Origin of the sequence: Glaciibacter kafniensis (genome assembly GCF_039538945.1) — a bacterium.
GTDB lineage: Bacteria > Actinomycetota > Actinomycetes > Actinomycetales > Microbacteriaceae > Cryobacterium > Cryobacterium kafniensis.
On sequence record NZ_BAABCN010000002.1, the window covers coordinates 1,074,362 to 1,132,032 of the forward strand.

Below are 57,671 nucleotides of genomic sequence, written 5' to 3' on the forward strand. Positions count from 1 at the left end.
TCATAGCCGATGGTCTTGGTTTCGGCGATCTTGATGATCATGGCGATCACCGGATCCGACTGGTCTGTTCCCATTCTCGTGACGGTCGCGAGATAGAGACCCGCGTAGAGCGCGCATCCGATCAGGTGCCCGATGATGACGAACACGAAGTTGCGCAGCATCAACTGCACAGTTGTCTTCCCCTCGAGCACGGCCAACGGGATCAGCGCGAAACTCCCGGTGACGAGCTCCAGACCGAGCAGCACGATCATCACGAAGCCGACGGGGAAAATGACCGCGCCCACGATGCCGAGGTGTGTTTGCGCCGTCGCGGTCAGGGCGAGAGTGGTTGCGCAGGCCAGGATTGCCCCGGCCAGCGTTCCCCTGGCGAGCAGCTGGCCGATACTGAGCGTTGACTTGTCAACGCCGGCCTGCACGATGCTGTCGATGAGCTGATCGGGTTTTACGTAGGACATGGCGTGGGGCCTCCCAGTGAGATGCAGCGGACGGATGCGGCCCAATTCGAACCGATGATCCGAGAGTAGAAGCGCCCCCGTCTCCCCCGATTTCGCTCCGGTCACCGCGCCGTAAATTTTGTCTCAGCCTGGCTGGTGCCGAGTGTGAGGTTGCACTCGCCCTGCGCATCCGCCTCACGCCTGTCGATAATGTTCAGCCCTGGGCTCCCACAGCGCTCCGGGAGCCCTGCGCACCCCCACAGCTGTACGTGAGCGAGGACGGATGCCGCCGCCCGCGCGCCTCGCAAACCCCACCCGCGCTACCGCCCGACGCCGCTGCATCCGCCTGCCGACTGCACCCTGTCGATAATGTTCAGCCCTGGGCACCTGCAGCGCCCCGAGAGACCCACACACTCCCACAGCTGGACGCAATCGACAACGGATGCCGCTACCCGCATCCTCGAACATGCGCGCGAACCCCGACCGTCCACGCCGCCGCATCCGTCTGCCGACTGCACCCTGTCGATAATGTTCAGCCCTGGGCTCCCACAGCGCTCCGGGAGCCCTGCGTACCCCCACAGCTGTACGCGAGCGAGGACGGATGCCGCCGCCCGCGCGCCTCGAACATGCGCGCGAACCCCGACCGTCCACGCCGCCGCATCCGTCTGCCGACTGCGCCCTGTCGATAATGTTCAGCCCTGGGCACCTGCAGCGCCCCGAGAGACCCACACACCCCCACAGCTGAATCTGCCCGACACAACGGATGCCGCGGCCCGCTCTGTCGACTGTTCTCTGTCGATGATGTTCAGCCCTGGGCTCCCGCAGCGCTCCCGGAGCCCTGCGCACCCCCACAGCTGTACGTGCCTGACAGCCTTGCGCGACAGTGCCGCGGGAAGCGGCCGCGATCGGGACCGGTTTTCCACAGATTCGGGCGCGCTCCCCCGCACGCATCGTCGCGCGGCCACAGTTGTCACCATGTCACTCGTCGCCAACACGGTCCGCGCGCGTGGATCTGCAGTGCACATCCGCACATTGCGCGCAGAAGGTACTTCCGAGAATGACCTCAGACGCGCCGTCCGCGTCGGCGAGGTCGAACGCATCCGACAGGGTTGGTACGGGCTGCCCGGCGACACAAGCGATGAGGTGAGAGCACTCAGGGTTGGCGGGCGTCTGACCTGTGTCTCACTGCTGCGGATGCACGGGGTCTGGCTCATGCCGGACACCCGGCTGCACGTCGCCGTCTCGGTGGCTCGGAGCCGACTCTGTTCCCCCGCCGATCGCGCCAGCGGGCTCGGTTCTTCGACAGACCGCCCGTCCGTCGTCACACACTGGCAGCCGCGCCTGCTCAACCCGCTCGAACCCACCGAAATGTTCGACGATGCGGCCGCTTGCCTAGCCATCTGCCTTCCGCGGGATCATGCGATCGTCGCGTTCGACTCCCTCCTGAACAGCAAACTGCTGTCGCCGGAACGACTGCGCGCGGCACTTGCCGGTCTGCCCGACTCACACGAATGGATGTTGAACCTCGTCGACGCCGGCTGCGGCTCCGGACTGGAAACCCTGGCCCGGCTCAACCTGCGGCGGCGCCACATCAGAGTGCGCAGCCAAGTGCACATCCCTCCCGTCGGATGGATCGACCTCCTGATCGGCGACCGGCTCGTGCTCGAGCTCGATAGTCGGGCTCATCACACCGATTCCGCGGCTTACGAGCGCGACCGCTCTCGCGATCTCGCCCTGATCGAACGCGGCTATCTCGTCATCCGCGTGACGTACCGCAGCGTCATGCAGGATTGGCCGGCGATCGAGCGCGCGATCCTCACGGTCGTGCGCCGAAAAGAACATCGCTGGCAGCCGGTTCATCGGGCGGCGGGCTTTGCCACAGCCCCCTAGGACCGGCGGCGAGCCTAACCACAGCTCCATAAGACTGTCGGCCGGAGACAACTGTGGCCACGTGCCTTCCCGAAGGAATGCACGTGGCCACACAGTTGAGCTGACTGCTGAAACTACTCGGTAGGAACGTCCGGCGCCGCGTCGGCGTCAGCGCCAGAAGGCGCTTCGGCTTCGGGAGCAACAGGGGGCTCGGCCTCTGCAGACTCTGCAGATTCCTCAGCCTCCTCCGGCAGTTCCTCGAACAGACCGATCGGCGGCGTCACCGTGACGGTGCCGGCGGCGATGTCAACAGCGGGAACGATGGCCTTCACGAAGGGCACCATCACATCGCCGTTGGGCGTCTTCACGATCAACAGGTCTTGCGCCGGCATGTGGTCGAGACGCGCGATGGTGCCAACCTTCACACCGTCACGCATGACCGCGAGGCCGACGAGCTGGTGGTCGTACCAGGCGTCTTCCTCATCGGATGCTTCAGCCGGGTCCTGCTCGATCCAGAGGATCGCCTTGGCCAGCGTCTCGGCCGCAGAGCGGTCGAGAACATCCTTGAAGAAACCGACGGGGTGCTGGTTGTACCAGCGCAACTCGACGAGTTCCAGAGTCTTGCCGTGCCAGGGTGACCCGGTCGGCACTTGGAGGGTGAACACAGAGCCCGGGACGAAACGACGTCCCGGGTCATCCGTGAACATTTCCAGCTTGATGGCACCCTTGAGGCCGTGGGCCTTCGTCAGGCGTCCCACCCGGAGCTGGGTGCGTGGAGGCGTGTTCTCATTCACCGAGTACGGCTTAGAAGTCGGTGTCGACAACGTCGACACGCACACGCTTGCCGTCGGCCAGAGCGGCCACCAAGGTGCGCAATGCTTTCGCAGTGCGACCTGAGCGACCGATGACCCGGCCGAGGTCCTCGGGGTTCACACGAACCTCGAGAACATCGCCGCGGGGGGAGTTTTTTGCAGCAACGTGCACATCGTCAGGGTGATCAACGATCCCCTTGACGAGGTGCTCAAGTGCGGGAGCAAGCAAGATTACGCCTTGTCCTCGGTGGTTTCTTCAGCTGCAGCCTCGGCCGGAGCCTCGACCTTGGCAACCGGCTTCTCAGCCTTGGGCTTCAGAACCGGCTTCTTCTTCTCGTCAGCAACGAAAGGAACCTTGGGCTCCTTGATCTTGACGGTGTTCTTGGCATCCTTGTCACCCTTGAAGATGCCCCAGTCGCCCGTGAGCTTCAGCAGAGCGGCAACCTGCTCAGTCGGCTGGGCGCCAACGCCGAGCCAGTACTGTGCACGGTCGGACTTGACCTCGATGACCGAGGGCTCCTGCGTGGGGTGGTAGATGCCGATCTCTTCGATGACACGACCATCGCGCTTGGTGCGCGAGTCGGCAACGACGATGCGGTAGTACGGTGCACGGATCTTACCCATGCGCTTCAAACGAATTTTGACAGCCACAATTCTCCTGTGATGTTGATATTTTGGCGAACTGAGGGCCGTGAGCGTGGGGGCACACTCGGCACAAGCTCAAAGGGGTTCAGTGCATCTGATTAGAGGGTCGGACACAACAGAACTCGACTAACCATTCTGTCAGACTTCACCGCATTTGTGATAATCGGCAACTCGGCGAGCCCAATGGCAACTCACCACAGAATCAGAACGCGTTCTTGCTGTCCCGCCAGGCCAACCAATCGGAGACGGCGCTGAGGTCGTAGTGCGGCCCGGAGACCCCGAGGGTGAACAGGCGGGCACCCAGGTCGTAGAGCTCGTCGGCCTCAGCGAAGGTGCGATGACGAACCTCGGTGGAAATCTCGATCTCGGCCAAGTCACGACCGACGCTGTCGCACCATCCGGCCAGCACGCCCAGCTTGTGCTCCATCACCGCAGGGTCGGAGAAGGAATGCCAGATGTCGGCATGCTGGGCGACGATGCGCAGCGTCTTCTTCTCTCCCCCGCCCCCGATCAGCACCGGGATGTCACGCGTGGGCGGCGGGTTGAGCTTCGCCCAGCGGGCTTCGATGCGCGGAAGGTCGGCGGCCAGGGCGTTCAACCGGCTGCCGGCAGTGCCGAACTCGTAGCCGTATTCGACGTAGTCGCGCTCAAACCAGCCGGCGCCGGTGCCGAAGATGAACCGGCCGCCACTGATGTGATCGATGGTGCGTGCCATGTCGGCCTGCAGATCGGCGTTGCGGTAGCTGTTGCAGTTGACCAGCGCACCGAGTTCGATCGTCGACGTCTGCTCGGCCCAGGCCGAGAGCAACGACCAGGACTCGAAGTGCAACCCGTCCGGGTCACCGGACAATGGAAAGAAGTGGTCCCAGTTGAAGAGGATGTCGACGCCGGAGGCTTCGACCTCGGCCACGGCAGTTCTGATCCGCGAATAGTCGGCATGCTGTGGCGCCAACTGCACGCCGAGGCGTACCGGTCGCTGTGAAGAAGTCATTGCGACAGCTTATGGGAGCGCCAACCTGGTCGGCGCCCCCGAGGGCCAGTGCTAGCGGCCGAGCATCTTCTGCAGGGCAGCCATTTCGTCTTCGCTCGGCCCGTTGGCCTTCTTGGCTCCGCCCAGGCCGAAACCCGTGCCGGCAGCCTCGGCGCCGGCCGGCTTCACGCCTGCCTCAATCGCCGCATTCTCGGCGGCGCGCTTCGCCGGGTTGCCCGACTTCGAGCCCTTCTTCTTCGCCTGCACCTTGCCGCGTCCGCCACCGAAACCGGCGCCGGGGATCGGCCCCATCCCTGGAATGTTGGGCATGCCGCCCTTGGCGACCGTCTTCATCATCTTGGCGGCCTGCTCGAACCGCTGCACCAGCTGGTTGACCTCGGTCACGCTGCTGCCGGAGCCGCGCGCGATCCGCAGGCGGCGCGATCCGTTCAGCAGTTTCGGGGAGACTCGCTCGGCCTTGGTCATCGACTGAATGATGGCCTCGGTACGCACGATCTCGCGCTCGTCGAAGTTGTCGAGCTGAGCCTTCATCGCGCCGGCGCCCGGCAGCATGCCCATCATTTTCTTGATGGAACCCATGTTGCGCAGCTGCTGCATCTGGCCGAGGAAGTCGTCCAGGGTGAACGTGTCAGTCGCGAACTTCTCGGCGACCTTGCGTGCTTCGTCTTCGTCGAATGCGCCCTGTGCCTGTTCGATCAGGGTGAGGATGTCACCGAGGTCGAGGATGCGGCTGGCCATGCGGTCGGGGTGGAACGGCTCGAAGTCGTCGAGGGTTTCACCCGTTGACGCGAACATGATCGGACGACCCGTGATCGAGGCAACCGACAATGCGGCGCCACCGCGCGCGTCGCCGTCGAGCTTGGTCAGAACGACGCCCGTGAAGTCGACGCCGTCCTGGAAGGCCTTCGCCGTGGCGACGGCATCCTGACCGATCATGGCATCGATGACGAAGAGCACCTCGTCTGGATCGATGGCCTTGCGGATGTCGGCGGCCTGCTTCATCAGCTCGGCGTCAACACCCAGGCGACCGGCGGTGTCGACGATCACCGTGTCGTAGAGCTTCTGCTGGGCGAATTTGATCGCGTCTTTGGCGACCTTGACCGGGTTGCCGACGCCGTTGCCCGGCTCGGGAGCGTAGACCGGCACGCCGGCCTGCTCGCCGACGACCTGAAGCTGGGTGACGGCGTTCGGGCGCTGCAAGTCAGCTGCGACGAGAAGCGGAGTGTGACCGTCTTTGGCCAGCCACTTCGCGAGCTTGCCGGCGAGGGTGGTCTTACCCGCACCCTGCAGACCGGCCAGCATGATGATGGTCGGCGGCTTCTTCGCGAACTCCAGACGGCGCTGCTGACCGCCGAGAATCGCAATGAGCTCCTCATTGACGATCTGCACAACCTGCTGAGCCGGGTTGAGCGCCTTGTTGACCTCGTCACCCAGGGCGCGTTCGCGCACCTTGCCGGTGAAATCTTTGACCACTGACAACGCCACGTCGGCGTCGAGAAGAGCGCGACGAATCTCGCGAACTGTGCCGTCGACATCCGCTGCCGAAAGCTTGCCCTTGGTGCGGAGATTCTTGAAGGTCTCGGCGAGGCGGTCTGAAAGGTTTCCGAAAGTAGCCATGGTGGTCTTAGTTTAACTGGTCTTTAGTCGTCGATCTCGACCGAGACGGTGTCACCGTTCACATCGAGGGCCACGATGAGCAGGGTGTCGGTCTCGTGGGGGCTGATCGAGTAGTCCAGCACAGCGAAGTGCTCGTCACTGCCGCTGTTGTGCGGGTGAAACCCAACCCGCTGCAGACGCAGGGAACGCAGGAAGTCGATCTGCTGGTCGCCGGAATCCCAGATGAGCGCGTCGGAGAGCGCTTCGGGTCCGAGCTCGTCGATCGACTGCTCGATGTACAGCGCAGTCTTCGACAAATCCTTGCTCAGGTCGGCGACGAGCGACTCGCGGGCCTGGGTGTCGAGGTCTTCGAGGGAGCTGATCATGGCGGCGGCGATGTCGAGGTTCTCGACCTTCACCGACTCTTCGTCGGGGGCGTTGAGGTCGATGTCGACGTTCTGGTCGCCGAGTTCGGCGGTTTCAGACCAGTGGATGTCGCCGACTCGGTCGCTGCCGAGTACACCGAAGAAGTCGTGTTCGATGGTCATGAGGGGTCCTATCCGACGAGTTTCTGTGCAAATACGTGGGGGGTGAAGCCGGTGAGGTCGTTGATTCCCTCGCCTTGGCCGACAAGCTTGATCGGAATCCCGGTCTTCTCTTGCACGGCCAGCACGAAGCCGCCCTTGGCCGAGCCGTCAAGTTTGGTCAGAACGAGGCCGGTCACTCCGGCGTGCTCAATGAATGCCTCGGCCTGGGCGAGCCCGTTCTGACCGGTGGTCGCGTCGAGCACGAGCAGCACCTCGGCGATCGGCGCCTGCTTCTCGAGCACCCGCCGAATCTTGGTGAGCTCATCCATCAGACCGCCCTTGGTCTGCAAGCGACCTGCGGTGTCGATGATGACGATCTCGAAACCTTCGGCTTTGGCACGCTCCACCGTCTGAAAGGCAACGGATGCGGGGTCTTGGCCCTGCGCCTGCGGCTTCACGATCTCAGCGCCGGCCCGCTCGGCCCAGGTGGCCAGCTGCTCGACGGCCGCAGCTCGGAACGTGTCGGCCGCGCCGATCAGCACCGTGCGGCCGTGGGTGCGCAGAAACTTTGCGAACTTGCCGATGGTCGTGGTCTTGCCGACGCCGTTGACGCCGACGACCAGCACCACCGCCGGCCGCTCGCTGAGAGTGAGCGTTGGGTTCAACCGGGCGAGACGTTCTTCGATGCCTTCGCGGAGCATCCGCTGCAGGTCAGCCGGATCGGTGGTGTTGTACTTGGCGACCTTGGCCCGCAGGTCAGACACGACGGCGTCGGTGACGTCGGGGCCGAAGTCGGCTCGGAGCAGCGCGTCTTCGAGGTCGTCCCAGGTCTCTGCGTCGATTGTCTTCTTCGCGAACATGCCGCGCAGGGCGCCGGAAAGTGACCAAGGGGTGCGATCTGCCATGGCTCTAGCCTACGGCTCCCCCGGCCGGGGGCTGGCGTCACAGCGGGAGCCTGGCTACCCTCGGGGGTGCCGAGGCAGAATCCCTGCCGGCTTTCCCACCCTCATCTCTCGCGAAAGGCTTTGTCATGACGTTCACCTCCCACCACGAATCGGCGTTCGAAGAGCTCGCCAAACTCCTCGACGGGGCGGTGATTCGTCCGGGCGACGCAACCTGGGATGAGGCGCGGGCAGCATGGAACCTCGCGATCGATCAGCAGCCGGCCGCTGTCGTGACGCCGAGTCATGTTGAAGATATCGGTCTCATTCTGAAGGCGGCACACGCCACCGGGCTGGATGTCTCGGTGCAGCCAGGCGGACACGGGGCCAACGGTGATCTTGCCGGATGCATTCTGCTGCGCCCCAGTGCCTTCGATGAGGTGACGGTGCATGTGGAGGAGCGTTTCGCACGCGTCGGTGCGGGCGTTCGCTTTGGGGCCTTGCTTCCCGCGCTCGAGGGAACCGGACTGATCGCACTCGCCGGCACCACCCCAGACGTCAACGTGACCGGCTATATGCTCTCAGGCGGACACTCCTGGTTCAGCCGGTGGAAAGGGCTCGCCGCGCACTCGATCCGTGCCGTCGAGCTCGTCGACGCCGCGGGCGAGCTGCGCAGGGTGACGGCCGAGAGCGATCCAGAGCTGCTCTGGGCGCTCCGCGGTGGCGGCGGACTCTTCGGCGTCGTGACGGCACTTGAAATCGATCTGTTCGAGGCACCTGAGCTGTTCGGCGGCAAGATCCTGTTCCCAGGGGCCGCCGCAGAAGCGGTGTTCACACTGGTGGATGCGGTCATGGCCGAGGCTCCGGATGAACTCACGATCTTCCCCGGACTGCTCAACATGCCCGACGCCCCCTTCGTGCCAGAGCCGATGCGCGGGCAGACCTTCGCCACCGCGGATGTCGTCTTCGTCGGCCCGGCCGACGCCGGCTCCGCCCTTCTGGCGCCACTGCTCGCCGGCGTCACCCCGCTCGCCGATATGACCCGTCCGTTCACCATCAGCCAGCTGGGCGAGGTCGCCGATGAACCGCAGGATCCGAGTGCGGCACTCGATTGGTCCGCGACACTGACTGACATGTCAGGATCGGCCTGGGCCGACCTCATCGCCGGCTTCCGCACGGCGAGTCCTGCCGGGCTGACAATGGTTGTCGCTCGCCCGCTGGGCGGCGCTATTGCCAGCACCGGTTCCCGTTCCGGTTCTGACACGACCGGCGTCGTCGGCCACCTCGACGCCGACTATCTGATCTTCGCCGCGGCGTTCGTCATGGATCCAACCCGCGTTCTCGATCTCGACGACATCTTCGGGCCGCTCGAAGACGCCGTCGCCGGGCGCACTGTGCAGTTGACCGTGCCGACCTTTCTCGTGCATGGTCAGGGGCTGGCCGACGCCTATGGCGAGGCCGACCTGGCCCGTCTCGCCGAGATCAAGCGCCGGGTCGACCCCTACGACGTCATCCGCAGCAACCGGGGGTTGCCGGCCTGACCGTACCGGCCGCCGCAGCGCGGCAGAAACCGCAAGCAAAGGTGGAAACCTCACGATCCGTGCGGTGTCCAGCGACAGTTGCACAATGCAAACGGTTTCTGCTGCCGCCTACGACGCCTGCTCGTCTTCGCGGGCGATCCGTTGCCCGACGACCGCTGAAACGCCATCCTGACGCATCGACACCCCGTAGAGCGCGTCGGCGATCTCCATGGTGCGCTTCTGGTGGGTGATCACGATCAGCTGGCTCGTCTCCCGGAGGTCCTCGAAGATCGTGAGCAGGCGGCCGAGGTTCGCATCGTCGAGTGCCGCTTCGACCTCGTCCATGATGTAGAACGGACTGGGCCGTGCCTTGAAGATTGCGATCAGCAGCGCGACCGCCGCGAGCGAGCGCTCGCCGCCCGACAGCAAGGAGAGCCGTTCGATCTTCTTGCCGGCCGGCTTGACCGAGACGTCGATTCCGGTGGTCAGCATATTGTCGGGGTCGGTCAGCCAGATGCTGCCGGTTCCGCCAGGAAAGAGCACGGGGAACACGTCGGCGAAAGCAGCCTTCGTGTCCTCGAACGCGCTGGCGAAAATGACCTCCATTTTGCCGTCGATGTCGTCGATGATGGTCAGCAGATCGGCCCGGGTCTTCGTCAGATCGGCGAGCTGCTCGGTCAGGAAGAGGTGCCGTTGTTCGAGCGCCGCAAACTCTTCGAGGGCCAGCGGGTTCACCCGTCCGAGCCGGGCGAATGTGCGCTCGGCCTCGGCCAGCCGCTTGAGCTGCTCGTCGCGGTCGAATCGAGTCGGGGCCGCGTCGGGGTCGGCGGGATCCGCGGCAGGTATCAGCTCTTCGGGGCCGTACTCGGCCACCAGCACCGCCTCGACGAGGCCCAATTCACTCTCGGCACGTTCGAGCAGGCTCGAGAGATGCAGCTTCTTCTCATAGATCTGCAACTCGAGGCCGTGCACATTCTCGGTGACGGACTGCAACCGGTCGCGCAGGGCCGACTCTTCCCGGCGAAGGGTGACGAGCTCCTGGTTCTGACTGTTGCGTTCAGCCTCAGCCGCTGTCAACCTCAGGCGGGCCTCAGCCACCGACGCATCGACCGATGCGAGAACGGCCGGCAGCGCCTCGGCGACAGCGGTGGCGGCATCCAGCTGACGACGGCGGATGACCGCACGCCTGGCTGCCTCCTCGGCGGCGGTGCGCTCAGCCTCGCGCTGTTTCGTCAACGACTCGAGGTGCACTTCGGCGGCCCTCACCCGTTCACGGGATGTCTCGACCTGCAGGCGCGCTTCGACTTCACGTTCGCGTGCTACCTCGAGTGCGGCGGAGAGCGCGTCGCGGGAACTGACGTCGAGAATCGGTCGCGGACGCGCTTGGGCGATCTGAAGCTCAGACTGCGCCACCGCGACGGCCTTCTCGGCCTCGGCGACGGCGTCGCTGGCGAGTGCCAGACTCTCCGACAGCCGGTCCAACTCGGCGGTCGACGCCTCAAGCTGCGTGGCAGCGCGACTGAGCGTTGCGGTGTGAGCAGAGAGGCGGGCCTCGGTTTCGCGGAGCGCGCTCAGCGCCTGAGCGGCTTGCTGCTTGTGCGCCTGCAGCAGGGTGCGCTGTTCGGCCAGCTCGAATCGTTCACGTTCGATGTCGTGCAGCACGGCCTCGAGCTTGTCGGCCGCGGTGTCGCGCTCGGCGATCAATTCGAGTTTGCTTTGTGTAGCTCCAGAGCCGCCGCGCAGCACGTAGTCGGTGAGTACCTCACCCGACTGAGTGATCAGGGTGATCGGGGCCGTCGTGCCGGAGGCGGCCAGGGCTGCCACCAGGGCGGGGTACACCGTTCGGGCGGCGGCGAGGTCGACGGCGATCAACGTCGTGGCCAAAATCCCGTGCACTCCCCCTGGCGCGTCAACAACCGAACTCGCCGCGACGAGGCCCGGCAGATCCGGCAGCGGCACCGCACGGGACGACGAGCTGATCGCATCGGCAACGATCAGGTCGACCCGACCGAGATCAGCATCACGGGCATGCTCGACGGCATCGAATGCCGCGGCGCGCGTCTCGGCGAGCACGGCATCCGCCAGTGTGCCGAGGGCGGCGGCGATGGCCGCCTCGAAGCCCGGCTTCACGTGCACATGCTCGGCGACGAGGCCACGGATGCCGTCAAGCCCGGCGTCGACGAGGGCGGAGGAGCCGTCTTTCTGGTCGAGGGCGAGCGAGAGTGCGCTGCGGCGCGCGGCCAAGGCATCCCGCTCACGCTCCGCGGCGTGCACCGTTTCCCGCAGCCGTTCGATCTCAGCCTCGACGGTGACGATCGCGGCTTGGGCACGCTCGGCAATCTCGGCGACGTCGGCGTCGCCGGCGTCGGCAGAGGCTTGCCCTGCTTCAGCCTCAAGCTCGACGATGCGTTCCTGGGCGGCTCGGCGCCTGGACTGCGCCGCATCGAGCGCATTCCGCTGGCGCAGCACCTCACCGCGCACGGCAGCCAGGCGCGAGGCTGCCGAGTCGGCCTGCCCGCTTCGTTTGGACACGTCAAGATCGTGTGAGGAGACGAGCAACGCCTGGGCGGCAATCTCCTCATCCACCGAGTCACGGTGCCGGCGCACCGCCACGCTCTCGGCCTGGGCGTCGATCCACGCTGCCTCCGCCGTCGCGATGCCGACACGAAGCCGATCGATCTCGTCGGCGGCATCCTGCAGCATCGCCGCCGTGACGCCGGGGCCCCTGTCGTGTGCAGGCGCTTCAGAGCCCAGCAGAGCCAGGCGCTGGTTGGCCAGCGTGTAGAGGCCACGCAGACGTTCTTGCACCGATTCCAACCCAAAACTGGTGCGACGCGCGTCGTCGACGGCATCACCGATCTGTGCCTGCTCCAGGCGTTGCACGCGCGCCTGCTTCTGCTCAAGCTGCTCCTGCAACACAATCCGTTCGGAGTGCCGTTCACTCTCGGTACGCCCGTGGGTGTCGAGGGCGGTGCGCAGCGTGACGACTTCGTCGGCGAGCAGGCGGGCTCGGGCGTCACGAACGACCGAGGCAATTCCTTGCGCTTCGCGGGCAACCTCAGCCTGTGCGCCGAGCGGCTTGAGCTGGCGGCGGAGTTCGCCGGCCAGATCGTTCAACCGGGTGAGGTTGGTCTGCATGGCGTCGAGCTTGCGTAGCGTCTTCTCTTTGCGGCGGCGGTGTTTGAGAATTCCTGCGGCCTCTTCGATGAACCCGCGTCGGTCTTCTGGGCTCGCATGCAGCACGGCGTCGAGTTGTCCCTGCCCGACGATGACGTGCATTTCGCGGCCCAGGCCTGAGTCGCTCAGCAGCTCCTGCACATCGAGCAGACGACAGGTCTGACCGTTGATCGCATACTCGCTGCCGCCGTTGCGAAACAGGGTGCGGGAGATCGTGACTTCGGAATAGTCGATCGGGAGAGCGCCGTCGGCGTTGTCGATGGTGAGCGTCACCGCGGCACGTCCGAGCGGTCCGCGCGTGGAGGTGCCGGCGAAGATGACGTCTTCCATCTTTCCGCCACGGAGCGTCTTCACTCCCTGCTCCCCCATCACCCAGGCGAGCGCGTCGACGACGTTCGACTTGCCGGAGCCGTTCGGACCGACCACGCAGGTCACCCCTTGTTCGAAGGCGAAAGTGGTCGAGTGGGCAAACGATTTGAAACCCTTGAGGGTAAGACTCTTCAGGTACAACGCGCTCGCCCTTTCCTCTGGTGTGCTGGCTGTGCTCCGCTGTCAGGCGTCTGCTGCGATGACGCGGGTGGGGTGCAGATCAACGGTACCCGACAGAGTGCCGGTGAGCCCTGAAGGCGACGTGGTGTTCCGCGGCACGCCGTGTCTGCACTACTGTCTCGCTATGGTCAGGTTCACGATCGAGGAGCTGCCGATACCAACGGAACCCGGGGCATCCGGTTGGGCAGACTTCGCCGCCTCCCTCGACCTGCAGAACGCCGTGGAAGCCGAGGGGTACGGCACCGACGAGTTGGCGTTCACCCCGAAAGAGCTTCTTCCCGGCTATCACCACCAGCAGTACGACCCGCGTCGTCTCTTCGTCGCCAGAGTCGGCGATGCGATCGTAGCCGGTGCTCGAACTGACGCCCAGGCCGAAGGGGGCGACGACTGTGTCTGGTTGTCGTTTTCGGTGCATCGGGATTGGCGGCGCCGGGGAATCGGAACCGCGCTCGCCGCGCATGTGGAGGGCATCGCTGCCGCGGAGGGGCGTAGCACCCAGTATCTCTACACGGTGTCGCCCGATGCTCCTGGCCCTCGCCTGGCGGCACCGACCGGCTTCGGATCGGTGCCCCGCGAGAACCCCGAGGTGAGGTTTCTTCTCGGCCGCGGCTATCACCTGGAACAGATTGAGCGAGGAAGCCGTCTCGCACTCCCCCTCGATCCCACTGCGCTTGCCGAGCAACTCGGTACGGTATCGAGCGACGCGGGGCCCGGCTACGTGGTGCAGGTCTGGGAAGGCGCAACCCCCGAGCGGTGGCGTACCGACATCGCTGTGCTGTACACCCGCATGAGCACCGATGCCCCGTCGGCCGGTTTGAACGAACCGGAAGATGTCTGGAGCGTCGACCGTCTCGTGAGCTACGAACAGAAGCACGAGGCGAGCCCGCGCACGCTTCTGACGGCGGCCGTCGAACACCGGTCTTCGGAGCGGCTCGTCGGCTTCACCGAGCTGTCGGTGCCGCCGGAACTGCACCGCAGCGTGAGTCAGGAGTCGACCCTCGTGCTCAGTGAGCATCGAGGACACGGACTGGGGATGCTGGTGAAGCTGGCCAATCTGCGGCAGCTGGCCGACCGGCATCCCGGCCACCCGGCGGTGACAACCTTCAACGCCGAGGAGAACCGCCACATGCTGCGCGTCAACGAGCAGCTGGGCTTCGTGCCGATGGGGTACGAGGGAGCCTGGAAGCGCGTCGCCCGAGTTTGACCGTTCCGGTCGAGACTCCCTGTTCCGCCAGGGAAACTCGACCGGAATGGTCAAACTCGACGCGCGGGCAACTAGTTCTTCGGAGTCGCCCGGCGCAGCGCCAGGAAACCGCCCAGGGCCGCAAGCACCGTCGGAATCAACAGCCAGGCGAAGATGCCGGCCGTGCCCTGTGCCACGAGCCAGGATCCGACCATCGGCCAGCTGCTGGTGTAGGTGATCAGAGCCACGCTGCCCAGCAGCAGGAACGCGAACGAAACCCAGAACACGAGCATGCCCGGCATCCGCCACCGCATGTAGATGGTGGCCACGGATGCGCCGACGAAGAAGATGAGCATCTGCATCACGAAGAAGGCCAGCAGGTCGACATACCAGCCGCTCAGGCCAAACCAGAGGGCGTTGAACATGTAGGTGCCCATGAACCAGCCCTGTGTGAGCTGCTCGATCTGCGTCAGCAGCGTGAAGGCCACCGAATTGAACGCTGAGATCAGCACGAACAGCAGCGACGTGCCGAGGTAGAACTCACGGCGGGTGACACTGAATCCGAGGGCGAACGGAAAACCGAATGCGATCGACTGCACGGCGACGACGATGAGGTACCACTGCGGCGCGAGAACGGCCCAGCTGTAGCGCTGATTCTCTGTCGCTTCGACACCGCCGAGGCCCTGACCGGTTGCGAAGCCGATGATGTTCGAGATGATGATCGAGATCACGAAAGCGAAACCGACGATCATCCACGGAATCCCGAGGTAGGTGCGGCGGTCGACGAGGTGCATCTGCACCACGCTCCAGGCTCGCGCCAGAACCGAGTGGTGTGGCCCTGTCGTGAGGTGTTCGACCGTCATCGTTGCTTCCTTCGGGGTCGACGGAATGGACGAGGATGTGGTGGTCATACTGAGGCACTCCAATCTTGCGTACGGCGTGAGGTCTGGTCGCTTGAGTCGTTCTGACCGTTCAGCCCGGTTGTCTTGCGCACAATCAGTTGCTGCAGCGAGACCGGGCCAAGCTCGACACCTGCCGCGGAGGCACTGCGTCGATCGGCGTCGGTCAGCCCGCCGACGGTCACAGAGGCAAGCCCGCCGATCCGGTCGCGATGCATCACCTCGCGGCCGGCAACAAACGCATCGACATCGCTGGCCCGACCGACGACGGTACTGGCGCTTCCTCGCAACTCCTCGGCATCCTGATCGAGCACGATGCGTCCCTCATCGATCAGGAGCACGTGCTCGAGCAGATTGCTCACCTCGTCGATCAAGTGCGTCGAGAGAATGACCGTACGCGGATGCTCGGCGTAGTCATCGAGCAGCCGGTCATAGAAGGTCTCCCGAGCAACGGCATCCAGCCCGAGGTAGGGCTCGTCGAAGAAGGTGAGCGGCGCGCGGGACGCGAGTCCGACGATCACTCCGACGGCTGAGAGCTGTCCGCGCGACAGCTTCTTGACGTAGCGGTTCACCGGCAGCCGAAAATCGTCGACGAGCCGGGCCGCAAAATCGGCATCCCAGTTCGAGAAGAACCACGGAGCACTCTTCAGCACATGCTTGACCTTGTACTGTTCCGGGTATTTCTGGCTCTCCTTGATGAAACAGATCTGCTGCAGCACCCGCGAGTTCTCGACGGGGTCCTCTCCGAACACCGAGATTCGGCCGGTGCTCGCGAACTGTTGCCCGGTGAGCATCTGCATGATTGTGGTCTTGCCGGCGCCGTTGCGCCCGAGCAGGCCGTAGATCTTGTTCGCCTCGACATCGAAACTCACGTTGTCGATCGCAGTGAACTTGCCGAACTGTTTGGTCAGACCGTCGACGCGCACGGCGGGAGGGTTTGTCATGCTCATGAGGACAGGGCTTCTCTCTGTGTCGCGCTGTTCGGGGACAGCGTCTGGCTGGTCTGGTTGGTCTGGATCATCTCGGCCACCTGGGCAGGGGCAATGCCGAGTTTTGCCGCTTCGTCGAGCAACGGCCGCAGATAGCGGTCACGAAACTCCTCGGTGCGAGTGTTGACGAGTCGTTGCCGCGCCCCGGTTGCCACAAACATTCCAATGCCTCGCTTCTTGTAGAGAATGCCGTCTTCGACCAAGCGGTTGACACCTTTGCCCGCCGTGGCGGGGTTGATCCGGTAGAAGGCAGCGAACTCATTGGTCGACGGCACCTGACTCTCTTCGAGAATCACGCCCTCGATGATGTCGTTCTCGATCTGTTCGGCGATCTGAACGAAGATCGGCTTGCCTTCTTCGATCAACGCTTGCCCGCTCTCTGAGGTGAAGGTGGTTCATTGGTTAGTTACTTGCGTAACTAACCAACCACCTTCGGAAACGGATGTCAAGAGTCGACGAAAGATCGACACCGGTCGGCGAGGACTCCCGCGAAAAGGCCGACGCGCGGGTCGGGTGCCGAGCCGCGCGTGGGCGCCGGCGCGCGCGGCGGCGCCGAACCCGCGCATCCGCCCGCGCATCCGCCCGCGCACCCGCCCGCGCACCACGACGCCGCCGAGACATCAGCGGGAGCAAACAACCTTCCGACGTCCGCGCGTGCGCCCAAAACGTCGCCGGACTGACAGGCGAGGCGACGATGTGAGCGCACGCGCGACCGAAAGCGCGATCACGAGAGCCGAGGCGCGCTCGGGCGAGGTCAGCGCAGCCGCTGGCAGCGCGGGCAGAAGTGCGACCCACGGTTCATGAACGCCTCACGCACGAGAATCGTGCCGCAGCGCGGACACGGCGTTCCCTGCTGCCCGTACGCGTTGAGGCTGTGCGAGAAGTAACCGGACTCGCCGTTCACGTTCACATATTGGGCGTCGAAGCTGGTGCCGCCCTCGACGAGCGCCTTGCCAAGAATCTCCCGCACCGCGGCGAGCAGCTTGGTCACCTTCGGCCTGGACAGTGAATTCGCCGGCTGCGCATAGTGAAGCCGAGCGGCGAAGAGCGCTTCGTCGGCATAGATGTTTCCGATCCCACTGATCAACGTCTGATCGAGAAGGGCTCGCTTGATACCCGAGTTCTTGCGCGAGAGCGCCTGGGCGAAGGCTTGAGGCGAGAAGGCCGGATCGAGAGGGTCGCGTGCGATATGCGCCACCTGCGACGGGATCAGCCGCGCCCACTCCCCCGGCGCGACACCATCCGCACCGCCGAGCGCACCACCGAACCCGCTACCGAGCGCACCACCGAACCCGCCACTGATACCGCCGCTGAAACCGCCCGCGAAGCCATCACTCGTTGGCTGCATCGTGTCGACGGCCATGCTGCCGAAAATGCGCTGGTCGACGAAGTTGAGCCAGAGCTCACCGTGGTCGGGATGATCGAGGTGCAGACGGATGCGCAGCATCCGGTCTGCATCGGCGCCGGGGCTTCGAAGCAGCACCTGGCCGCTCATGCCCAGGTGAATGACGAGGGCGTTGCCCGACGAAAGGGGTAGCCAGAGAAACTTGCCTCGTCGAACTGCGGCGTGCACACGCTGACCTTCGAGAGCGCTGACGAAGGATTCGGAGCTGCCGGCATGCCGGCGAAGCGAGCGGGGCTCGAAGATTTCGACGCCGGCAATGACGGCTCCGGTGACGGCGGGTTCGACTCCGGCGCGCACAACCTCGACTTCAGGCAGCTCGGGCACGCGTGCCTCAGCTGCGGCCGAGAAGCGTGCAGGCTTCGAGGGCGGCGGCCATCTCAGCGTGCTTCTTGCTGGTTCCCTGACCCGTCGCGCTGACCAGGGAGCCAACGGTGACCGTGGCAACGAAGACCTTCGAGTGGTCAGGGCCGCTTTCGGTGACAATGTAGACGGGAGCGCCCCCACCGCGATGCGCGGCGAGTTCCTGCAACGTCGTCTTGGGATCCATCGATGCACCGAACCGCGTCGGATCGGCTTTCAAGGGCGCGATCAGACGCATGACCAAGGCCGTCGAGACATCGACGCCGGCATCCAAGTAGACGGCACCGATGATTGCCTCGACGGTATCGGCAAGGATTGACGCCTTGTCGTTGCCGCCAGTGAGCATCTCACCGCGGCCCAGACGGATGTACTGGCCGAGACCGATACTCCGCGCGACCTCGGCCAGCGCAGCACTCGAGACCAGACTTGCCCGGCGCTTAGCGAGATCGCCCTCATCGAGGTGAGGGTAGTCCCGATAGAGCATGACCGTGACAGCCTGCCCAAGAATTGAATCGCCCAGAAATTCGAGCCGCTCGTTCGTCGGAATTCCGCCATGTTCGTAGGCGTATGACCGATGTGTGAGCGCGAGCTCGAAAAGCTCCGGGTTAATCGACACACCGAGGGCCGTCTGAAGCGACGAGCCCTCGGCCTGCATACCGGTCATGACTGGTATACCGAAAAGTATCGACTAAACGTCGGCGACCTTGCGGCCCTTGTACTCCATGAACAGCGGGGTGCCCGCGGAGTCTTCGACAACCTTGGCGCGGTGCGGAAGGCTGTAGGTGACCTTGCCGTTTTCGAGCGTCTTGACCAGCGTGGGGGCCTCGGCCTTCCACTGTGAACGACGCGCGTGGGTGTTGCTTCGTGACTGCTTCCGCTTCGGAACTGCCATGACTACTTCTCTTCTCTATCTGTTTCAGCATGAATGTCTTCATCCGTGCCGATGTCTTCGAATGCTTGGAATCCCGCAAGTGCGGACCACCGGGGATCGCGCGCTTCTTTCGGTTCAAGTACCGGGGATTCGGCAAGCCGCTGCCCGGTCTCCATATCGAGACCTGGGCAGTCCCGCCGGCAAACCGGCTGGAAAGGCAGTGACAAAACCACTGCATCCCTGATCAGAGGTTCAAGATCCACGTGGTCATCTTGAACTTCAAACTCAAAAGCTTCGTCTAAAGAGTACGCGAAAAGCTCCTGAAAATGAACTTGGCGCGGGAACTCGATGTCAATGAGGCATCGGCCGCAGATTCCGGATGCCTGTGCAGACAGATCTGCGGTCACCAAAATGCCCTCGTGGATCGCTTCCATCCGCAGGTCGGTGGGCATGATCGAGCCGGCTTTAACGGCGACGAGGCCCTCTCCGAGGTCTTCTGGAACGACTAAATCGAGATGGCGCTCGTGCATCGAGCCTGGCCGGTTGATGATGTCACGCACGTCAACCGTGTATGGCGTTTTCTTGAACTTGGTCACGAGGTACAAGTTTACGCTTGTGAAGATGGGAGCTTGCGCGTGTCGCGCGCCGCAGCGCCCCGGCCGCGCGGAAGAAGCGAAGCCGGCAGCACTGTGGCAAGAAAACGGGTGAACCGTGTTGCGCCGGAGTGCACGGCGCCGACGACGACGAGAAGATCGCGTTCCCTTTCCACGCCATCCACCCGAGCGCCTGGCTCCGGTCGGCGGTCATACCGTTCGCGCTCCTCGGCAACCAGCAGCCGCTCCAGAGCAGCCCGCTCCTCTGTGCCGCCCATCGCCGGCAGCTCAGCCAGCCGTGCCGCGAGAGCGCGCGGCGTTTGAGTGCCGTAGACACCGATCCGATGGTCCCGTGCCGTGTCGGTGAGCTCGAGCCACGCCACACCGGCATCCGTCTGGCCTGATCTGATGAGCGCGCGTCGACGGATGCGTCGCCCCTGGCGGATCATCAACGGCAGAAGCAGCAGGATGAGACAGCCGAGAACGGCGCCACCCACCTGGGCCACCGCGTTGACGGTCTGCGCCTGCGCCGCCTCGGCCGGAGTCGCCGTGCTCTGCCCCTGCGGCTGGTTGTCGGTCGGGCGCGGAATCGCGGTGGGCACAGCAGGACTCTGTGAACTTCCGGGCTGAGTGGATTGATTGGGCTTGGCGTAGGCGGGAACGGTTCCACGGCTCGGAGTCGGCTCAAACGGAACCCAGCCAATTCCCACGAAATACAACTCAGGCCAGGCATGCAAGTCGTGCGAGTCGATGGTGAAAGTGGTCGTGTTCGCCCCAGAACTGACGTCGCGGGTGCCGGGAAGATAGCCAACCGCGACCCGGGCCGGAATGCCGAGCGTGCGCGCCATGATCGCCATCGCCGACGCGAAGTGCACGCAGTACCCGGTCTTCGACTCCAGGAACGCACCGATGACTTGCACGCCCCCTCCCTCTGCACCATTTACAACGGGTGCCTTGGTGTCGTAGCTGAACCGGTAGCTCCTCAGGTAGTCCTGGAGCGCGACAGCGGCGTCGTAGTTAGTGGCCGAGTCGGCCGTCACACTCTGCGCCGTCTCATCGATGATGGCCGGCCGCGGCGATGGCACGTCAAGCGAGCCGAGGATCTCCTCTGGATAACTCGTGCCGGCCGTGCGAAGCTGCTCCGGCGTCGGTTTGAGCTGCAAAGCGGTGACCGTGTACTGCTGCCCCCTGGTGGTGCTGTTCGAACTGGTGATCACCTCAGCGGTGTCGTTCCAGAACCACCGGCCGTTCAATCCGTCGACGGCGACGGCGGGTGAGGGCGCCGGAAGCCAGGTCGTCGCGACCCCATCGATCACGACGTCCGTTTTCGACTCGGCCGTCGCGACACCCGCACCGAGCCCTGGCGGGCGGGTGAGCTGGTCGAGTGAAAGTTCGGTGCGCCCTGGCGGAGTCTGCGCCGTCCAGGTTGTGCCGACGAAACGGTCGAGGGTGAGCAGTTTGAAATACGGCAGGCTCTCGGCCGTTGTCGTGTAGTGGAGCACGGGTGTGGGATCGGGTCGCCGAAGATCTTTGCCGATGTCGACCAAGGGGCTGATCCCCGATCCAAACAGCAGGCCGCCGGAACCGCTGCCCACCAACGAGCCGACTCCGAGCGGGGGCATCACGACGCTCAGCACCAGTGCCGCGACAATGCCAACCCCGCCGACGACCACCGAACCGCCGACACGCCAGCGGTCGACCTGACCGCGTACCCGCTGATCGACCATCAGCAGCGCCAAATAGGCGGCAGCGGCAAGCATCAGCGTCACCACCGATGCTCCCCCGTCGATGAGCAGACCAGGCACAGCCAGCGGAATCAGCATCGGCGCCCCGGCCAGCGCGGGAGCGCGAAACGCGATCGCGAAGACATCCATCAGAATCGCCAGGAGCCCCGCTCCGACGACGAGCAGAAACAGGATGCCGTCGTCGACGGTGGCCGGAACATTCTGCACACTGATGGACTCGATCGCGTCTCTGACCAGCGAATCGAACCGGTCGAACGTGGGCGCGGTCGGAATGAGCCAGAGGAGACCGCTGCCCCGGCCGAAGAACAGGGTCACCATCATCAGGAACACGCCGACCTCGGCCAGCCCGGTCAGGCGAGGCCCCAGCCCCCGCGCACGGAGAAGGCCGCCGGCACCCAGAACGACCGCGGCAGTTGCCACCATCGGCAGCCACCAATCCGCGCCGTCGAGGATTGCGCCCAGCGCTGAAGAACTGACAGCGAAGAGCACCAGCAGAGCCACAACGAGCGGCCACTCAGCGCCCCGTACCCGCCGCTTCCTCCCGCGGCGCGGTGGCAGTCGCATCGAGGCTCCCCCGGCGCTCTCCGGCGCTCCAGAGGCGTCGGCGACGGATCCGGGCGGGGACTCAACAGTCATCATTTCTCCACCCTGCGCACGCTCATCGCCTGCTCCCACGCGCGGGCGAAGTCGGCTTCGCTGTGCACGGCCAGGCAGCGCCAGCCGGAATCGGCCAACCTGTCGACCATCTCCTCGGCCACGGTGTCGAGAACGAAAGCGATGGCGGGGTCGGCGTGGGCTCTCAGTGTGTCGAGAGTGTGGACATCCTGATTGTCGACAGCCGACAGAATTGCGAAAGTCGGCTCGACTCCACGGTCAGCCGACGATTCTGTGCGCCGGGCTGCCGCGGGAGCATCGTGCCCCGATGCGGCGACCGGAACAATCCCCGCGAGGCCTTCGAGCAGGCCGCGGTCCCCCTGCAGACCGGTGTAGGTGGCGGGCACGTCGCCGCGGCGCGAAGTCGCATCGGTGCCGGGGCCGTCCGGGGTCAACTGGCTCGGACCGAGCTCGATGACCTCGAGGCGATAGCCCGCTTCCAGCAGATGCACTCCAATCGAGGCGAGGAGTTCGATGCCCAGCTCGAAGGCGGCATCGGCAGGGTTCATCAGTTCGAAGCCCTTGGACGAGGTGGCGGATGCGGAGGACTCGGTCGTGTCGAGCACGAGACGCACCGACGGGTTGCTGCGCTGTTCTTCTTGCCGCACCATGATTTCGCCGCGTCGGGCGGTGGCCGGCCAATTCACGCGCCGCATCGGGTCGCCGGGGCGGTACTCCCTCGCAATGAGTTCATCGGCGTGCGGGTTGTGGTGACGTTGGAGTTCGTGGTTCGCCCCGTCGCCGCCGACAACCGATAACCCCGTTCCCGGGAGCCAGCTCACGTGTGGTGTCACCACGAGGTCGTGGGCCGACCCGCTGATTCGGCGGCAGAAGGCCAACCCGAACGGGTCGAACCGGGTGAGCACGAGCGGACCGATGTCATAGACCCCCCGCTCGTCGGGGATGAGGGTGTAGTCGACGGTGACTGCCTGTGGCCGGAGCGGCCCGCCACCCAGCACACCCCTGAGCCCGGGAAGTACCGCGGATTCCGGCCCGATCAGCCCCGCAGAGGTGAGTTCGGTCCAGTGAATGCCGCTGAGAGGCCCCGTCGAGAGATTCTGCACCCGAACAGACACCGTCACGGGGTAACCCGCACCGACGACCGGCGGGCGAAAGGCACGAGCAACCTGCACCCGAACCGGCTGCGCGCCGACCGCGACGGCCGCAACGACAGGAACGACGATGAGGGCGCTCCCAATGAAAAGCAGATCTTCTCGTGCGAGCAGAATCGCCACCGCCAGAACTGCGGCGCCCACAATGAGAAAGATCCTGCCGCGCAGAGTCAGCCGCGGAAACCAGACCGGAACCGCCGGTCGCCGTCGTGGAGACATCGTCGTCAGCGTGCGACGCTCACCGGAACGGGGGTCGCTGCCAGAATACGCAGCACGATCTCTTCGATGATCGGCGCGCTGTCTTGGCGATGATGGCCAACCGCCCGGCTGGTGGGCATGAGACGGTGTCCGAGCACGGCAACGGCCAGCGAGTCGATGTCGTCGGGCAGCACGTAGTCGCGCCCGTGCAGGGCGGCCTGAGCCTTTGCTGCCCTGATCAGCTGGAGTGTGGCACGAGGACTCGCGCCCAGCCGGAGGTCGCGATCGTCGCGGGTGGCTCGCACCACGGCGACCACGTACTCCTTGACGGCGCTTGAGGCGAAGACGTTGCGTGCCCCGACCATCATCGCTCTGAGTTCGTCGACCGACACCACTGCTCCGATTTCGGACAGCGGACTTGTCGTGTCGCGGGAATCGAGCATCGCGAGTTCTGACGACGTGTCGGGGTAGCCCATCGAGATCCGGGCCATGAACCGGTCACGCTGTGCTTCGGGAAGAGCGTAGGTGCCTTCCATCTCAATCGGGTTCTGGGTTGCGACGACGGTGAACGGGCTCCCGAGCGGGTAGGTGACGCCATCGACGGTGACCTGGCGTTCCTCCATGCATTCGAGCAAGGCCGACTGGGTCTTCGGGCTGGCCCGGTTGATCTCGTCGCCGATCACGATGTTCGCGAAGACCGCGCCCCGTTTGAACTCGAACTGGCGCTCGGCCTGGTTGAACACCGACACCCCTGTCACGTCAGACGGAAGCAGATCGGGGGTGAACTGGATGCGGCTGACGCTGCAGTCGACGGAGGCAGCCAAGGCCTTCGCAAGCATGGTTTTTCCGACACCTGGCACATCTTCGATCAGCAGGTGACCGCCGGCCAACAGCACCGTCAGCGCCGTGTGCACTGCGGAAGACTTGCCGTCGATGACCTTCTCGACGTTGCTGATGATGCGGGCGGCAGCGGCCTGAATCTCCGTGACCGAGGGGATGGTGCGCTCAGCAGCCCGTGAGGCGTTCACGCCCTGCGCGGTCGCCGCCTGTGCGCTGCCGGCTGCCGCGCCACCGTGCGCGCCGCGGGGTGTCGCCTCCTCGAGAGAATCAACGTTCTCTCGACCGACGCCCTGGTCGGTCGAGAGCGGAAGCGATCCCGGGTTCATACGCGCACCTGTTGCAGATAACGGGCGACGGCCGCGGGAACATAGGGGGCGATGTCACCGCCGAGCGAGGCCACTTGACGCACGAGCGAACTCGACACGTGGGCGTGTGCCGGGTCGGGCAGCAGAAAGACCGTCTCGACCGCGGCCAGGTTGCGGTTCACGATGGCCATCGGCGTTTCGTAGGCCACATCGATCTGAGAGCGGATGCCTTTGACGAGAACGCTGGCACCGACATCCTGGCAGTAGTCGACGAGCAGTCCGACGCTCCAGGATGCCACGACGATGTTGCCTGGCAGCTCGGCTTCGGCGATCGCTTGTTCAAGCAGTGAAACCCGCTGCGCGATGGGCAACAGGGCCGACTTTCCGGGGTTGTGCACGACGAGAACGTGAAGCTCATCGAACAGGCCGGCCGCCCGCCCAATCACATCAAGGTGCCCGAGCGTGACGGGGTCGAAGGAACCAGGGACAACGGCGATCCTGTGCATAGGGATCACACTAGCGCCACCGGTAATCCCGCGCTTCCCTCGGAGGCAACCTCCAAGCTTTGCGGCACCCTCTTGACCACGACGTCACGCACGACGCATCAGTGCGGGCGGCCGCGATCACGATGCACCATGCGATCGCGACGATGACGAGCCCGACAATTGACAGCGCTGCGTTCAGCACTACCAGCGTGATTCGGCCAGCGGCCGGGCCGTTGAGAGAGATTCCATTGACGAGTCGAAGATGAGGGCCGCGGGATCCCTCTGGCATTGCGTACAGACTCGCTTCTCGCAGAATCAGCTGAGCGCGCGCAGGTAGCGCCTCCGCACGATTCGCTGCGCAATCCGGAGCAGAGGGTAAAGAATGCGCCAGGGCTGCTGCGGTGCCGCCCGAGTCAACGAGCGAACGGTGAGGCGCACCTCCTCGCCGTGACGGTGGACGATGAACGCCTCCTCGCCGCAGACCGGGTGCCCCGGCAGGGTACGGTAGGCGAACCCGACTCGGTCTGGCTCCTCGACGACGGCGACGACTTCCACCGGCTCGATGACGGTCATTCCGAACAGACGTGCCGTGACGTCCACACGGTCACCGCTCGACACTGGACCGGTTGAGTCCACCGCAAACCCGCTGGCTGTCTTTACCCGCCAGCGGAGCACGTCTTCGGCAACGCGCTCCCACATGGCCTCTCCGCTTCCGATGACCGCCGACACGTCAGAGCGACGGAAATTGCGTTCGCTCGGCGGCCAGCGATCAAGTTGCGGATTCGTCATATTTGATCGCCTTCCCCGAGGCCAACCGTCGCGCAGCGCGATTCTCGACCATGGCGACGAGTGACTAAAAGTCATCGCGCCGAGCACGAACCCGAGCGAAACGGCCAGACCCACAATGAGCCGGCATCGACGGGTAAACATGCGCCCGAGCTTATCGCCACCTATTTCGATGGCACGATCGGTCCGACGCGCGAGCCGTGCTCTTCTGCACGACAGCAAGCGAACACGCTCTCTCTCATCGGGCGTAGGCCGCAAACTTCTCGATCGCCGCGGCGGTGACCGGTGTGAAAAAGTTCACGAGGTTGCCATCGGGATCGCGGAACAGCAGCGACCGGTTACCCCAGGGCATCGTCGTTGGTTCGTTCACGAACGTGGTGATCCAGCCCTGCAGTTTCTGGTATTCCAGGTCGACATCGTCCACGAGGAACTCGATGATCGCCGTGTGGTTGTCTGCCGGCCGCGCCGAGCCAGGCCCGAAGAGACCGACGGTGGCAGTACTCCCGATCGCAAGCGTTCCGCATGGAGTGCGCACCTCGGCGAAGTGCTCATTCAGGTGCACAGCGTCGCCGCCGGTGACGCGCTCGTAGAAACTGGCCAACGTCGCGACGTGGTCGGTGATGAGGCGGATAGAGACGAGATTCATGGGAGTTCCATTTCTGCCGGGACGATTCCGGCGTTTCCCATGGTGGAGGACGGCAGCGACAACCCCCTGTCGGTGTTTAGGCGACGAAGCAAAAAGTTTCACAGCATTGTCAGCTGCCGGACTTCGCCGTACGGAATGTCGAGATCCTCCGGTCGGAGCGCCCTCGGAGCCGGGACCTCCGCCGTCACAACGCTCGACGTGATGCGGTCAGTCCGAAACGCCCGGACACCGCCGCGAAGACGGCACCACCCGACCAAATACCAGTTCGTCGGTTTCCCGACGTAGCCCAGGGGCTCGACCTCGCGCGACGTTGTCGCACCGTCCCGGTCTTGGTAGCTGATCCGGAGCACACGGCCGGCGGAGAGCGCATCCGCAATCAAAGCAGGGACCGGCGGAAGAGCCGCATCCCACCCGAGCAGATGCACCCGTGCGGCAAGGTGTCGCGCGGCCGCGGCATCGCTGTCATGCATCGCAGCGACCAACTTCCGCAGTGCCGTCTGCGCTGCCTGCTGGAATGGGGTGCCTGCCATGCCTTCCAGCGCGACGGCCATCGCGACGGCTTCCGGCGGGGTGAAATTGACCGGTGGCAGCGTTCTCAGCGGGTCAAGGCAGTATCCGCCAGTGCGGCCGGGCTCCGCCCAGATCGGGGTGCCCGCCTGCTGGAGAGCACTGACGTCTCGCTCGACGGTGCGCACACTCACCTCAAACCGGTCAGCCAACCACCGACCGCTGCGCGGGCGCGGGGCAACGACACGCAACTCCTCCACAAGTGCGTACAAGCGATCCGTTCGGTTCATAGAACGACCCTAAGCCGCACCCAGCGGCATTGACCGGTGGTCACGGGAACGGCAGGACACGAGTCCAGATCGTTGCCACGGTCTCAGACGCTGTGCGGAGGGAGGATCCTGCGACCGAGGCATCGTAAAAGACCCGCTCCGTCATGCCAACCAGAGCCCTCACCAGCGCGTCCTCGTCGGAGCTGCCGTCGGGAGTCTCGACGGCAGCGGCGACAACGAGTGCCTGCAGGCTTTCGACGATTTCCTCGCGGGCCCCGTTCCACAGCTGGGCGATCACCGGCACGGAGGGCGACAGCTCGACGGCTGCCCTCATGACGGCGCCGTGACGGCTCCAGAGGTCTCGAGTCAGGTCGATGGCGCTCAGAAGCGCATCCTGAGGCAAATTCGGCAACGCTTTTTGCCGGGTGGAGACGGCGCCGCTCAGTTCGATGACGATCCGCTGCACGAGAGCCGCGAGCACGTCGTTCTTCGAGCGGAAGTAGAAGTAGAGTGCCCCGCGGGTGAGGCCTGCTGCCGTCGCGATCGACTCGACCGTCATCGCGTCAGCGCCGACCGCGATGAGCTGCTTCTCGGCCTCGTCGAGAATCGATTTTTCGCGAAGCTCGCCTTTCGACGGGGCCATGACGCGACGCCCGTTCTCGTCATACGCGTAGGGAGCCATCTCACTAGCGTAGAGCGTCAAGGAAAATCAACGCAACGTTGACTTTAAGAGACGGTGCGATGATTATTGGTTCATGACGAAAATCTTTTTGATTACCGGTGTCAGCTCCGGATTCGGACGAGCCTTTGCCGAGGGCGCCCTCGCTGCCGGCCACACGGTCGTCGGCACGGTGCGTCGCGCCGAAGACGCCGAGACTTTCGAGGCCCTCGCGAACGACGCGAGGGCGGTGCCGATCCTGCTCGACGTGACTGACGACGATGCGGTGCTCGCCGCGGTCGACGATGTCGAGAGACGAGTCGGGCCGATCGACGTCCTGATCGCCAATGCTGGATATGGCCACGAAGGCGTCCTGGAGGAATCGCCGATGTCGGAACTGCGCCGTCAGTTCGATGTGAATGTTTTCGGAGCGGTTTCCATCATCAAGGCTGTCCTGCCGGGCATGAGAGAAAGGCGCACCGGGCACATCCTGGGTGTGACGTCGATGGGCGGCCTCATGACCGTGCCCGGTCTCGCCTACTACTGCGGTAGTAAGTTCGCGCTCGAGGCCATCCTGGAGACTCTGGGCAGAGAGGTTGCCTCTTTCGGCATTCACGTCACGGCGGTCGCTCCCGGTTCGTTCCGGACCGATTGGGCCGGGCGATCCATGGTGCGCACCGCCCGCTCCATCGACGACTACGACGATTTGATGGACCCGATCCGCGCCAACCGTGAGGCTGCCAACGGAAACCAGTTAGGTGATCCCGCGAAGGCAGCGCAAGCAGTTCTCGCTGTCCTCGATAGCGACAACCCACCGGCCCACCTCCTTCTCGGCTCCGACGCGCTCCGCCTCGTTACCGCAGGACGCGCAGCGTTCACCGCCGAGATCGAACAGTGGTCCGAGCTCTCGCGCTCAACCGACCTCGTCGGTGGAGCGCAGATCGCCGGGTGAACACCCCTCCCATGCCTCCACCTGTACGCTACGTCACCATCCATGCCCATCTGCAGGCAATTGGGCGAGCTGGGCGTCAGACCGCACGGCCAGCCAGCGGGCGCTTCGAAACGGACTTGGCACGAGTTGATCCCCGAGCGAGTTGCCCGCAAGCGGAAGGACTTACGGGACCGTCGCCTCTTGTATACGACGAAGCTACCTGGCGCGACTGAGCGATGGCGTTTCGCAATCGCCTGTTTTCGGCATCTAGCGAACTCCCGATAGAGTAGGTAGGTTGGTCTAACTACTGAGAGTTGAATGCAATGAGTGAAGGTGTGGTCCGGGGCCGTCCGGCACGTGATCGTTTACTAAGGGCCGCAGCAGACTTGTTCTATGCCGATGGGATGGCTGCCACCGGTATTGACTCGATCACCGAGAGGGCAGGCGTCGCGCGGAAGAGCCTCTACAACAATTTCGCCTCAAAGGATGAGCTGGTGCTCGCCTATATTTGGGGCCGTCACCAGGAATGGCTGGAACTGTTTGAGGTGCGGGCGCGAGAGGCGCAGTCGGCGCGCGAACGAGTACTGGCCGTGTTCGACGCCTATATCGACCATGCGAATGCTGCCTACGTCCACGGGTTTCGGGGGTGCGGGCTGCTCAACGCGGCCGCCGAGCTACCTGTAGGCACTCCAGGGCGGATGGCGGTACGCGAGCACAAGGAACAGGTCGAGTCAATTCTGGCCAGCGAGCTGGCCGAAGTCATAGAAGCCGGACACGCGGCAAGCCTCGCTGAGCAACTGGCATTTGTGCTTGAGGGCGCGGTGGCGCGCGCTGGTTTGGAGGGTTCGGCGGAGCGTCTGATCCACGCCCGAGCGATCGCTGCCTCTCTGCTGGACGCGATGTGAGGCGCCAGCGGTTGCTCGCGATTGGCGCGATCACCTTCACCTCAATTTTGTGGGGCACCACGGGCACCGCCGCAACATTTGCACACGACGCCGGACCATTGGCTATTGGAGCTGCTGCGCTGGGGGTCGGCGGCATTCTTCAGGCCTTCGTTGCTGTCCCTTCGTTACTCAGCAGCCGCGGGCAGCTCCGTGCCAACTTGCCTGTGGTCGCCTTAGGTGCCTTTGCGGTGGCCATATATCCGTTGGCGTTCTACAGCTCAATGCACCTGGCTGGGGTGGCGTTGGGATCCGTGGTTTCCCTGGCGTCTGCCCCGCTGGCTTCCGGTGTGCTGGAACGGTTCGTACAGCGAACCCCGCTCAGCCGGTGGTGGTTGCTCGCCGCCGGACTCGGAGTCACCGGGAGCATCCTCCTTTGCCTCTCTAAAATGGTCCGCGACCCAAGCGATGCAGGGGCGACCCTTGCCGGCATCGCTCTCGGCCTGCTCGCCGGAATCACATACGCCACCTATTCTTGGTGCGCGCAGCGTCTCATGAGCCAGGGAATTAGCCGCGCTGCTTCGATGGGTGCGGTTTTCGGGACTGGGGGCGTCCTACTTATGCCAGTCCTGCTCCTGACCGGCGCACCCCTGATAGCCAGTAGTCAGGCATTTACTGTCGCAGCGTACATGGCTCTGGTACCCATGTTCCTGGGCTACCTGCTTTTTGGATACGGTCTTGCTCGCATCCCCGCCAGCACTGCAACCACCATCACCCTGAGCGAGCCGGCCATCGCCGCGATCCTAGCGGTGGCCATCGTCGGCGAACGCCTCAGCGTCATGGGCTGGACGGGTCTGTGCATTATTTCAGGGGCCCTCGCGGTCTTGGCAATTGCCCCCACCAACACGCGCACCCTCGTGCCGAGAGCCAGCATCCAAAATACTAGGCTGCCGGTGGGCTAAGAACCAGATAGAGCTCGGCGAGCATCGGGATAGAAACGGATGAAGATCATTTGCCGGACGGCCAGCGGGCACGGGTAATGTCGTTCTCTTCGGGTTGTTCTGGAGTCCTGGAACGGCGTCCAATGCGCAACTTCACTGCGACGACGACATTCGATGGTAAATCCTGGGTGTTCGTCATCCACCAACTTAATGCCGTCGGCCAAGTCCTCACTCATCAAGAGGTACCTCGGGAGGTACGGTCAGTAGCCGCTCTCTGGTTGAACGTGGATCCTCAGGCCGTCGATATCGGACGAATCACCTACAAACGCATCCACTGGTCCCGTCTCGCGTCCTGAGCACACACCGGTCACGGCCGAAGCTCTCGCTTGCCTGATGATCTGTCCCGCGAGGCGTATGTTTCAGACGATATTCGGCTCATCGAAGTCGTGGTCGATGGCCCCGTGGACGTGGTCGATCAATCGATGAGCGGCCATACCGCGATGCTCGTCGCCGCGAGGCGCCCAGACCTCGTGAACCGGTTGGTTTTGCTTGAAACCAGCGCCGGAGCAGACGGAGACGCTGAAAGCCAGAAGGCTAGGAGGCCATGGCCGACCAATTTTGCTCGTGGCTTGATCTGAGTCGGCCTAGGCTGACTGCACGCAAGCCGGACGTTGAGCTGGCACGGAATGGCGTGAAACCAATCGCGTTGACGCCTGCATTGAGATGCCTGGAAGCGGAGCGGCTAAGTGCAGAGTTCTCTCGTAGGCTCATTGCCGTGCCATACCCACAGATCCACCCCTTCGAAACCGGGCTGTTAACCATGCCCGACGGCAACCAGATCTATTGGGAGCTCTCTGGCAACCCGCTGGGCAAACCGGCGTTGTTCTTACACGGTGGCCCCGGGAGCGGGTTAGGGGCAGGCGGTTACCGAAGCAGGTTCGATCCGGAACGATACCTGATCGTCGGCATTGACCAGCGCGGATGCGGTCGCAGCCTCCCACTCGTCATCGACTCCCTCGATCAGGTTTCCTCGAACACCACCCAGACAGTCATTGCCGACATCGAAGCCGTGCGGACACACCTGAATGTAGATCGGTGGCTTGTTTCGGGGATCTCGTGGGGCACGACGCTCGCGCTCGCCTACGCCCTCTCGCATCCCGACCGGGTCACGGAGCTGGTCCTGGCAGCGGTGACAACCACCAGCCGGGCGGAGGTCGACTGGATCACGGAAACGGTCGGACGGCTCTTCCCGGAGGCGTGGGCACGTTTCGACAAACAGTCCGGTCGGCAGCCCGGGGAACGAGTCGTCGAGGCGTACGCGCGACGGCTTGCCCGTGGCGACAAGGACGAGCGCGACCGGGCGGCACAACAATGGGATGACTGGGAGTCGGTCCACATCTCATTAGACCCGAACTGGCGCTCGGGGCCGCTGCATGAAGACCCGATCCGTCGCCTCGTCTTCGCGACCCTCGTCACGCACTATTGGGCACACGACGGCTTCCTCCCCATCGGCGGCACTGCAATCCTCGAAAGGGTGAACGAGCTAGCCGGCATCCCCGCAGTCCTCATCCACGGACGACGCGACGTGAGCGGGCCGACAATCACACCCTGGTTGCTGCATCAAGCATGGCCAGCCAGCGATCTTGTCATCATCGAGTCAGAGGGGCACGGCGGCCCCCTTACGACAGAAGCCATGTGCTCCGCATCCGATGCATTCGTCAGCTAATGCAATCCTCAGCCACGGGCAGCACTCCCACCGGCAGCTGAGGCCGAATCAACGCCCGAGCACCGGGTGCAGATGCTCACTCTCAATCGCGATGCGGGCTTGCGCCGCAGCGGCCTCGAGGGCACGAGCAACCGGCGCACCACGCAGGGTCGCAGCGAGGAAACCAGCCATGAACGCATCGCCGGCACCATTTGTGTCCACCACGTCGGCGGGAACTGCGTCAATCTCATGCCGCGACCCGTCCGCTTCGAGCGCGATCGCGCCTGCCGCCCCGCGCGTGCACACCGCCAGGCGTGGGCCCCGCTCAAGGCAAGAGCGCATGAGTTCCCAGGGATCATCCGTTCGGTCGTCATTCATAAACACGGTCTCTGCCGCACGCAAAAATGGCTCATGGAACGCCGAAGATCCGTCGTAGTCGTGAAGGTCCACCCACAGCGGCGACTGCCCGAGTTTTCCGCGTTCCAGCAGGAGCACGCCGAGTTCGCTCAGGTCGATCACGGTGAGATCCGCTGCGGCTATCACCATCGCAATAGCGTCAAGCTCATCTTCCGCTGGCGTGGAAGGGGTCGAAACGTAAAGTGATACGCGGCCGCCGTCGTCGGTCATGAGGTTGACGTGGCGCTCGGTGCGGTCAGAGGCGATCGCTTCGACAGTGACGCCGGCCGTGGTGAGGGCGCGGCGGATCTGCTCGCCATCGTCGTCCGTCCCCAGAGGCGTGCACAAGTTCACGCCGATGCCGAGATGAGCAAGGTGCAGAGCCTTACCCGCCGAGGTGCCCCCGACTGTGTGCCAGGAGCGCCGCGCGAACTGCATGTGCGGCACAGGCTCCGGGAGGTGGTCAAGCACGATGAGGTGGTTCCACGAAGCGGGGCCGCAGACAGCAACCGCAGGATAAACAGACATGCGCCTATCCAAGCACCGCCAGGGGCCCGCCTGGCTAGAGTCACCTCGGCCGACAATCGAAATCTCCGAGCGGTACCAGCTGAAGCGTGCCCGCCTGATGCGCGCGGCGCCCGGCAAGGCCGCGACTCAGCCCTTACGGAGCCAGGAACGCTCAGACTCATCGAGCCGGCGACGCACAGCAGCGGCAAGCGGCGGGATGCTTGACAGGTCGGGATCGTCTCCGATGAGTTCCTGGGCGTGGGCGCGGGCCTGGGTAATCAGCTCGCCGTCGGTGGCGACGCGGAGCAGTCGCAGCGACGACTTGGCACCCGACTGCTCGCCGCCCAGAACATCGCCCTCCCGTCGCAGAGTCAGGTCTGCTTGGGCCAGTTCAAAGCCGTCGAGAGTGGATGCGACGGCATCGACACGCTCCCGCGCCAGGGAGTCGGCTGACGCGGTCGTCACGAGCAGGCAGAGCCCGGGAATCTCGCCGCGGCCCACCCGACCGCGCAGTTGGTGCAGCTGAGACACGCCGAACCGGTCGGCATCCATCACGACCATTGCCGATGCATTGGGCACGTCGACACCGACCTCGATCACCGTCGTGGCGACGAGAATGTCGATATCACCCGCCGCGAACGCGCGCATCGTGACATCCTTCTCGTCGCTGGACATCCGCCCATGCAGTGGTTCGATGCGTGCACTGGCGAGCTCCGGCTTGACACGCAGCTCGGCAAGCAATCCCTCGACGGTGGTCGGCGGCGTCTTCACATCGTCGCCTTCCGCCGACGGGGCTTCCTCCCCCGGCTCCCGCACCTTCGGCGAGATTGCGGAACAGACCACGAAGGCCTGTCGGCCCTGCGCGAGTTCCTCGGCGAGTCGGGTCCAGACGCGCATCGACCAGGCGGGCTTCTCGGCCAGGGGCACGACGAAGCTCTCGATCCCCTGGCGCCCGGCCGGAAGCTCGGCGATCGTGCTGACATCCAGGTCGCCGAACACGGTCATGGCGATGGTGCGCGGGATCGGGGTGGCCGTCAATACGAGCACATGCGGGGGCTGAGCGCCCTTCAAACGCAGGGCTTCGCGCTGTTCGACCCCGAACCGGTGCTGTTCGTCGACGACGACGAGTCCGAGATCGAAGAAGTGCACGGTGTCACTGAGCAGGGCGTGGGTGCCGATCACGATGAGGGCTTGACCCGACACCGTACGCAGCAACGCCTTCTTGCGTTCGGCCGTAGGAAGCTGACCGGTGAGCAGCGTCGGCATGAGTTCGGCCGCCCGGTCGGGTCCGAGCATGCGCACGATCGACCGGAGGTGCTGAGCCGCAAGCACCTCGGTCGGCGCGAGCAAGGCGGATTGCCCGCCCGAGTCGGCGACGGCGAGCATGGCCCGCAACGCCACAACAGTCTTTCCCGATCCCACTTCGCCCTGTACGAGCCGGTTCATCGGACCGCTCTCGGCGAGATCTCTGGCGATCTCGGAGCCCACCTGCTGCTGGTCACCCGTCAGCTCGAAGGGCAGGGTGCTGTCGAAATGATCGAGAAATCCGCCTCGCGTCGGCACCCGGGGCCGGGTTTCTCGTGCGCGGGCCGCGTTGTGCTGCAGCACCAGAGCGCATTGCAGCACGAACGCCTCGGTGAACTTGAGCGTGTCCCGAGCCGCCCGCCAGTCGCCATCCGCCGTCGGACGATGGATCTTCTCGAAGGCATCGCGCTGCGTGAGAAGGGTGCGCTCAGCGCGCAAGGCACCGGGCAGCGGGTCGGGCAGCGGGCCGAGACCGTCAAGAACGAGAGCAACCGTCTTCGCAATTTTCCAGCTCGGCATTGTTGCGGTGGCCGGGTAGATCGGAATTGGCGCTTCAACCCACCGACGTTGTGCATCGCTGTCGCGCGGGGGCGCGTCGGCGTCATCGGCGAAGAGCTCGTAGTCGGGGTGCGCCAGCTGCAGGGCACCCCGGTAGTCGGTGACTTTTCCGGCGAAGATGCCGCGCATTCCGCGGCGCAGGGCCTCGGCGCGCCACTTTTGGTTGAAGAAGGTGAGGGTGAGGATGCCGTTTCCATCGGAGATCTTGACCTCGACGATGGAGCCGCGCTTGGACTTCATGCTGCGTTCGCTGACCGACAGTACCTCGGCGACGATCGTGACGCTTTCCCCGCGCGGCAGTTCGTCGAGCGCGGTCAGCTCACCGCGACGGGCGTACCGACGCGGGTAGTGACTGAGCAGATCGCCGACGGTCTCCATGTCGAAGGCTTTGGCCAGCGCCTGGGCGGTGCGACCGCCCACGACCGCAGAAATCTTCGTGTCGAGGGTGGCATCGAAGATGAGGGGCTTGTCGGGTCCGGCGACGGATGCGACACCGATGGGCGGGTGTGCCGTGGTCGAGAGCGGCCCTGCAGGATCCATCGACGTCTCGCCAGGCAGCGGCGGAAGAAGCGGAGCGGAGTCAGTCACCTCCCTATCTTTTCATTCTCCGGCGCGGTCTGCCGATAGGCTCGAACTGAGATGACTCGAATTGTCGCCGGTTTCGCCGGCTCCCTGACCTTGGCCGTTCCGAAGACCGGCACCCGACCGACCAGCGACCGTGTGCGCGAGGCGATCTTTTCGGCGCTCGAAGCCCGGGATGCCCTGCGCTTCGCCCGCGTGCTCGACCTCTACGCCGGCACCGGCGGTCTCGGCCTGGAAGCCGCCAGCCGCGGCGCGCGCTCGGTTGTGCTTGTCGAGAAGAGCCAGACTGCCGCGGCCATGTGCCGCAAGAACACCGAGGCCGTTCTGAAAATGGCCCCGAACCGCGATGCACCGAAAATCTCGACCACGGGCCAGTCGGTGCAGGCGTTTCTCAACTCGGCGACCGCCGAGTTCGACCTCGTCTTTATTGACCCGCCTTACGATCTCGATGAGAGCGAACTGACCCAGAACTTGGCGGCGCTGGCTCCGCTGCTCTCCGAGGATGCCCTCGTGGTGCTCGAGCGGGGTTCGCGTTCGCCGGAGCCCGCGTGGGGCACCGGCCTCGTTCCCTCGCGGCGCAAGGCCTATGGCGAAACGATCGTCTGGTACGCGGAGCCGGCTGACGCTGACGACTGACCCCTGACCCGCTCCGGTTCAGTCGTGTCGCCACAGCCGCCTCGTTGGTCGAGGAGGCCGCCCGCGGCCGTCTCGAGACCCCGTGAGCCGACGTTTAGACGCAACCCAAGTCAAGAGATCGGCTCGCCGGGTCTCGAGATGCGCGCTCCTTCGTCGCGTGCTCCTCGACCAACGAAATAGTCACACTCGAGCGCGTTACTGGGCTGTTCTAGCCGACCGCGCCGTTCCAACCCCGGTAGGGGTCCCAGCCGCCCTGATCGTGCGGGGCGCCATCGACGAGAATCGCGCCGACTTCAGCCGTCACGACTCCGATCGCCCGAAACCCGACGGGCAGCGGCACATCAACCGGGAATGTCGCGAGAAGGCCGTGGTCTTCGCCGCCGCCGAGCGAAACCTCGATCCGCTCCCCCAACGTGCGTGAATCAAAGTCGATGCCGACGCCGCTCGCCCGGGCGATCCGTCCGGCGTCGATCGCGAGCCCGTCCGAGACGTCGAGCATCGCCGTGGCCCCGCCCAGTGCAGCGACCGGGCCCAGCACGACGGGAGGTTCGGGGCGAAGCTGAGCCGCGATGGCGTGCGGATGCGTGAGCTTCAGTTCTGCCGCACGTGCGGCATCCGGGTTGCCCGCGTCATCGACCCCGTGCCGAAACAGAAGCTCAAGCCCGGCCGCTGCCTCGCCGAGCCGACCGGCGATCGCCACCACGTCGCCGGGGCGGGCACCGGAGCGGAGAACTGGAGGCCGGCCGCCGAGGTCGCCGAATGCCGTCACGGCGAGGGTGAGGGTATCCGAGGCCGACAGATCGCCCCCGACGACACCACAGCCGGGCGACAGAGCTTCGCAGCAGGCCCTGAGCCCGTCGGCGATACCCTCGATCACGCTGATCGGAGTGTGCGGGGGTGCGGCGATGGCCACGACCAACGCCGACGGGGTCGCGCCCATCGCCGCGACATCCGACAGGTTGGTCGCTGCGGCCTTCCAGCCGAGGTCGTGCGGTGTCGACCAGGCGAGCCGAAAGTCAGGCCCGTGGATCATCATGTCCGTCGTCACGACGAAGCGACCGTCGGGCGCGGCGATCACCGCGGCGTCATCGCCAGGGCCGAGAAGTTCGGCGGTTGCCTGCGGAAGCCGGGGAAAGATGCGCGCGAGCACCTCCCCCTCGCTGAGGTCGGCCAGGGTCAGCGTGTCGGCACTGGCCGAGCCGAGCGAAGGAGTGGGGCCCGCAGCATTCGTCATATCTGAAACGGTAGCCTGAAAGGGATGACTCTCCGATTCCGCGCGCGCCATGCCGCACTCCGCCCTGCTTCGATCGCAGCACCCGTACTCTTCGTCGGCGTTCTACTGCTCTCCGGTTGCGCCGCGGCGGTTCCGCTGCAGCCGGCCGCTGATGCCACGAACGCGAGTTGCGCCGATGTCGTCGTGCACCTCCCCACCTCGGTTGCCGACAAGCCAGAGCTTGAGACGAATGCGCAGGGAACCGGGGCATGGGGAGAACCTGGCAATTCTGCCGTTCTGCTGCACTGTGGCGTGGCCGTTCCCGGACCGACGACGTTGCCCTGCGTGAGCATCAACGGCATCGACTGGATTGAAGACGACTCCGACGCACCCCTCTACCGGTTCACGACCTACGGGCGCGAACCGGCCGTCGAGGTCGTCGTCGACTCGAAAGCCGTCGCCGGTTCAACGGTCTTGGCCGACCTCACGAATGCGGTCAGCGTTCTCCCCGCCAGCGGGGCCTGCACCGGAGCCGACGACGTGGTGCTCCCGTCGGACGGAGCGACGCCGTAGGCGCGCCGCCACCATTCCGTTGATCGAGGAACGAGCGCCAGCGAGTGTCTATTAGGCATATGGGCCATTTCGTTGATCGAGGAGCGCGCGAGCTCGCGAGCACGCGTCTCGAGATCTCGCGAGCCAATCCTTGAACTCGGGTAGCGTTCAAACAGTGGCTCACGGGGTCTCGAGACGGCCGCGGGCGGCCTCCTCGATCAACGAAGTGGTCGGCTACGAACCGTGCCCGACCCGCGCGAGAGCCACCTCGATCAGCTCGTCGATCAACTGCGGATAGGTGTACCCGCTGGCCAGCCAGCAGCTCGGAAACATCGAAATGGGGGTGAAGCCCGGCATCGTGTTGAGCTCGTTGACGACCCAGCCGTCGGCGGTCAAAAAGAAGTCGACGCGGGCGAGCCCTGCACCACCGATCGCATCGAACGCGTGAATCGCCAGCGCCTGCATCTCAGCGAGCTCCGAAGCTGACAGCTCGGCCGGGCAGACCAGGTCGATACCGGCCGCGCCCTCATACTTGGCCGCGAAGTCATAGAAGTCACGACCGCTGACAACGACCTCTCCGGCGACGGATGCCCGAGTCGGCTGGCCGGGACGGTCCTGCAACACGGCGACCTCGATCTCGCGCCCGACCAGGCCCGATTCGATGAGCACCTTGTGATCCTCGGCGAACGCCGTCGCGAGGGCCGCCTCCAGCTGCGACGGAGTCGACACCTTGCTCACGCCAACGCTCGACCCGGCACGCGCCGGCTTCACGAACGCGGGAAGCCCCAGCTCGGCCAGGGCGCGTTCGGCCAGAGCGGGATCAGACGCATGGGCGTCCGCCGTGATCGTGCGCCACGGTGCGACGGGAACCCCGGCCTGCATGAGAACCGTCTTGGTGAAGTGCTTGTCCATGCCGAGCGCCGAGGCGAGAACGCCGGAGCCGACGTACGGCAGTCCGATCAGCTCGAGCATGCCCTGCAGGGTGCCGTCTTCGCCGAAGGGTCCGTGCACGATCGGAAAGACCAAGTCGACGTCGCCGAGCGCGCGCGTGCCACCGGCATCCGTCACCTGAAGCGTTCTGCTGCTCGCGCTGTCCGGCCAGATCACCCGGGTGCCGTTATCGACGACCTCGGGCATGGCGTTTGGGTTCAACGCAAATTTGGCCGGGTCATCCGTTTCAAGAATGAAGGCGCCCTCACGCGTGATCCCGATCGGGATGACGGTGTAGCGGTCGCGGTCAATTGCCGCCAGTACCCCGCCGGCTGTGGCGCAGCTGATCGAATGTTCGCTTGAGCGACCCCCAAAGAGCAGCGCTACCGTGAGCTTGTCCGTCATCAATCGTCCTTTCGCCCTGCGGTTCCCCAGAGTCGGTGGTCAGGTGGGGCGCGATGTCCCGCGGGTTCAATGTTCCGGCAAGCACCTGGCGTACCTGCTCGACAATGGGCATCTCGACGCCCTTGGCGCGCGCCAGTTCGAGAATGGGGCCGACGGATGCGAGACCCTCTGTAGTCTGCTGCATCTGCTTGGTGACATCGGTGATGCTGTAGCCCTGGCCGAGAAGCCGCCCGGCCGTGTTGTTGCGTGACAGCGGGGACTGGCAGGTGGCGATCAGGTCGCCGAGCCCGGCCAGACCGGCCAACGTTTCAGGATGAGCGCCGTAGGCGACGGCGAAGTCGGTCATTTCGACCAGGCCGCGGGTGATGATTGAGGCTTTGGTGTTCTCGCCATAACCGACGCCGTCGACGATGCCGATGGCGACGGCGATCAGGTTCTTCAGCACGCCACCGAACTCGGTGCCGATGACGTCGGTGTTCACGTAGGAACGAAAGTAGCGGGTGTTCGCGAGCATGGCGACGGCCTGCGCTGTTTCCAGGCTGCTCGACGACACGACGGCGGCCGTCGGCTGCTCCTTGGCAATTTCGAGCGCCAGGTTCGGGCCGGAGATCGCGGCAATTCGCGAGGGATCGATCGGCAGCACCTGCTCGATGACCTCGCTCATGCGCAGGCCGGTCGAGCGCTCGACGCCCTTCATCAACGACACGATGATCGCGCCGGGCGCGAGGTACGGCTCTGCGGCGATCAGATTCTCGCGCAGCGACTGGCTGGGTACCGAAACGAACACCTGCTCGGCTCCGGCGAGGGCCAGATCGAGTCGTGACGTGGCGCGCAGCCCGACCGGCAGGTTGATGCCGGGCAGGTAGTCGCTGTTGCGGCGCCCCTCTGCGATTTCTTTGGCGAGCTCTGGCCGGCGGGCCCAGAGCACGACGTCGGCGCCACCGTCGGCAAGAATCTTGGCGAACGTCGTTCCCCAGCTTCCTGCTCCGAGTACGGCAACACGGGTGGCAGGATGAACCTTAGGCTTCAAAACGGCCGGTCTCTTTCTGGTCGTGTTCGGCAGGGTTCCACCGCTTGGTCGGGGCTTTCTCACCGCGCAGGTCTTCGAGCAGCACCGTGATCGCGTCCATCACCACGGCAGTTGCCTCATTCAGCGTCGCAACATCGAGGCTCCGTCCGCGAAAGCGTGACAGGTCGACCGGGTCGCCGATCTTGACCGTGATCGTCTTGCGCGGAAACACGCTGATTTTCTTCGAGTAGCGCGGCATTAGCGCCTGGGTGCCCCAGTGGGCTGCGGGAATGATCGGAATGTTGTGCTCAAGCGCGATGCGCACGGCACCGGTCTTGCCGCGCATCGGCCACAGGTCGGGATCGCGCGTCAGCGAGCCTTCCGGGTAGACGACGACCATCTGACCCTTGTCAACGAGTCGCTCAGCAGCCTTCACCGGTTCGCTGCCACGCACCGAGCCGCCCCGTTGCACGGGAATCTGCCCCGACTTGGTGAGCAGGTAGCCGATGACCGGAATCTTGAACAACGAACCCTTCGCCATGAACCGCGGCAGGCGACCAAGTTTCCAGGCCACCACCCCCATCACAACGGGATCGATTTCGCTGTAATGGTTCGGTGCGAACACGAATGCGGTGCTGCGCGGAAACTTCTCCCGGTCACTGATCTCGTACTTGGCGACGAGATTCATGAACGGCAACGCGATCGCGGCGAGCAGCCAAAAAATCGACGGACGGCTTTTCTCCGAGCGCACGCGCTTGCCGGAACCAGCCGTCGACGCAGGCGTGGGATTCGAGGGCGTGGGATTCGCGGGTGTGGGATTCAACGGCACAGCCCTATTATCCTTCGAGATCGAAGTCAGCCCCCAACAGCTCCAGCTTGGTGATGAAGTTCTCGTAACCGCGCGAGATAATTCCGACGTTGCTGACGGTCGAGGTGCCCTCGGCAGACAGCGCCGCGATGAGGTGGCTGAAGCCACCGCGCAGGTCGGGAACCTCGATGTCGGCGCCGTGCAGCTTCGTCGGGCCGGTGATGACAGCCGAGTGGTTGAAGTTGCGCTGGCCGAACCGGCACGGGTGACCGCCGAGGCATTCCTTGTGAATCTGAATCGTCGCACCCATCTCGACCAGGGCGTCGACGAAGCCGAAGCGCTGCTCGTAGACGGTCTCGTGCACGATCGACACGCCGTGCGCCTTGGTGAGGGCGATCACGAGCGGCTGCTGCCAGTCCGTCATGAACCCGGGGTGCACATCCGTTTCGATGATGACGGGCTTCAGCTCTCCACCGGGGTGGTAGAAACGGATGCCGTCGTCGTGGATGTCGAACGCGCCACCGACCTTGCGGAAGACGTTCAAGAAGGTGATCATTTCGGCCTGGCGTGCCCCGCCGACGAAGATGTCACCGTCGGTTGCCAGCGCTGCAGCAGCCCAGCTTGCGGCCTCGTTGCGGTCGAAGAGCGCGCGGTGCTGGTAGCCCTCGAGACGCTCGACGCCCTCGATGCGAATCACGCGGTCGGTGTCGACGGTGATGATCGCGCCCATCTTCTGCAAGATGTTGATGAGATCCATGATCTCCGGCTCGATCGCCGCGCCCTTGAGCTCGGTGATTCCCTCGGCCCGCACGGCGGTGAGCAGAACCTGCTCTGTCGCACCGACGCTCGGGTAGGGCAGGTCGACCTTGGTGCCCTTGAGACCGTTGGGTGCGGACATCCGGATGCCGTTGGCCTGTTTCTCGACGACGGCACCGAACTTGCGCAGCACGTCCAGGTGGTAGTCGATCGGACGGTCGCCGATGCGGCAGCCGCCCAGGTCGGGAATGAACGCCTCGCCGAGACGGTGCAGCAATGGGCCGCAGAAGAGGATCGGGATGCGTGACGAACCGGCGTGGGCGTCGATGTCGGCGTAGTGCGCGCTTTCGACGTTGACCGGGTCGAGAATCAGTTCGCCTGGCTCGTCGCCGTCGGTGACCTTGACGCCGTGAACCTCAAGCAGCCCGCGCACAATGCGCACGTCGCTGATGTTCGGAACGTCTTTCAGAACGCTCGGCGACTCACCGAGCAGAGCCGCGACCATGGCCTTGGTGACCAGGTTCTTCGCACCCTTCAGCTCGATACGCCCAACCAAAGGGATACCGCCGCGGATGGTGATCCGATCACCGAGGAGGCCGACGGCTGCGCCATGGTTCTGCGCGTCTTGACCGAGTGTGCTCACAAATTACCTACCTTGCAGGGAGAGTGCGGGGGCGCCATGACTCCCGCTGGGATTCGAATTCAGAAATCCGCGCCTCATCGCGCAGGGTCAGGCCGATGTCGTCGAGACCTTCGAGCAGCCGCCATCTAGTGTATTCGTCGATCTCAAATGAGACTGTGAGGTCGCCGAGTCGTGCTGTTTTGTCCAACAGATTGACGGTCAGTTCAATTCCCGGGCTCGCCTCAATGGCGCTCCACAGCAGCTCAGCGTCTTCTTCGGTAATCTGGCCGGCGACGAGGCCCTGCTTGCCGGAGTTGCCGCGAAAAATGTCGCCGAACCGGGGGCTGAGCACCACGTCGAAACCGTAGTCGCGCAAAGCCCAGACGGCGTGTTCGCGCGAAGAACCCGTGCCGAAGTCGGCGCCGGCCACGAGCACGCGGGCCCCCTGATAGGCAGGCTGGTTCAGCACGAAGTCGGGATCGGCGCGCCAGCCGGCGAAGAGCGCGTCTTCGAAACCGGTCTTGGTGACGCGCTTGAGATACACCGCGGGGATGATCTGGTCTGTGTCGACGTTCGAGCGGCGCAGTGGCACGCCGACGCCGGTGACTTCGCTGAATTTTTCCATGACTATTTGGCTCCGTCCAGGGTCAGGTCGTTCTTGGCAGTGGGGTCGAGGTCCCAGGGGCTCGACAGGGTGCCACGGATGGCTGTGGCTGCGGCGACGAGCGGAGAGACCAGGTGGGTGCGCCCGCCCTTGCCCTGTCGGCCTTCAAAGTTGCGGTTGCTTGTCGAGGCGCAGCGCTCCCCCGGTGCCAGCTGGTCAGGGTTCATGCCGAGGCACATGGAGCAGCCGGCGAAACGCCATTCGGCGCCGAAGTCGGTGAAGATCTTGTCGAGGCCTTCAGCCTCGGCCTCGAGGCGCACACGGGCGGAACCGGGCACGACGAGCATCCGGATGCCGTCGGCCATCTTTTTGCCCTTGATGATCTCGGCTGCGGCGCGCAGGTCTTCGACCCGGCTGTTGGTGCAGGAGCCGAGGAAGACCGTGTCAACACGGATGTCCTTCATCGGGGTGCCGGCGACGAGGTCCATGTATTCGAGCGCCCGCTCAGCGGCCGAACGTTCGTTGGCGTCGCTGATATCTGCCGGGTTCGGAACGGGCTCGGAGAGCGAGACACCCTGACCGGGGTTGGTGCCCCAGGTGACGAACGGTTCGAGCGTGTCGGCGTCGAGGATGACCTCGGCGTCAAACGTGGCGCCGTCATCGGTGGCGAGGGTGTCCCAGTAGGCGACGGCGTCGTCCCAGTCCTGACCGGCGGGCGCGTGGGCACGACCCTTGAGGTAGTCGTAGGTGATTTGGTCTGGCGCGACCATTCCGGCGCGGGCGCCGGCTTCGATCGACATGTTGCAGATCGTCATGCGGCCCTCCATTGAGAGGGAACGGATGGCACTGCCGCGGTATTCGAGCACGTAGCCCTGGCCGCCGCCGGTGCCGATCTTCGCGATGACGGCGAGGATGATGTCTTTGGCCGTGACGCCGGGGCGCAGGGTGCCGTCGACCGTGATCGCCATGGTCTTGAACGCCTTGAGCGGCAGCGTCTGCGTGGCCATGACGTGCTCGACCTCGCTGGTGCCGATGCCGAACGCCATCGCACCGAAGGCGCCGTGGGTCGAGGTGTGCGAGTCGCCGCAGACCACAGTGATGCCGGGCTGGGTCAGGCCCAGCTGCGGGCCGACGACGTGCACGATGCCCTGCTCGATGTCGCCCAGGGAGTGCAGGCGAACGCCGAACTCCTCACAGTTGCGGCGCAGGGTTTCAATCTGCGTGCGACTGGTGAGGTCGGCGATCGGCCGGTCAATCGCCAGGGTCGGCGTGTTGTGGTCTTCGGTGGCGATCGTGAGGTCGGGGCGCCGCAGGGGCCGACCGGCCAAGCGCAGGCCGTCGAAGGCCTGTGGGCTGGTCACCTCGTGCACGAGGTGCAGGTCAATGTAGATGAGGTCGGGGGTGCCGTTTTCGCCCTTGGCGACCAGGTGCTTGTCCCAGACCTTTTCGGCCAGGGTGCGGGGGCGCTCGCTCAACGTTGATGCGTCATTCATGGTTGTAGTTCTTCCTCAAAAAGGTGGTGGTCAGCCAACGACAGACTCCGCGACGAGGGAGGCCTTAGAACGAGGACTCGTCGCGGCACAGAAGAAGAAGTCGACCGGACAGCATAGTTTCAGGCTAACACTTCGATGGGGCGCGAATGTGACCCAACGACGATCGCCGTCAGGTTGTCACGCCCCCGATGATCGAGCGCCGCTGCCACCAACGCTTCGGCGACGGTGACTCCCCCACCGTTCTGTGCGGCAGTTTTGCCGGTCTCATGCGCGGCGAGAATGCGGGTCATCCGCTCAAGGGACAGCTCGTTGCTTACCCCGTCTGAGCAGATCAGGAATGTCTGGCGGCCATCGATCGGAATCAGCCAGACGTCGGCATCCGCATGGTCTGAGAGTCCGATCGCGCGGGTGATCACGTTGCGTTCCGGCCAGCTCTCCGCGTCTTCGGGCCGAAGCAGGCCGGCATCGATCATGGCCTGCACCGCAGAATGGTCGACGCTCAACTGGCGGAGAACGTGGCCGTCCCAGGTGTAAACGCGGGAATCGCCGATGTTGAAGGCCATCCAGCACAGGCCGGTGCCCTCGCCGGCATCCACGATCGCGACCCCGGCCAGCGTTGTGCCGGCCACGGCCGAGCCAAAGTCGTCAGCCGAACTGAGGTCGTGCACCGCATCGTTCGACGAATGGATGGCGTCGAGAATGCGTTCCGGTGTCGAGGGCACGTCACGTTCGATGTGCTCCTCGAAAACGCGCACCACCGTTTGGCTGGCCACTTCACCGCGCGCATGTCCGCCCATCCCGTCGGCGACGAGAAAGACAGGGGACCCGGCGAGAAAGCTGTCTTCGTTCACGCTGCGCACGAGGCCGATGTCGCTGTGTGCGCTGAAGCTGAGATGCGTGTGCTCTGTGGCAAGAATCAGGTCGGATTCCCCGTGTTCGCCCACCAACGCTCCGTTCAAATCTTTCGCCAATACTGTCGACGTCTCTCGTGTTAAGCGCGACATCCGGTGGTGCGACAACGTCAGTTGTCACAACCACCGGATGTCCACCGTAGCAATTGCAGAGAGAGTTACTCGCTTTCGACCGGGCGAATCTCCTCGGCCAGGGTGTGACCGCGGCGGCGGGCATCCCGGTTTGCCTTGATCAGGCTGGCGATTGTGGCGACGGCCATCGACGCGATGATCACCGCGAGCGACGTCCAGGTGTCGATCTCGGGCGCCCACTCGATTCCCTGGCCGCCGTTGATGAACGGCAGCTCATTGGTGTGCATGGCGTGGAAGACCAGCTTGACGCCGATGAAGAAGAGGATGAACGCGATGCCGTACTTGAGGTATTCCAGACGTTCGAGCAGCCCGCCGAGCAAGAAGTACAGCTGGCGCAGGCCCATCAGCGCGAACACATTGGCGGTGAAGACGATGAACGGGCTTTGTGTGATGCCGAAGATGGCGGGAATGGAGTCAAGCGCGAAAATCAGGTCGGTCGTGCCGATCGCGATGAAGACGATCAGCATGGGAGTGAAGAACTTCTTGCCGTCGATGACCGTGCGAACCTTCGCTCCATCGAAGTCGTTCGAGACGTTCATGTGGCGACGCAGAAAGCCGATCAGACGGTTCTCCTTGTCGGCAGCCTCGTCTTCCTTTGCGATCGCTTGGTGTACGGCGGTGTAGAGCAGGAAGGCGCCGAAGATGTAGAAGATCCAGCTGAAGTTCTCGATCAGTTGGGCGCCGAGCAGAATGAAGATTCCGCGCAGCACCAGAGCGATGATGATTCCCACCATCAGCACTTCTTGCTGGTACTTTCGGGGCACCGAGAACCTCGCCATGATGATGACGAAGACGAAGAGGTTGTCGATCGACAGGCTGTACTCGGTGAGCCAACCTGCCAAGAACTGACCGGCGTGCTCCGCTCCGCCGAAGATCAGCATCAGCAGAGCGAAGACCAGGGCGAGGACGACGTAGAAGCCGACCCAGAGGCTGGCTTCCTTCATCGAGGGAACGTGCGGGCGCTTGTAAACGATGAGAAGGTCGGCGACCAAGATGAGGGTCAAAACGACGAGGGATCCGATTTCAAACCAGATCGGGAGGGCAAGAGCCACGGGGAGCCTTTCAGCGGTCGGGGTGCGGGCAGCACAATTCCCGAAAGTCTCTCCCGCACTGAAAAACAGTGCCACCGCGCCCGGAGCTACAACGGTGCAGCCCGTATTGACGATCGCGGTATAGAACCTGAATCAGGTTCAGAGGGATACTCCCCTTCGCAAGAGAAAAGTCTACCGGATCGCGGCTGTGCCGGAGTTCGCGGAGCGAGCCGCGTGGCGTCTCTCACAGCTGGGGGGTGAGAGTGAGCGGCGGAAGTGGGTTGTCGAGATTCTTGCCGCCCCGATAGCGGGTCGCGACGTGCGGCTCGCTCAGGCGCGGTTCGCCACCGAAGAGTCGTTCTCGCAGCGTTTCGCCGTCGACGTAGGCGTCCCGCAACCGGCCGCGTTCCCGCAGGAGCGGCACCACGAGTTCGATGAAGTCTTGGGCCGTGCCGAACGAGTGATACTGACGCAAGTTGATCCCGTCGATTCCGACGTCGTCAAGCCAGGATTCGATGGCATCTGCGACGATGTCCGGAGTGCCGACGACAAAGAACTGTTCGTCCCAGGACTCGTCTATCGTCACCAGAAAATCACCGATCGTCTGATCCACTGGAAGGAACGCCGCGAATGGAAGATCGGCTTTACCCTCCCGACGCAGAGCCTCACCGACAGTGATCTCCGACGGATGCCCGGTGGGATCGAAGGGCAGACTGGCATGGGCCAGGCGTCCCTCGATGCTCGAGAATTGCTTGTACAGACGCAGTTTCTCGTGGGCCTCCTCGTCGGTGCGACCCACGACGATCCCCGCTTGCACGATGAACTTGATTGCGTCTTCGCCCCGGCCGTTCGCCGCCGCCGCCGCGCGCATCTCGGCGATGCTCTTCTGCACCCCGCTCGGGGTTGGCCCTCCGGTGAACACGACCTCGGCATGGCGACCCGCCAGCGCAGCGCCGGCTTTCGATGCAGTCGCTTGAAACAGCACTGGCGTGCGCTGACGCGAGGGTTCGGAGAGATGGGGCCCGGCCACACTGAAGTGTTCCCCGACGTGGTTGATGTACCTGACCTTTCCCGGATCGGAATAGGCGAGATTCTCCTTGTCGGCGATCACCGCATCGTCGTCCCAAGAGCCTTCCCACAGCTTGTACAAGACGTCGAGGTACTCATTGGCGATTTCGTAACGACGATCGTGGGCAATCTGGTCGTCGTGTCCGAAATTGCGGGCAGCATTCGGCAGATACGACGTGACGATGTTCCAGCCGATGCGGCCCTTGGTGAGGTGATCGAGGGTGCTGATCCGACGCGCGAATGCGAACGGCGGCTCATAGCTGGTCGAGAATGTCACGCCGAAGCCGAGGTGTTTGGTGACCGCGGCCATCGCAGGGATGACCAGAAGCGGGTCGTTGCTGGGGATCTGGAGGCCCTCCCTGAGCGCGGTCTCCGGGCCGTCACGAAAGACGTCATAGGCTCCGATGACATCGGCAAGAAACACCGCGTCGAACCCGCCTGCCTCCAGCAGCCTGGCCAATTCGATCCAGTAATCGATGTCATTGAATCGTTGGCGGTTGTTCTCCGGAAGCCGCCAGAGACCATGGGTGATGTGACTCACGCAGTTCATTTCGAAGAGATTCAGGATGAGACGCTTCGGTGCCACGGTCATGACTTCGCCTCGATCGGTTCAACATATGTCTGCGATATCGGGGATCCGTCGCTGAAGGCACCCCGGTAGCGGGCCGCCGGGTGGCGGTCGTTGATCAACGACTGCCCGAAGAGCTTCTGCCGCAACGTTCCTTCGCTGTACTCCGACTGGGCGAGCCCCCTGGCGCGCAAGACGGGGAGCACCTTGTCGGCGAACTCGGCGAACGAGCCGGGGATCACCCAGTTGATGACGTTGATTCCGTCGACGCCGGCCGCCTGCCACTCCGCGATCGTGTCGGCAATGCTCTCCGGCGTCCCGACGATGCGCGTGTCGCGGGAACGGGACAGGGCAAGGTCGGCCACGATCGGCTCGCGATCGGTGATGTGCTGAGAGACCCATTCCACGAAGCCCTTGGCCGTGTTCGTGTCGACATCCTTCAGCGGGGTGTCAGCGGCGTACACCCGGCCGGTTTTGTCGACGATCGCGGAATGCGCGGAGTACCCATCGACACTGACGTACTGCTCATACTCGAGCGCCTTCGCCTCTGCCTCTTCCTGGGTGTCACCGATCACGAAGCTCAGGCCCTGAAAGAACTTGATGTCGTCGGGGTTGCGGCCGTACGAGACCGCCAAGCGTCGCGTGTCGGCGATGAGTTCGGCTGCGATCGCCGGCGACGGGGCGATGATGAACGTCGCTTCGGCGTTGCGGGCCGCAAACCTGCGCCCCGACTCTGACGACCCGGCCTGGTAGAGCAGGGGTGTGCGCTGCGGCGACGGGGAGGGCAGGTGCGGCCCTTCAACCCGATAGCGCTTGCCGACGTGGTGAATCTTGTGAATTTTCGACGGATCGGAGAAGACGCCGCGTTCCCGGTCCTTGATGAGAGCATCGTCATCCCATGATCCCTCCCACAGCTTGTAGGTGACGTCGACATACTCCTCGGCCCATTCGTAGCGCTCCGCGTGGTCGGTGAGCTTCGGTAGCCCGAAATTGCGCGCGCCGTTGTCTTGCACGCCCGTCACAATGTTCCAGGCGATGCGGCCGTTGGAGATGTGGTCGAGTGTCGACAACTGGCGCGCGAAGTTGAACGGATGGTTCTGTGCCACGTTCGAGGTGAGCGCGAGTCCGATGTGCTCCGTGTGCACCGCGAGAGCGCTGAGCAGCACGGTGGGGTCGTTGCTCGGAATCTGCAGGCCCTCCGTCACATACACGTCGAAGTCGGCATCCGCGTCGCCATACAGACCGCTCACATCGGCGAAGAACATCGCGTCGAATTTTGCAGCTTCCAGAAGCTTCGCGAGGTCGATCCAGGTATTCACATCGTTGAACTCGGTTTGGCCGGCATCCGGTCGGCGCCACTGTCCATGATGGATGTGGGAGGCCGTGTTCATCACGAAGGCGTTGAAATGCAGGGGGGTGGTTTTGGAGCTCATGGGACTTCCGTTCTCGACGTTGACGATGTGTGGGGTCAGAGCGACGTCAACGAGTTGACGAGCTGCTGGGTGTACGGATGCTGCGGGCGGTTGAAGATCTGATCGGGAACGCCTCGTTCGACGACCACTCCGTCTTTCATCACCAGCACCCGGTCGCTCAAGTGGCTGATGACACCGAGATCGTGGGAGATGAAGAGATAGCTGAGGCCGAGCTGTTTCTGCAGAGCGACGAGCAGATCGAGCACCTGGGCTTGGATCGTCACGTCGAGTGCCGACACCGCCTCGTCGAGCACGATCACATCGGGTGAGGGAGCCAAGGCCCGAGCGATAGCGATGCGCTGGCGCTGCCCGCCGGAGAGCTGCAGAGGAAATCGGGGCAGGATGTCGGGGGTCAGGCCGACCTGGCCGATCAGCTCCAGCACCCGTTCCGTCTTGTCAGCCGGGCTGAGGTCCCTCAGCTCTGACAGGCTGTCGAGCAGGATCCGTTCGGTGTTCCAGCGCGGATCGAACGAGCTCAGCGGGTCTTGATAGACGACGGAGATCCGGGTGCGCAGTGCTCGGCGTTGTGATTCGCGGAGTGACGACCACTCCTGTCCCAGCAGGGTCACCGATCCGCCGTCGGTCGGCGTCAGGGCGAGGGCGAGCCGCGCCGTCGTGCTCTTTCCGGAGCCAGACTCCCCCACGATGCCGAGTGTCTCGCCGCGTTCCAGACTGAACGAAACGTGATTCACCGCCGTGCTCACCGACCCGTCGGGTGCAGTGAAATGCTTGATCAGATCGGTTGCTTCGAGCACGGGACCCGTGAAATCCGTTCGGGCGGTGGCGGCTCGTCTCGGTCGCGGACGCGCCGCGATGACGGACGGGGTGGAGAGCGGGGGCCCGAGCGGACGGCCGCGGGTCGCGGCACTCGGCACCGCGTTGATCAGCCCTCGGGTGTACTCGTGTTGCGAAGAGTGCAGAACCTGTGCCGCGTCGCCCTGCTCGACGACGTGCCCGCCCTTCATGACCAGAATCTGGTCGGCGAGATGGGCGACGACCGAGAGGTCGTGACTGATCAAGATGATCGAGACGCCGCGCTGTTTCATCTCCGTCAGGAGTTCGAGTACCTGGGCTTGAACCGTCACGTCGAGCGCTGTCGTCGGTTCATCGGCGATCACGATCTCGGGATCGAGCGCGATCGCCGACGCGATCAGGGCGCGCTGGCGGAGTCCGCCAGAAAGCTCATCCGGACGCTGACGCGCCCGGCTCTCGGGCAACGGAACTCCCACCGCGGCCAACAGGTCGACTGCCTGACGGCGGCGGGTCGTTCGTGTCCCCCAGCCGTGCAGACGCAGGGCCTCCTCGATCTCCTTGCCGACCGGTCGCAGCGGATCGAGTGAGACGAGGGCATCCTGAAGCACAAACCCGATGCGCTTGCCTCTGATGCTGCGCCACTGGCGCGGCGTCGTGTGGGTGAGGTCGACGTCGCCGAGCGTCAGGGCATCCGTTTCAACCGTCGCGTTCGCACCGGCGAGGCCGACGATCGCCCGGGCCGTGACGCTCTTGCCCGAACCCGACTCCCCGACGATGGCCAAGCAGGTTCCGGGCGCCAGGTCGAACGAGACGTCGTGCACGACGTGGTGCAGGCGCCCACCGCGTGCAAAACTCACGTTCAGATTCGAGACAGACAGGCGTGCCTCGGTGGGCGACCCAGAAGCGTCACTCGAGAGGGAAATCGTCTCCAGCGGAGCCACGGATTCACGAATGACAGTCATTTCTCTCCCTTTTCAAGCGCTGCTTGGATGTGTTTGCCGACCGTGGTCGCGGCGAGGGCGACGATGACGATGACGAGACCGGGAATCACGGTGAGCCACCAGGCCTGCGTGAGGTAGAGGCGACCCGCGTCGAGCAGCGCCCCCCATTCCGACGACGGCGGTGCCACCCCGAGCCCCAGGAATGACAAGCTCGATGCCCAGACGATGGACTGACCGACCGACAGCGTCATGATCGCGACGAGCGGCCGCACCGCGTTCGGAAAGATGTGCTGGCGCAGGATCTTGCTCCGACTGTGCCCCAGGGCGACAGCCGCCTCGACGTACCCTGACCCCTTGGCCGTGAGGATCTGCCCGCGGATGATGCGGGCGTACCCAGGCGCGGTTCCGACGCCAACGGCCAGAACCAGAGTCAGGGCAGAGGGACCCATCAGCGCAACCAGGAGCAGTGCGAGCAGGAGGGTCGGAAACGCGAACAGCACCTCGACGACGCGATTGACGGTGCCTGACACGAACCGGCCACTCAGCGCGGCCAACGACCCGAGAATCAGAGCAAGGCTGAGGCTGACGACGGTGGCGCCGAGGCCGATGAACAGTGATTCCCGTGCGCCGAAAATGACTCGGCTGTACAGGTCTCTGCCCGCTTCGTCGGTGCCGAACCAGTAACCGAAGCTGGGCGCGTGCAATGCATCGGCCAGATTGAGCGCGGAGGGGTCATGGGTGGCCAGGGCGGCCGGCCAGATCAGGGCGACGAGAAAGAAGACGATCGCCACCACCGACAGGATGAGAGAGAGCGGCAGTCGTTTGATCGGGAGGGGCGAGCTGGTGAGTGAAGTGACTTCCAGGGTGGTCATGAGCTGGTCAACCTCGGATCGATCAGACTGTATGCCAGGTCGACCACAAGGTTCGCGATGACGTACAGAGCGGCTATGAGAACGACAATCCCCGTGACGACCGGCATGTCCTGGGCGTTGACCGCCCCGACGAGTACCTTTCCGATGCCGGCCCGCGAGAAGACGGTTTCCACGACGACAGCACCGGAGATGGTGGCGCCGAGCGCCCACCCGGTGAGGGTGACGGCCGGGAGCGAGGAGTGCCGGAGCACATGCCGCACGCGGATTCCCCAGTCCCCCATGCCGCGCATCCGGGCAGAGATCACGAACGGTTGAGTGAGCGCCCGTTCGAACTCGGTGCGTGTCGCCTGCCCCATGAATCCGGCGAGTGGAATGGCGAGCGTCAGTGCCGGCAAGAACAGCCCAGCAGGGTTCGACCCGCTGATCACTGGAAACCAGCCGAGGTTGACCGAGAAGACGAGCAGCAGGATGATGCCGAGCCAGTAGTGCGGGAGCCCGGCGGCCGTCGTGTCGACAATCGACCCGAGTGCGCTCACGCGCGGCCCCCGGCCGGCCGTCAGCGTCACCCAGAGGATGAGGATCAGCCAGGCCAGTGCGATCGCCGTCAGTGTCAGGGTAATCGTCGGCAGGATCTGGTCGGCGATCACCGCGGTGACGGGCTTGTACTGCTGGTAAGAGAGTCCGAGGTTGCCGACGAGCAATCCCCTGATGTACTCGAAGTACTGTGCGATGAGCGGCTGGTGCAAGCCGTATTGCTCGTTGATCTGCGCAAGTTCTTCTGGGGTGCGGAGAATCGCTTGCCCCGCCCGGATGTTCAGGATGACCGTGGCCCGGTCGCCGGGAAGGGCCGCCTGTGCCAGGAAGGCCGCGGTGGCGGCCCCCCAGAGCACGATTGCTGCCCCGGCGAGTTTGCCGACGATGCGCCGAATCACGAGAGATCGGCGGGCGGTGGGGCTGATCCCGGGCAGTTGAGCCTCGGCGAACTGCGCCTCGGGTATCAGCGCCGCCGGGCTACTTGACGAAGTAGGCGTCATAGAAGATCGGGCCTCCCTGTGCGTTCTCCTGCCAGACATCCTTGAGGGATGGCGAGACGGCGAGAGTGCTCAGCCGGTCGTAGAGGCCGATTGAGAGCGCGTGGTCCGCGATGTATTCCTGCGCCTGCCCGTACAGTGCGTTCTGCGCATCGACGTCGACCGTGTTGTTGGCCGCGGTGATCAGCGCTTCGAGCTCGGGGTCGTTGTAGAACGCTGAGTTGTTGTAGTTGGGCGTTTCGGTGGTGTTCGCCCGCCAGTTGATCCAGAGGATTCCGGAGGTGACAGCGGTCCAGTAACCGGCCGCGATGTCGCGTTCCTCCGGCGTCGAATATTCACCCGCAAAGAATGCACTCTGCGGAACCGGAACAAGCTTCACCTGGAATCCGGCCGCCTTCGCCTGCTCCTGCACTCCTTGAAGGATCGAGGCGCCGTCGGCGTTGATGATGGATCCCGCACCGTACGGCAGCACGACCGAGAGCGTGGTTCCATCCTTCTGCCGGTAGCCGTCGGCGCCGGGCTTCCAGCCGGCGGCGTCGAGCAGGGCGCTCGCCTTCTTCGGGTCGTAACTGTAGGCATCCGCCGCGGCCTGGCTGTAACCGGGGGTGGACTGGCTCACCCCGCCGTTGCCTTCGTAGGGGATGACGCCCTGGCCGATCGTCTCGACGAGAGCCTTGCGGTCGAGGCTGTAGGCGAACGCCTGGCGCACCTTCTCATCGGCAAACGGGCCGGAGACGGTGTTGAACGAGAGCTGCTGGGGCCGACCGGGAGTGATGAATTTCTCGAGCTGGTAGCCGGCGGCCTCGAGGTTCTTCCATTCGATGGCCGGCACGTCGTAGATGGCGTCGGTTTCACCCGAGGTCAGCGAGGCGGCCCGTGTCGTGGGATCAGCGACGAACTTCCAGTCGATCGCGTCGACATAGGCGACGCCACTGTGCTTCGCGTTGGCGGGCGGCGAAGTGTATGCCTCGTTGCGCTTGAGCAGGATGTCCTCGCCGCGGTTCCACGTGTCGACCACGAAGGCGCCGGAACCGACGGGGCTTTCGCAGTTCTCTTCCTTGGTTCGGCTGGTCAGCGCCTGCTGCGACTGAATGCCGAAGTAGCCCTGGGTGAGGTTGTCGACGAGACGGGGGTACGGCTGGGAGAGATTGATCTGCACCGTCTGCGCGTCGATCGCGCTCGCCGACGAGTAGTAGCCCTCGAGCCAGACCTTGGCCGTGCTGTTTCCGCCGCCGAGCCAGTAGTCGAAGTTGTAAGCGATAGCTTCAGCATTGACCGGTGTCCCGTCGGTGAAGGAGACGCCGTTCTTCAGCGTGAAGGTCCAGGTCAGCTGGTCGGGCGAGACGCTCCAGGAATCGGCCAGCCACGGCACGACCTCGTGATTCTCGTCAAGCGAAACCAACCCGTCGAGCACCTGGGATGACAAGTACGCCTGCTCGATCCATCCGCCGAAAACGCACGCGGGCTCCTGCTGGTGACCGTAGACGATGGTGCCGCCCTCGACACGGGTGGCATCGGCCGCCGGTGCAACCGCAGCGCCGCCGCCCGCGCAGCCGGCCATGACGAACGTCGTCACCAGTCCGGCAGCGAGCAGTGGAAGAACGGTTGAGAGTTTTCGTGACATCAGCGTTGGGCTCCTCGTCAGGGCTGCGCGTGTGCAGCTGGGTAGCCCAAGACGCTACGCATGGCGGTCTGCGACCGCCACTCCCCCGGACACAGTGAGTAGCGCTAAGTCATTAATCGACTTGTGATTGACGGGGGTGTGCACCGAGTAATAAGAAGGAGCGGCGCGCCATGCCTCTGAGCACAAAAAAAGAACCCCCGAAAAACTTGAAGAATCAAGATTTTCGGGGGTTCTTTTGGTTGGTGACCCCAGCGGGATTCGAACCCGCGTTACCGCCGTGAGAGGGCGATGTCCTAGGCCGCTAAACGATGGGGCCGCTTGCAACTCATCGAGTATGTCACAGGATTCGCAGCAGGACCAAATTGAGCGAGTCAGACGTAAACACGCAGTGCCCCCGGCACAATATCGACCTGCGCAGGAAGGGCCCCGATACGTTCCCCGTCGGCATACGCAACGATGCCGTCAGCTTCAATTCTGACGCTCCGGCATCGCGTCAATTCAACCTTCGGATGCTGTGTATGCGTTCCGGAGAATACTTTCGGAAAGACCCGAAGAAACGCCAGTCGGGACAGGGGTTTTACGATGAACAAGTCGAGCAGTCCGTCGTCGATTTGAGCGTCGGGAGCGATCTTCATTCCCCCGCCGATCGACACATTGTTCGCCACAGAAATCAGCATTGCGCGCCGCTCGCTGGCGACCCCGTCGACGGTCAGACGATAGGAAATCGGGCGGAAGGTGAGCAGTTCACGGAGAATTGCGAATGTGTAGCGGCTCTTGCCACTCGGGCGTGTCATGCGATTCGCTCGTTCGTTGACGACGGCGTCGAAGCCGGCCGAGAGCGCTCCGGCGAACCATGTGGTCAGCTCGCCGTGCCGAACCTGCACGGCGTCGATCACACGCGGCTGCCCCTCAAGGGCTTCGAGCAGATGAAGGATCGATTCCTCGGCGTCTTGCCTCGGAATCCCGAGCCCGCGCGCGAGGTCGTTTCCGGTGCCGCAGGCCACAATCCCCAGGGGCAGCACAGTGCCGGCGACGATGTTCGTTCCCAGGCTCACCATGCCGTCACCTCCGACGACGACCAAAACGTCGAGGCCCCCCGCGACGCGTTCTTCGACGCTCCGGCGAAGAAGCTCGATGTTCGCCTCTTCGAGCGCGTACACCTCGTGTCCGGCGGCACGAAGTTCCTCGACAACGCGAGGTCCGACATCCCGCCGATGTCCGAATGAGGCTTGCGGATTAATCGCCACAGCGATACGGAGGGCGAGCACAGGCATAGAGGAGAGTATGGCGGTTGCGGGGCACTGGGTTTTGCGCCGGCTTATCGCGTGTTGCGTGTCGAACGCGGTCGTTTGTTGCGCACAGGCGCGATGAGGGTGTTGGCTCGACACATGCATCTCACCAAACTTGAACATGCCGCGTTGATTCTTGAACTCTCCGGCCAGAAGCTCTATATCGATCCAGGGGCGTTCACGACGCCGTTGACCGACACCGCGCACGCGGTCGCGATTGTGATCACCCATGAGCATGCAGACCACTGGACCCCTGAGCAGCTCGCACGGATTCTCGAGATGAGTCCCGATGCGACGATTTACGGCCCTCCCGGGGTCGCTGCGGCGGTCACCGACTATCCCGTGACCGTGGTGACTGCGGGAGACGTTGTCGAGGTGGAGCCATTCACCTTGCGCTTCTTCGGCGAAAAACACGCGGTCATTCACTCGTCGATCCCGGTGGTCGACAACATCGGAGTACTCGTCAATGACGAGCTGTACTACGCCGGAGACTCGTTCACGATTCCCGAGGGTGTCGAGGTCGGCACGCTTGCGGTTCCGGCGGGTGCGCCGTGGCTGAAAATCAGTGAAGTGATCGATTACGTGCTCGCGGTGAAACCGAAGCGCAGTTTTCCCACTCACGAGATGGTGCTCTCTCGTGCGGGCAAAAACCTCTCGAATGCGCGAATTCAAGCCGCGACCGAGCAGGGTGGCGGCGAGTTCTTCGCACTGGAGCCGGACGACTCGCTCGATCTGTAAAGCGCTGCTCGGTGACTCACTCGGGGTGACTCTCTCGCCAGGCGGGTCCGAAATCAGGAACGGAGTGCGTGTCGCCTCAGCGAGGGCCCGCCGTTCCGCGGGCACGCCTCTGCCGACACACCTCCACTCCTGATTTCGGTACCCCGTCGGCGTCGCCTTGCTCGGCTCGACTGTCTCGACCAACGAGGTGGTTGGGTCACCGGCTCTCGACAGGCTCGACCAACGGCTGCTCCAGACGCGGAGCTGCCGCGCCGCGATGCCGGGATTCGATTCGCTGCCCCCAGAACGTGCCGCCGATGATGAGCGCGGCGCCGAGCATCCCGACCAGCCCCAGGGTCTCAGCGCCGAGGCTGACGCCGACCAGCACTGCCCAGATCGGTTCAGTCCCCATCAGCAGGCTGGCGCGCGCCGCCGAGGTGCGCTGCACGGCCCACAGCTGCGCAAGAAATGCGAAGACGCTACAGGCGAGTCCGAGGTAGAGCACCCCCAGCCACTCGGCGAGGCCGAACCCGAGCGCCGCGCGCACGAAACCCGGGGCATCCGCTGCGATAAAGATCGTCGTGCCCACCAGCATCTGCACGAGTGTGATCGTGATCACGCTGAACTGATGGGAACGAGTGAGCCGACCCAGCATCGTCACGTGGAAGGCACGCACCCCTGCCGCCGCGAGCACGAGCAGGTCGCCGAAGTTGGGCGCCTGGAATCCGTGTGCGGAGACCAGCAAGGCCACGCCGACCACCGCGATCACCGCAGCGATGAAGAAGGGGCGCGGCAGCCAGTTGCGTGCAGCCAGGGACTCCAGAATCGGCGTGAAGATGATGGTCAGGCTGATGATGAGGCCGGCGTTTGTGGCCGATGTCACGGCAACCCCTGCGGTTTCCAACAGCAAAATCGACGCTTG

General features: G+C 64.4%; 54 protein-coding genes and 1 tRNA gene (2 of these 55 running past the window's edge). 11 read left to right on the top strand and 44 right to left on the bottom strand.

What is annotated here, in order from left to right; translation table 11 throughout:
- Positions 1-455, bottom strand: the 5' portion of a protein-coding gene (locus ABD791_RS05550; RefSeq protein ID WP_345063181.1) for a formate/nitrite transporter family protein. The gene continues 439 nt to the left of window position 1, outside the view; the window shows 455 of its 894 coding nt (coding positions 1-455); it begins with the start codon at positions 453-455; the stop codon falls past the left edge of the window.
- A gap of 954 nt (positions 456-1,409) precedes the next feature.
- Between ABD791_RS05550 and ABD791_RS05555 the strand changes: the two genes are divergently transcribed.
- Positions 1,410-2,324, top strand: a complete 915-nt coding sequence (locus tag ABD791_RS05555; protein ID WP_345063183.1) for an endonuclease domain-containing protein — start codon at positions 1,410-1,412, stop codon at positions 2,322-2,324.
- A 113-nt stretch (positions 2,325-2,437) separates the two neighbouring features.
- On the opposite strand, the gene rimM is transcribed toward ABD791_RS05555, so the two are convergent.
- The 7 genes from rimM to ftsY form a co-directional block, all read right to left on the bottom strand.
- Entirely contained in the window at positions 2,438-3,010 is a 573-nt protein-coding gene (gene rimM / locus ABD791_RS05560; protein WP_425562234.1) for a ribosome maturation factor RimM, read from the bottom strand.
- Between the two features lie 97 nt (positions 3,011-3,107).
- On the bottom strand, positions 3,108-3,344 hold the full coding sequence (locus ABD791_RS05565) for an RNA-binding protein (RefSeq protein ID WP_179578221.1): 237 nt from the start codon (positions 3,342-3,344) through the stop codon (positions 3,108-3,110).
- 2 nt (positions 3,345-3,346) lie between these two features.
- The gene (gene rpsP, locus ABD791_RS05570; protein WP_345063189.1) at positions 3,347-3,766 is read right to left on the bottom strand and encodes a 30S ribosomal protein S16; all 420 of its coding nucleotides are present in this window, start codon (positions 3,764-3,766) and stop codon (positions 3,347-3,349) included.
- Between the two features lie 196 nt (positions 3,767-3,962).
- Entirely contained in the window at positions 3,963-4,751 is a 789-nt protein-coding gene (locus ABD791_RS05575; RefSeq protein ID WP_345063191.1) for an LLM class F420-dependent oxidoreductase, read from the bottom strand.
- Positions 4,752-4,802: 51 nt separating this feature from the next.
- On the bottom strand, positions 4,803-6,368 hold the full coding sequence (gene ffh, locus ABD791_RS05580; protein WP_345063194.1) for a signal recognition particle protein: 1,566 nt from the start codon (positions 6,366-6,368) through the stop codon (positions 4,803-4,805).
- A gap of 23 nt (positions 6,369-6,391) precedes the next feature.
- A complete protein-coding gene (locus ABD791_RS05585; RefSeq protein ID WP_345063197.1) occupies positions 6,392-6,895 on the bottom strand; it encodes a DUF2004 domain-containing protein in 504 nt (167 codons plus the stop codon).
- 8 nt (positions 6,896-6,903) lie between these two features.
- The gene (ftsY, locus tag ABD791_RS05590; RefSeq protein ID WP_345063199.1) at positions 6,904-7,779 is read right to left on the bottom strand and encodes a signal recognition particle-docking protein FtsY; all 876 of its coding nucleotides are present in this window, start codon (positions 7,777-7,779) and stop codon (positions 6,904-6,906) included.
- Positions 7,780-7,904: 125 nt separating this feature from the next.
- Between ftsY and ABD791_RS05595 the strand changes: the two genes are divergently transcribed.
- Entirely contained in the window at positions 7,905-9,296 is a 1,392-nt protein-coding gene (locus ABD791_RS05595; protein ID WP_345063201.1) for an FAD-binding oxidoreductase, read from the top strand.
- A 108-nt stretch (positions 9,297-9,404) separates the two neighbouring features.
- Here the strand turns inward: ABD791_RS05595 and smc are convergent, their stop codons facing one another.
- Positions 9,405-12,962, bottom strand: a complete 3,558-nt coding sequence (smc, locus tag ABD791_RS05600) for a chromosome segregation protein SMC (protein ID WP_345063204.1) — start codon at positions 12,960-12,962, stop codon at positions 9,405-9,407.
- Between the two features lie 163 nt (positions 12,963-13,125).
- Between smc and ABD791_RS05605 the strand changes: the two genes are divergently transcribed.
- Positions 13,126-14,205, top strand: a complete 1,080-nt coding sequence (locus ABD791_RS05605) for a GNAT family N-acetyltransferase (RefSeq protein ID WP_345063207.1) — start codon at positions 13,126-13,128, stop codon at positions 14,203-14,205.
- 71 nt (positions 14,206-14,276) lie between these two features.
- Here ABD791_RS05605 and ABD791_RS05610 read toward each other — a convergent pair whose 3' ends face one another.
- The 15 genes from ABD791_RS05610 to ABD791_RS05680 form a co-directional block, all read right to left on the bottom strand.
- Positions 14,277-15,095: a hypothetical protein gene (locus ABD791_RS05610; RefSeq protein WP_345063210.1), complete on the bottom strand. Its 819-nt coding sequence runs from the start codon at positions 15,093-15,095 to the stop codon at positions 14,277-14,279.
- Positions 15,092-16,033, bottom strand: a complete 942-nt coding sequence (locus tag ABD791_RS05615) for an ABC transporter ATP-binding protein (RefSeq protein ID WP_425562222.1) — start codon at positions 16,031-16,033, stop codon at positions 15,092-15,094. The genes ABD791_RS05610 and ABD791_RS05615 overlap by 4 nt, the downstream gene beginning before the upstream one ends.
- Positions 16,030-16,437, bottom strand: a complete 408-nt coding sequence (locus tag ABD791_RS05620) for a GntR family transcriptional regulator (RefSeq protein ID WP_345063213.1) — start codon at positions 16,435-16,437, stop codon at positions 16,030-16,032. The genes ABD791_RS05615 and ABD791_RS05620 overlap by 4 nt, the downstream gene beginning before the upstream one ends.
- 389 nt (positions 16,438-16,826) lie before the next feature.
- Entirely contained in the window at positions 16,827-17,801 is a 975-nt protein-coding gene (locus tag ABD791_RS05625) for an Fpg/Nei family DNA glycosylase (protein ID WP_345063216.1), read from the bottom strand.
- Between the two features lie 7 nt (positions 17,802-17,808).
- Complete coding sequence (gene rnc / locus ABD791_RS05630; protein ID WP_345063219.1) at positions 17,809-18,501, bottom strand: ribonuclease III; 693 nt, start codon at positions 18,499-18,501, stop codon at positions 17,809-17,811.
- A gap of 24 nt (positions 18,502-18,525) precedes the next feature.
- Positions 18,526-18,729, bottom strand: coding sequence for a 50S ribosomal protein L32 (gene rpmF / locus ABD791_RS05635; protein WP_345063222.1), 204 nt, complete (start codon positions 18,727-18,729; stop codon positions 18,526-18,528).
- 2 nt (positions 18,730-18,731) lie between these two features.
- Positions 18,732-19,304, bottom strand: coding sequence for a YceD family protein (locus tag ABD791_RS05640; RefSeq protein ID WP_345063225.1), 573 nt, complete (start codon positions 19,302-19,304; stop codon positions 18,732-18,734).
- Between the two features lie 11 nt (positions 19,305-19,315).
- Positions 19,316-21,682 (bottom strand): transglutaminase TgpA family protein, encoded by a 2,367-nt coding sequence (locus ABD791_RS05645; RefSeq protein ID WP_345063228.1) that lies wholly within the window; start codon positions 21,680-21,682, stop codon positions 19,316-19,318.
- A complete protein-coding gene (locus ABD791_RS05650; protein ID WP_345063230.1) occupies positions 21,682-23,031 on the bottom strand; it encodes a DUF58 domain-containing protein in 1,350 nt (449 codons plus the stop codon). Before ABD791_RS05650 ends, ABD791_RS05645 begins: the two co-directional genes overlap by 1 nt.
- Positions 23,032-23,036: 5 nt before the next feature.
- Positions 23,037-24,176 (bottom strand): AAA family ATPase, encoded by a 1,140-nt coding sequence (locus tag ABD791_RS05655; RefSeq protein ID WP_345063233.1) that lies wholly within the window; start codon positions 24,174-24,176, stop codon positions 23,037-23,039.
- On the bottom strand, positions 24,173-24,661 hold the full coding sequence (gene coaD / locus ABD791_RS05660) for a pantetheine-phosphate adenylyltransferase (RefSeq protein ID WP_345063236.1): 489 nt from the start codon (positions 24,659-24,661) through the stop codon (positions 24,173-24,175). The genes ABD791_RS05655 and coaD overlap by 4 nt, the downstream gene beginning before the upstream one ends.
- A gap of 294 nt (positions 24,662-24,955) precedes the next feature.
- Positions 24,956-25,429 carry a DUF1990 family protein gene (locus tag ABD791_RS05665; RefSeq protein WP_345063239.1) on the bottom strand — a complete coding sequence of 158 codons (474 nt, stop codon included), beginning with the start codon at positions 25,427-25,429 and terminating at the stop codon, positions 24,956-24,958.
- Positions 25,430-25,664: 235 nt separating this feature from the next.
- Positions 25,665-26,072 carry a VOC family protein gene (locus ABD791_RS05670; protein ID WP_345063242.1) on the bottom strand — a complete coding sequence of 136 codons (408 nt, stop codon included), beginning with the start codon at positions 26,070-26,072 and terminating at the stop codon, positions 25,665-25,667.
- A gap of 98 nt (positions 26,073-26,170) precedes the next feature.
- On the bottom strand, positions 26,171-26,869 hold the full coding sequence (locus tag ABD791_RS05675; RefSeq protein ID WP_345063245.1) for a helix-turn-helix transcriptional regulator: 699 nt from the start codon (positions 26,867-26,869) through the stop codon (positions 26,171-26,173).
- A 40-nt stretch (positions 26,870-26,909) separates the two neighbouring features.
- Entirely contained in the window at positions 26,910-27,530 is a 621-nt protein-coding gene (locus ABD791_RS05680; protein ID WP_345063248.1) for a TetR/AcrR family transcriptional regulator, read from the bottom strand.
- 73 nt (positions 27,531-27,603) lie between these two features.
- Here ABD791_RS05680 and ABD791_RS05685 point away from each other — a divergent pair, with 73 nt between their 5' ends.
- The 5 genes from ABD791_RS05685 to pip all read left to right on the top strand — a co-directional run bounded on the left by ABD791_RS05685 (position 27,604) and on the right by pip (position 31,985).
- A complete protein-coding gene (locus ABD791_RS05685; RefSeq protein ID WP_345063251.1) occupies positions 27,604-28,458 on the top strand; it encodes an oxidoreductase in 855 nt (284 codons plus the stop codon).
- A gap of 302 nt (positions 28,459-28,760) precedes the next feature.
- A complete protein-coding gene (locus ABD791_RS05690; RefSeq protein ID WP_345063254.1) occupies positions 28,761-29,342 on the top strand; it encodes a TetR/AcrR family transcriptional regulator in 582 nt (193 codons plus the stop codon).
- Positions 29,339-30,280 carry a DMT family transporter gene (locus ABD791_RS21295; protein ID WP_486326968.1) on the top strand — a complete coding sequence of 314 codons (942 nt, stop codon included), beginning with the start codon at positions 29,339-29,341 and terminating at the stop codon, positions 30,278-30,280. The genes ABD791_RS05690 and ABD791_RS21295 overlap by 4 nt, the downstream gene beginning before the upstream one ends.
- Before the next feature lie 365 nt (positions 30,281-30,645).
- Positions 30,646-30,897, top strand: coding sequence for an alpha/beta fold hydrolase (locus tag ABD791_RS05700; RefSeq protein WP_345063257.1), 252 nt, complete (start codon positions 30,646-30,648; stop codon positions 30,895-30,897).
- A 137-nt stretch (positions 30,898-31,034) separates the two neighbouring features.
- Positions 31,035-31,985 carry a prolyl aminopeptidase gene (gene pip, locus ABD791_RS05705; protein WP_345063260.1) on the top strand — a complete coding sequence of 317 codons (951 nt, stop codon included), beginning with the start codon at positions 31,035-31,037 and terminating at the stop codon, positions 31,983-31,985.
- A 48-nt stretch (positions 31,986-32,033) separates the two neighbouring features.
- Here the strand turns inward: pip and ABD791_RS05710 are convergent, their stop codons facing one another.
- Positions 32,034-32,888 carry a carbohydrate kinase family protein gene (locus ABD791_RS05710; RefSeq protein WP_345063262.1) on the bottom strand — a complete coding sequence of 285 codons (855 nt, stop codon included), beginning with the start codon at positions 32,886-32,888 and terminating at the stop codon, positions 32,034-32,036.
- Between the two features lie 126 nt (positions 32,889-33,014).
- Positions 33,015-35,270 carry an ATP-dependent DNA helicase RecG gene (locus ABD791_RS05715; protein WP_425562235.1) on the bottom strand — a complete coding sequence of 752 codons (2,256 nt, stop codon included), beginning with the start codon at positions 35,268-35,270 and terminating at the stop codon, positions 33,015-33,017.
- 99 nt (positions 35,271-35,369) lie between these two features.
- Between ABD791_RS05715 and ABD791_RS05720 the strand changes: the two genes are divergently transcribed.
- The gene (locus ABD791_RS05720) at positions 35,370-35,948 is read left to right on the top strand and encodes an RsmD family RNA methyltransferase (RefSeq protein WP_345063265.1); all 579 of its coding nucleotides are present in this window, start codon (positions 35,370-35,372) and stop codon (positions 35,946-35,948) included.
- Between the two features lie 208 nt (positions 35,949-36,156).
- On the opposite strand, the gene thiL is transcribed toward ABD791_RS05720, so the two are convergent.
- Entirely contained in the window at positions 36,157-37,182 is a 1,026-nt protein-coding gene (gene thiL, locus ABD791_RS05725) for a thiamine-phosphate kinase (protein WP_345063267.1), read from the bottom strand.
- 24 nt (positions 37,183-37,206) lie between these two features.
- Between thiL and ABD791_RS05730 the strand changes: the two genes are divergently transcribed.
- On the top strand, positions 37,207-37,734 hold the full coding sequence (locus ABD791_RS05730; RefSeq protein WP_345063270.1) for a DUF3515 family protein: 528 nt from the start codon (positions 37,207-37,209) through the stop codon (positions 37,732-37,734).
- A 213-nt stretch (positions 37,735-37,947) separates the two neighbouring features.
- On the opposite strand, the gene ABD791_RS05735 is transcribed toward ABD791_RS05730, so the two are convergent.
- The 16 genes from ABD791_RS05735 to ABD791_RS05810 form a co-directional block, all read right to left on the bottom strand.
- Positions 37,948-39,048, bottom strand: a complete 1,101-nt coding sequence (locus ABD791_RS05735) for a D-alanine--D-alanine ligase family protein (protein WP_345063273.1) — start codon at positions 39,046-39,048, stop codon at positions 37,948-37,950.
- The gene (locus ABD791_RS05740) at positions 38,951-40,078 is read right to left on the bottom strand and encodes an NAD(P)H-dependent glycerol-3-phosphate dehydrogenase (RefSeq protein WP_345063276.1); all 1,128 of its coding nucleotides are present in this window, start codon (positions 40,076-40,078) and stop codon (positions 38,951-38,953) included. The genes ABD791_RS05735 and ABD791_RS05740 overlap by 98 nt, the downstream gene beginning before the upstream one ends.
- Entirely contained in the window at positions 40,068-40,880 is an 813-nt protein-coding gene (locus tag ABD791_RS05745; protein ID WP_345063279.1) for a lysophospholipid acyltransferase family protein, read from the bottom strand. Before ABD791_RS05745 ends, ABD791_RS05740 begins: the two co-directional genes overlap by 11 nt.
- 13 nt (positions 40,881-40,893) lie before the next feature.
- Positions 40,894-42,264: a UDP-N-acetylglucosamine 1-carboxyvinyltransferase gene (murA, locus tag ABD791_RS05750; protein ID WP_345063281.1), complete on the bottom strand. Its 1,371-nt coding sequence runs from the start codon at positions 42,262-42,264 to the stop codon at positions 40,894-40,896.
- A 7-nt stretch (positions 42,265-42,271) separates the two neighbouring features.
- Complete coding sequence (leuD, locus tag ABD791_RS05755) at positions 42,272-42,868, bottom strand: 3-isopropylmalate dehydratase small subunit (protein WP_345063283.1); 597 nt, start codon at positions 42,866-42,868, stop codon at positions 42,272-42,274.
- A 2-nt stretch (positions 42,869-42,870) separates the two neighbouring features.
- Positions 42,871-44,340, bottom strand: coding sequence for a 3-isopropylmalate dehydratase large subunit (gene leuC, locus ABD791_RS05760; protein ID WP_345063286.1), 1,470 nt, complete (start codon positions 44,338-44,340; stop codon positions 42,871-42,873).
- A 119-nt stretch (positions 44,341-44,459) separates the two neighbouring features.
- Positions 44,460-45,284, bottom strand: coding sequence for a PP2C family protein-serine/threonine phosphatase (locus tag ABD791_RS05765; RefSeq protein ID WP_345063289.1), 825 nt, complete (start codon positions 45,282-45,284; stop codon positions 44,460-44,462).
- A 125-nt stretch (positions 45,285-45,409) separates the two neighbouring features.
- Positions 45,410-46,435 (bottom strand): TerC family protein, encoded by a 1,026-nt coding sequence (locus tag ABD791_RS05770; RefSeq protein ID WP_345063291.1) that lies wholly within the window; start codon positions 46,433-46,435, stop codon positions 45,410-45,412.
- Between the two features lie 223 nt (positions 46,436-46,658).
- A complete protein-coding gene (locus ABD791_RS05775) occupies positions 46,659-48,074 on the bottom strand; it encodes an NtaA/DmoA family FMN-dependent monooxygenase (RefSeq protein WP_345063293.1) in 1,416 nt (471 codons plus the stop codon).
- Positions 48,071-49,483 (bottom strand): LLM class flavin-dependent oxidoreductase, encoded by a 1,413-nt coding sequence (locus ABD791_RS05780; RefSeq protein WP_345063296.1) that lies wholly within the window; start codon positions 49,481-49,483, stop codon positions 48,071-48,073. The genes ABD791_RS05775 and ABD791_RS05780 overlap by 4 nt, the downstream gene beginning before the upstream one ends.
- A 35-nt stretch (positions 49,484-49,518) precedes the next feature.
- On the bottom strand, positions 49,519-51,132 hold the full coding sequence (locus ABD791_RS05785; protein WP_345063298.1) for a dipeptide ABC transporter ATP-binding protein: 1,614 nt from the start codon (positions 51,130-51,132) through the stop codon (positions 49,519-49,521).
- 101 nt (positions 51,133-51,233) lie between these two features.
- Positions 51,234-52,088, bottom strand: coding sequence for an ABC transporter permease (locus ABD791_RS05790; protein WP_345063301.1), 855 nt, complete (start codon positions 52,086-52,088; stop codon positions 51,234-51,236).
- The gene (locus ABD791_RS05795; RefSeq protein ID WP_345063304.1) at positions 52,085-53,122 is read right to left on the bottom strand and encodes an ABC transporter permease; all 1,038 of its coding nucleotides are present in this window, start codon (positions 53,120-53,122) and stop codon (positions 52,085-52,087) included. The genes ABD791_RS05790 and ABD791_RS05795 overlap by 4 nt, the downstream gene beginning before the upstream one ends.
- The gene (locus ABD791_RS05800; protein ID WP_345063306.1) at positions 53,100-54,743 is read right to left on the bottom strand and encodes an ABC transporter substrate-binding protein; all 1,644 of its coding nucleotides are present in this window, start codon (positions 54,741-54,743) and stop codon (positions 53,100-53,102) included. Before ABD791_RS05800 ends, ABD791_RS05795 begins: the two co-directional genes overlap by 23 nt.
- 240 nt (positions 54,744-54,983) lie before the next feature.
- Positions 54,984-55,059, bottom strand: a tRNA-Glu gene (locus ABD791_RS05805).
- 55 nt (positions 55,060-55,114) lie between these two features.
- Entirely contained in the window at positions 55,115-56,017 is a 903-nt protein-coding gene (locus tag ABD791_RS05810; protein WP_345063309.1) for a diacylglycerol/lipid kinase family protein, read from the bottom strand.
- 114 nt (positions 56,018-56,131) lie between these two features.
- On the opposite strand from ABD791_RS05810, the gene ABD791_RS05815 reads away from it, so the two are divergent.
- Positions 56,132-56,770 carry an MBL fold metallo-hydrolase gene (locus ABD791_RS05815; protein WP_345063312.1) on the top strand — a complete coding sequence of 213 codons (639 nt, stop codon included), beginning with the start codon at positions 56,132-56,134 and terminating at the stop codon, positions 56,768-56,770.
- 196 nt (positions 56,771-56,966) lie between these two features.
- Here the strand turns inward: ABD791_RS05815 and ABD791_RS05820 are convergent, their stop codons facing one another.
- A protein-coding gene (locus ABD791_RS05820) for a DMT family transporter (RefSeq protein ID WP_345063315.1) crosses the window boundary here: on the bottom strand, positions 56,967-57,671 show its 3' portion. 249 nt of this gene lie beyond the right edge of the window; 705 of the gene's 954 nt are visible here — the last part of the coding sequence; the start codon falls outside the window, past its right edge; its stop codon occupies positions 56,967-56,969.

Bases quoted from the DNA above. Each gene is read 5' to 3' on its own strand.
- rimM (WP_425562234.1), bottom strand. From the start codon at position 3,010: ATGTTCACGGATGACCCGGGACGTCGTTTCGTCCCGGGCTCTGTGTTC.
- ABD791_RS05710 (WP_345063262.1), bottom strand. From the start codon at position 32,888: ATGTCTGTTTATCCTGCGGTTGCTGTCTGCGGCCCCGCTTCGTGGAAC.
- ABD791_RS05715 (WP_425562235.1), bottom strand. From the start codon at position 35,270: ATGGATCCTGCAGGGCCGCTCTCGACCACGGCACACCCGCCCATCGGT.
- ABD791_RS05610 (WP_345063210.1), bottom strand. From the start codon at position 15,095: ATGACCACCACATCCTCGTCCATTCCGTCGACCCCGAAGGAAGCAACG.
- ABD791_RS05815 (WP_345063312.1), top strand. From the start codon at position 56,132: ATGCATCTCACCAAACTTGAACATGCCGCGTTGATTCTTGAACTCTCC.
- ABD791_RS05690 (WP_345063254.1), top strand. From the start codon at position 28,761: ATGAGTGAAGGTGTGGTCCGGGGCCGTCCGGCACGTGATCGTTTACTA.
- ABD791_RS05775 (WP_345063293.1), bottom strand. From the start codon at position 48,074: ATGACCGTGGCACCGAAGCGTCTCATCCTGAATCTCTTCGAAATGAAC.
- ABD791_RS05575 (WP_345063191.1), bottom strand. From the start codon at position 4,751: ATGACTTCTTCACAGCGACCGGTACGCCTCGGCGTGCAGTTGGCGCCA.
- ABD791_RS05665 (WP_345063239.1), bottom strand. From the start codon at position 25,429: ATGACGAATCCGCAACTTGATCGCTGGCCGCCGAGCGAACGCAATTTC.
- leuD (WP_345063283.1), bottom strand. From the start codon at position 42,868: ATGGAAAAATTCAGCGAAGTCACCGGCGTCGGCGTGCCACTGCGCCGC.
- coaD (WP_345063236.1), bottom strand. From the start codon at position 24,661: ATGCACAGGATCGCCGTTGTCCCTGGTTCCTTCGACCCCGTCACGCTC.
- rpmF (WP_345063222.1), bottom strand. From the start codon at position 18,729: ATGGCAGTTCCGAAGCGGAAGCAGTCACGAAGCAACACCCACGCGCGT.
- ABD791_RS05675 (WP_345063245.1), bottom strand. From the start codon at position 26,869: ATGAACCGAACGGATCGCTTGTACGCACTTGTGGAGGAGTTGCGTGTC.
- ABD791_RS05810 (WP_345063309.1), bottom strand. From the start codon at position 56,017: ATGCCTGTGCTCGCCCTCCGTATCGCTGTGGCGATTAATCCGCAAGCC.
- ABD791_RS05800 (WP_345063306.1), bottom strand. From the start codon at position 54,743: ATGTCACGAAAACTCTCAACCGTTCTTCCACTGCTCGCTGCCGGACTG.
- ABD791_RS05685 (WP_345063251.1), top strand. From the start codon at position 27,604: ATGACGAAAATCTTTTTGATTACCGGTGTCAGCTCCGGATTCGGACGA.
- ABD791_RS05595 (WP_345063201.1), top strand. From the start codon at position 7,905: ATGACGTTCACCTCCCACCACGAATCGGCGTTCGAAGAGCTCGCCAAA.
- ABD791_RS05655 (WP_345063233.1), bottom strand. From the start codon at position 24,176: ATGAACCCGGGATCGCTTCCGCTCTCGACCGACCAGGGCGTCGGTCGA.
- ABD791_RS05645 (WP_345063228.1), bottom strand. From the start codon at position 21,682: ATGACTGTTGAGTCCCCGCCCGGATCCGTCGCCGACGCCTCTGGAGCG.
- ABD791_RS05650 (WP_345063230.1), bottom strand. From the start codon at position 23,031: ATGTCTCCACGACGGCGACCGGCGGTTCCGGTCTGGTTTCCGCGGCTG.
- ABD791_RS05735 (WP_345063273.1), bottom strand. From the start codon at position 39,048: ATGACGGACAAGCTCACGGTAGCGCTGCTCTTTGGGGGTCGCTCAAGC.
- ftsY (WP_345063199.1), bottom strand. From the start codon at position 7,779: ATGGCAGATCGCACCCCTTGGTCACTTTCCGGCGCCCTGCGCGGCATG.
- ffh (WP_345063194.1), bottom strand. From the start codon at position 6,368: ATGGCTACTTTCGGAAACCTTTCAGACCGCCTCGCCGAGACCTTCAAG.
- thiL (WP_345063267.1), bottom strand. From the start codon at position 37,182: ATGACGAATGCTGCGGGCCCCACTCCTTCGCTCGGCTCGGCCAGTGCC.
- ABD791_RS05680 (WP_345063248.1), bottom strand. From the start codon at position 27,530: ATGGCTCCCTACGCGTATGACGAGAACGGGCGTCGCGTCATGGCCCCG.
- ABD791_RS05605 (WP_345063207.1), top strand. From the start codon at position 13,126: ATGGTCAGGTTCACGATCGAGGAGCTGCCGATACCAACGGAACCCGGG.
- leuC (WP_345063286.1), bottom strand. From the start codon at position 44,340: ATGAATGACGCATCAACGTTGAGCGAGCGCCCCCGCACCCTGGCCGAA.
- rnc (WP_345063219.1), bottom strand. From the start codon at position 18,501: ATGACCGGTATGCAGGCCGAGGGCTCGTCGCTTCAGACGGCCCTCGGT.
- ABD791_RS05795 (WP_345063304.1), bottom strand. From the start codon at position 53,122: ATGACGCCTACTTCGTCAAGTAGCCCGGCGGCGCTGATACCCGAGGCG.
- ABD791_RS05670 (WP_345063242.1), bottom strand. From the start codon at position 26,072: ATGAATCTCGTCTCTATCCGCCTCATCACCGACCACGTCGCGACGTTG.
- ABD791_RS05585 (WP_345063197.1), bottom strand. From the start codon at position 6,895: ATGACCATCGAACACGACTTCTTCGGTGTACTCGGCAGCGACCGAGTC.
- ABD791_RS05555 (WP_345063183.1), top strand. From the start codon at position 1,410: ATGTCACTCGTCGCCAACACGGTCCGCGCGCGTGGATCTGCAGTGCAC.
- ABD791_RS05790 (WP_345063301.1), bottom strand. From the start codon at position 52,088: ATGACCACCCTGGAAGTCACTTCACTCACCAGCTCGCCCCTCCCGATC.
- ABD791_RS05730 (WP_345063270.1), top strand. From the start codon at position 37,207: ATGACTCTCCGATTCCGCGCGCGCCATGCCGCACTCCGCCCTGCTTCG.
- ABD791_RS05720 (WP_345063265.1), top strand. From the start codon at position 35,370: ATGACTCGAATTGTCGCCGGTTTCGCCGGCTCCCTGACCTTGGCCGTT.
- ABD791_RS05780 (WP_345063296.1), bottom strand. From the start codon at position 49,483: ATGAGCTCCAAAACCACCCCCCTGCATTTCAACGCCTTCGTGATGAAC.
- ABD791_RS05615 (WP_425562222.1), bottom strand. From the start codon at position 16,033: ATGAGCATGACAAACCCTCCCGCCGTGCGCGTCGACGGTCTGACCAAA.